This window comes from Acidisoma sibiricum (genome assembly GCF_057837225.1).
In genome coordinates this window covers 1,251,312-1,306,649 of sequence record NZ_CM174445.1, presented here as the reverse complement: position 1 = coordinate 1,306,649, position 55,338 = coordinate 1,251,312, and the positions used below count along the sequence as shown (strand labels likewise).

Annotated in this window: 60 protein-coding genes (2 of these 60 running past the window's edge); 51 read left to right on the top strand and 9 right to left on the bottom strand. The window is 63.5% G+C overall.

The genetic code is table 11. The annotated features are described in order from the left end of the window. The 21 genes from AC3G7M_RS06390 to AC3G7M_RS06290 form a co-directional block, all read left to right on the top strand. Positions 1-711, top strand: the 3' portion of a protein-coding gene (locus AC3G7M_RS06390) for a flagellar M-ring protein FliF C-terminal domain-containing protein (RefSeq protein ID WP_489214875.1). It extends 921 nt beyond the left edge of the window; the window shows 711 of its 1,632 coding nt (coding positions 922-1,632); its start codon lies off the left edge, out of view; its stop codon occupies positions 709-711. Continuing rightward, positions 704-1,717, top strand: coding sequence for a flagellar motor switch protein FliG (gene fliG / locus AC3G7M_RS06385; RefSeq protein WP_489214873.1), 1,014 nt, complete (start codon positions 704-706; stop codon positions 1,715-1,717). The genes AC3G7M_RS06390 and fliG overlap by 8 nt, the downstream gene beginning before the upstream one ends. Beyond that, entirely contained in the window at positions 1,717-3,564 is a 1,848-nt protein-coding gene (locus AC3G7M_RS06380) for a flagellar hook-length control protein FliK (protein WP_489214871.1), read from the top strand. The genes fliG and AC3G7M_RS06380 overlap by 1 nt, the downstream gene beginning before the upstream one ends. Positions 3,565-3,591: 27 nt before the next feature. After that, positions 3,592-3,939, top strand: coding sequence for a FliM/FliN family flagellar motor switch protein (locus AC3G7M_RS06375; RefSeq protein WP_489214869.1), 348 nt, complete (start codon positions 3,592-3,594; stop codon positions 3,937-3,939). Continuing rightward, complete coding sequence (locus AC3G7M_RS06370) at positions 3,936-4,199, top strand: flagellar biosynthetic protein FliQ (RefSeq protein ID WP_489214868.1); 264 nt, start codon at positions 3,936-3,938, stop codon at positions 4,197-4,199. The genes AC3G7M_RS06375 and AC3G7M_RS06370 overlap by 4 nt, the downstream gene beginning before the upstream one ends. Next, positions 4,192-6,285, top strand: a complete 2,094-nt coding sequence (locus tag AC3G7M_RS06365; RefSeq protein WP_489214867.1) for a flagellar biosynthesis protein FlhA — start codon at positions 4,192-4,194, stop codon at positions 6,283-6,285. Before AC3G7M_RS06370 ends, AC3G7M_RS06365 begins: the two co-directional genes overlap by 8 nt. Further along, complete coding sequence (locus tag AC3G7M_RS06360) at positions 6,278-6,844, top strand: sigma-70 family RNA polymerase sigma factor (RefSeq protein ID WP_489214866.1); 567 nt, start codon at positions 6,278-6,280, stop codon at positions 6,842-6,844. Before AC3G7M_RS06365 ends, AC3G7M_RS06360 begins: the two co-directional genes overlap by 8 nt. Further along, the gene (locus tag AC3G7M_RS06355; RefSeq protein WP_489214865.1) at positions 6,844-7,653 is read left to right on the top strand and encodes a flagellar motor protein; all 810 of its coding nucleotides are present in this window, start codon (positions 6,844-6,846) and stop codon (positions 7,651-7,653) included. Before AC3G7M_RS06360 ends, AC3G7M_RS06355 begins: the two co-directional genes overlap by 1 nt. Then, positions 7,650-8,600 carry an OmpA family protein gene (locus AC3G7M_RS06350; protein WP_489214864.1) on the top strand — a complete coding sequence of 317 codons (951 nt, stop codon included), beginning with the start codon at positions 7,650-7,652 and terminating at the stop codon, positions 8,598-8,600. The genes AC3G7M_RS06355 and AC3G7M_RS06350 overlap by 4 nt, the downstream gene beginning before the upstream one ends. 4 nt (positions 8,601-8,604) lie before the next feature. After that, complete coding sequence (locus AC3G7M_RS06345; protein WP_489214863.1) at positions 8,605-8,895, top strand: hypothetical protein; 291 nt, start codon at positions 8,605-8,607, stop codon at positions 8,893-8,895. Then, on the top strand, positions 8,892-9,566 hold the full coding sequence (locus AC3G7M_RS06340) for a FliH/SctL family protein (protein ID WP_489214862.1): 675 nt from the start codon (positions 8,892-8,894) through the stop codon (positions 9,564-9,566). Before AC3G7M_RS06345 ends, AC3G7M_RS06340 begins: the two co-directional genes overlap by 4 nt. Beyond that, positions 9,563-10,906, top strand: coding sequence for a FliI/YscN family ATPase (locus tag AC3G7M_RS06335; protein WP_489214861.1), 1,344 nt, complete (start codon positions 9,563-9,565; stop codon positions 10,904-10,906). The genes AC3G7M_RS06340 and AC3G7M_RS06335 overlap by 4 nt, the downstream gene beginning before the upstream one ends. Further along, complete coding sequence (locus tag AC3G7M_RS06330; protein WP_489214860.1) at positions 10,903-11,325, top strand: hypothetical protein; 423 nt, start codon at positions 10,903-10,905, stop codon at positions 11,323-11,325. Before AC3G7M_RS06335 ends, AC3G7M_RS06330 begins: the two co-directional genes overlap by 4 nt. Before the next feature lie 90 nt (positions 11,326-11,415). Next, complete coding sequence (gene flgL, locus AC3G7M_RS06325; RefSeq protein ID WP_489214859.1) at positions 11,416-12,621, top strand: flagellar hook-associated protein FlgL; 1,206 nt, start codon at positions 11,416-11,418, stop codon at positions 12,619-12,621. A 9-nt stretch (positions 12,622-12,630) separates the two neighbouring features. After that, the gene (locus tag AC3G7M_RS06320) at positions 12,631-16,077 is read left to right on the top strand and encodes a hypothetical protein (RefSeq protein ID WP_489214858.1); all 3,447 of its coding nucleotides are present in this window, start codon (positions 12,631-12,633) and stop codon (positions 16,075-16,077) included. Continuing rightward, positions 16,074-16,799, top strand: coding sequence for a flagellar basal body P-ring formation chaperone FlgA (flgA, locus tag AC3G7M_RS06315; RefSeq protein ID WP_489214857.1), 726 nt, complete (start codon positions 16,074-16,076; stop codon positions 16,797-16,799). The genes AC3G7M_RS06320 and flgA overlap by 4 nt, the downstream gene beginning before the upstream one ends. Before the next feature lie 74 nt (positions 16,800-16,873). Further along, positions 16,874-18,310 carry a flagellin N-terminal helical domain-containing protein gene (locus AC3G7M_RS06310; RefSeq protein WP_489214856.1) on the top strand — a complete coding sequence of 479 codons (1,437 nt, stop codon included), beginning with the start codon at positions 16,874-16,876 and terminating at the stop codon, positions 18,308-18,310. A gap of 62 nt (positions 18,311-18,372) precedes the next feature. Further along, the gene (gene fliD, locus AC3G7M_RS06305; RefSeq protein ID WP_489214855.1) at positions 18,373-19,749 is read left to right on the top strand and encodes a flagellar filament capping protein FliD; all 1,377 of its coding nucleotides are present in this window, start codon (positions 18,373-18,375) and stop codon (positions 19,747-19,749) included. A 7-nt stretch (positions 19,750-19,756) separates the two neighbouring features. After that, positions 19,757-20,137, top strand: coding sequence for a flagellar protein FliS (locus AC3G7M_RS06300; RefSeq protein WP_489214854.1), 381 nt, complete (start codon positions 19,757-19,759; stop codon positions 20,135-20,137). After that, positions 20,134-20,451: a flagellar biosynthesis anti-sigma factor FlgM gene (locus AC3G7M_RS06295; protein ID WP_489214853.1), complete on the top strand. Its 318-nt coding sequence runs from the start codon at positions 20,134-20,136 to the stop codon at positions 20,449-20,451. Before AC3G7M_RS06300 ends, AC3G7M_RS06295 begins: the two co-directional genes overlap by 4 nt. Positions 20,452-20,462: 11 nt before the next feature. Next, on the top strand, positions 20,463-20,903 hold the full coding sequence (locus AC3G7M_RS06290) for a hypothetical protein (protein ID WP_489214852.1): 441 nt from the start codon (positions 20,463-20,465) through the stop codon (positions 20,901-20,903). 49 nt (positions 20,904-20,952) lie between these two features. Here AC3G7M_RS06290 and AC3G7M_RS06285 read toward each other — a convergent pair whose 3' ends face one another. Continuing rightward, entirely contained in the window at positions 20,953-22,179 is a 1,227-nt protein-coding gene (locus AC3G7M_RS06285) for a FliM/FliN family flagellar motor switch protein (protein ID WP_489214851.1), read from the bottom strand. A gap of 409 nt (positions 22,180-22,588) precedes the next feature. Between AC3G7M_RS06285 and AC3G7M_RS06280 the strand changes: the two genes are divergently transcribed. From AC3G7M_RS06280 to AC3G7M_RS06235, 10 genes are all read left to right on the top strand, one after another. Beyond that, on the top strand, positions 22,589-22,960 hold the full coding sequence (locus AC3G7M_RS06280) for a response regulator (RefSeq protein WP_489214850.1): 372 nt from the start codon (positions 22,589-22,591) through the stop codon (positions 22,958-22,960). Between the two features lie 256 nt (positions 22,961-23,216). Continuing rightward, positions 23,217-23,480: an STAS domain-containing protein gene (locus tag AC3G7M_RS06275; protein WP_489214849.1), complete on the top strand. Its 264-nt coding sequence runs from the start codon at positions 23,217-23,219 to the stop codon at positions 23,478-23,480. A 5-nt stretch (positions 23,481-23,485) separates the two neighbouring features. Further along, on the top strand, positions 23,486-23,851 hold the full coding sequence (locus tag AC3G7M_RS06270; protein WP_489214848.1) for a response regulator: 366 nt from the start codon (positions 23,486-23,488) through the stop codon (positions 23,849-23,851). 24 nt (positions 23,852-23,875) lie between these two features. After that, entirely contained in the window at positions 23,876-25,999 is a 2,124-nt protein-coding gene (locus tag AC3G7M_RS06265) for a chemotaxis protein CheA (protein WP_489214847.1), read from the top strand. 2 nt (positions 26,000-26,001) lie between these two features. Beyond that, positions 26,002-26,475 (top strand): chemotaxis protein CheW, encoded by a 474-nt coding sequence (locus AC3G7M_RS06260; protein ID WP_489214846.1) that lies wholly within the window; start codon positions 26,002-26,004, stop codon positions 26,473-26,475. Further along, the gene (locus AC3G7M_RS06255) at positions 26,475-27,341 is read left to right on the top strand and encodes a CheR family methyltransferase (RefSeq protein WP_489214845.1); all 867 of its coding nucleotides are present in this window, start codon (positions 26,475-26,477) and stop codon (positions 27,339-27,341) included. Before AC3G7M_RS06260 ends, AC3G7M_RS06255 begins: the two co-directional genes overlap by 1 nt. Then, entirely contained in the window at positions 27,338-28,372 is a 1,035-nt protein-coding gene (locus AC3G7M_RS06250) for a protein-glutamate methylesterase/protein-glutamine glutaminase (RefSeq protein ID WP_489214844.1), read from the top strand. Before AC3G7M_RS06255 ends, AC3G7M_RS06250 begins: the two co-directional genes overlap by 4 nt. Continuing rightward, positions 28,369-28,950, top strand: coding sequence for a chemotaxis protein CheD (locus AC3G7M_RS06245; RefSeq protein WP_489214843.1), 582 nt, complete (start codon positions 28,369-28,371; stop codon positions 28,948-28,950). The genes AC3G7M_RS06250 and AC3G7M_RS06245 overlap by 4 nt, the downstream gene beginning before the upstream one ends. 13 nt (positions 28,951-28,963) lie before the next feature. After that, positions 28,964-29,311: a DUF8776 family protein gene (locus tag AC3G7M_RS06240; RefSeq protein WP_489214842.1), complete on the top strand. Its 348-nt coding sequence runs from the start codon at positions 28,964-28,966 to the stop codon at positions 29,309-29,311. Between the two features lie 231 nt (positions 29,312-29,542). Further along, the gene (locus tag AC3G7M_RS06235) at positions 29,543-29,947 is read left to right on the top strand and encodes a chemotaxis protein CheW (protein WP_489214841.1); all 405 of its coding nucleotides are present in this window, start codon (positions 29,543-29,545) and stop codon (positions 29,945-29,947) included. A 26-nt stretch (positions 29,948-29,973) separates the two neighbouring features. Here AC3G7M_RS06235 and AC3G7M_RS06230 read toward each other — a convergent pair whose 3' ends face one another. From AC3G7M_RS06230 to AC3G7M_RS06210, 5 genes are all read right to left on the bottom strand, one after another. Continuing rightward, complete coding sequence (locus AC3G7M_RS06230; protein ID WP_489214840.1) at positions 29,974-30,882, bottom strand: alpha/beta fold hydrolase; 909 nt, start codon at positions 30,880-30,882, stop codon at positions 29,974-29,976. A gap of 310 nt (positions 30,883-31,192) precedes the next feature. Further along, a complete protein-coding gene (locus AC3G7M_RS06225; protein WP_489214839.1) occupies positions 31,193-31,690 on the bottom strand; it encodes a DUF2852 domain-containing protein in 498 nt (165 codons plus the stop codon). Positions 31,691-31,775: 85 nt separating this feature from the next. Continuing rightward, entirely contained in the window at positions 31,776-32,408 is a 633-nt protein-coding gene (locus AC3G7M_RS06220; protein ID WP_489214838.1) for a TetR/AcrR family transcriptional regulator, read from the bottom strand. A 38-nt stretch (positions 32,409-32,446) separates the two neighbouring features. Then, positions 32,447-34,276 carry a phosphomethylpyrimidine synthase ThiC gene (thiC, locus tag AC3G7M_RS06215; RefSeq protein ID WP_489214837.1) on the bottom strand — a complete coding sequence of 610 codons (1,830 nt, stop codon included), beginning with the start codon at positions 34,274-34,276 and terminating at the stop codon, positions 32,447-32,449. Between the two features lie 251 nt (positions 34,277-34,527). Continuing rightward, a complete protein-coding gene (locus tag AC3G7M_RS06210; RefSeq protein ID WP_489214836.1) occupies positions 34,528-35,001 on the bottom strand; it encodes a YbaK/EbsC family protein in 474 nt (157 codons plus the stop codon). A gap of 196 nt (positions 35,002-35,197) precedes the next feature. Here AC3G7M_RS06210 and AC3G7M_RS06205 point away from each other — a divergent pair, with 196 nt between their 5' ends. The 3 genes from AC3G7M_RS06205 to phnE are packed head-to-tail and all read left to right on the top strand — an operon-like array spanning position 35,198 to position 37,691. Continuing rightward, positions 35,198-36,106, top strand: coding sequence for a phosphate/phosphite/phosphonate ABC transporter substrate-binding protein (locus tag AC3G7M_RS06205; protein WP_489214835.1), 909 nt, complete (start codon positions 35,198-35,200; stop codon positions 36,104-36,106). Next, positions 36,103-36,873, top strand: a complete 771-nt coding sequence (locus AC3G7M_RS06200) for a phosphonate ABC transporter ATP-binding protein (RefSeq protein WP_489214834.1) — start codon at positions 36,103-36,105, stop codon at positions 36,871-36,873. Before AC3G7M_RS06205 ends, AC3G7M_RS06200 begins: the two co-directional genes overlap by 4 nt. Next, positions 36,870-37,691 carry a phosphonate ABC transporter, permease protein PhnE gene (gene phnE / locus AC3G7M_RS06195; RefSeq protein ID WP_489214833.1) on the top strand — a complete coding sequence of 274 codons (822 nt, stop codon included), beginning with the start codon at positions 36,870-36,872 and terminating at the stop codon, positions 37,689-37,691. The genes AC3G7M_RS06200 and phnE overlap by 4 nt, the downstream gene beginning before the upstream one ends. Before the next feature lie 10 nt (positions 37,692-37,701). Here phnE and AC3G7M_RS06190 read toward each other — a convergent pair whose 3' ends face one another. After that, complete coding sequence (locus AC3G7M_RS06190) at positions 37,702-38,847, bottom strand: alpha-D-ribose 1-methylphosphonate 5-triphosphate diphosphatase (protein WP_489214832.1); 1,146 nt, start codon at positions 38,845-38,847, stop codon at positions 37,702-37,704. 105 nt (positions 38,848-38,952) lie between these two features. Here AC3G7M_RS06190 and phnG point away from each other — a divergent pair, with 105 nt between their 5' ends. Genes phnG through phnN form a run of 8 tightly spaced genes read left to right on the top strand, consistent with a single transcriptional unit; the run spans position 38,953 to position 45,109 of the window. Further along, complete coding sequence (phnG, locus tag AC3G7M_RS06185) at positions 38,953-39,408, top strand: phosphonate C-P lyase system protein PhnG (protein WP_489215974.1); 456 nt, start codon at positions 38,953-38,955, stop codon at positions 39,406-39,408. Next, complete coding sequence (gene phnH / locus AC3G7M_RS06180; RefSeq protein ID WP_489214831.1) at positions 39,405-39,977, top strand: phosphonate C-P lyase system protein PhnH; 573 nt, start codon at positions 39,405-39,407, stop codon at positions 39,975-39,977. Before phnG ends, phnH begins: the two co-directional genes overlap by 4 nt. 4 nt (positions 39,978-39,981) lie before the next feature. Beyond that, entirely contained in the window at positions 39,982-41,100 is a 1,119-nt protein-coding gene (locus AC3G7M_RS06175) for a carbon-phosphorus lyase complex subunit (protein ID WP_489214830.1), read from the top strand. Further along, positions 41,097-41,942, top strand: a complete 846-nt coding sequence (locus AC3G7M_RS06170; protein ID WP_489214829.1) for an alpha-D-ribose 1-methylphosphonate 5-phosphate C-P-lyase PhnJ — start codon at positions 41,097-41,099, stop codon at positions 41,940-41,942. Before AC3G7M_RS06175 ends, AC3G7M_RS06170 begins: the two co-directional genes overlap by 4 nt. Further along, positions 41,939-42,712 (top strand): phosphonate C-P lyase system protein PhnK, encoded by a 774-nt coding sequence (gene phnK / locus AC3G7M_RS06165; RefSeq protein WP_489214828.1) that lies wholly within the window; start codon positions 41,939-41,941, stop codon positions 42,710-42,712. Before AC3G7M_RS06170 ends, phnK begins: the two co-directional genes overlap by 4 nt. A gap of 2 nt (positions 42,713-42,714) precedes the next feature. Then, a complete protein-coding gene (phnL, locus tag AC3G7M_RS06160; protein ID WP_489214827.1) occupies positions 42,715-43,428 on the top strand; it encodes a phosphonate C-P lyase system protein PhnL in 714 nt (237 codons plus the stop codon). Continuing rightward, positions 43,425-44,561, top strand: a complete 1,137-nt coding sequence (locus tag AC3G7M_RS06155; RefSeq protein ID WP_489214826.1) for an alpha-D-ribose 1-methylphosphonate 5-triphosphate diphosphatase — start codon at positions 43,425-43,427, stop codon at positions 44,559-44,561. Before phnL ends, AC3G7M_RS06155 begins: the two co-directional genes overlap by 4 nt. Beyond that, positions 44,558-45,109, top strand: coding sequence for a phosphonate metabolism protein/1,5-bisphosphokinase (PRPP-forming) PhnN (gene phnN, locus AC3G7M_RS06150; RefSeq protein WP_489214825.1), 552 nt, complete (start codon positions 44,558-44,560; stop codon positions 45,107-45,109). The genes AC3G7M_RS06155 and phnN overlap by 4 nt, the downstream gene beginning before the upstream one ends. On the opposite strand, the gene AC3G7M_RS06145 is transcribed toward phnN, so the two are convergent. Continuing rightward, entirely contained in the window at positions 45,084-45,575 is a 492-nt protein-coding gene (locus AC3G7M_RS06145; protein WP_489214824.1) for a YciE/YciF ferroxidase family protein, read from the bottom strand. The genes phnN and AC3G7M_RS06145 overlap by 26 nt on opposite strands. Positions 45,576-45,703: 128 nt before the next feature. Between AC3G7M_RS06145 and AC3G7M_RS06140 the strand changes: the two genes are divergently transcribed. From AC3G7M_RS06140 to AC3G7M_RS06110, 7 genes are all read left to right on the top strand, one after another. Further along, a complete protein-coding gene (locus tag AC3G7M_RS06140) occupies positions 45,704-46,714 on the top strand; it encodes an alpha/beta fold hydrolase (RefSeq protein ID WP_489214823.1) in 1,011 nt (336 codons plus the stop codon). A gap of 76 nt (positions 46,715-46,790) precedes the next feature. After that, positions 46,791-47,273, top strand: coding sequence for a phosphate-starvation-inducible PsiE family protein (locus AC3G7M_RS06135; RefSeq protein ID WP_489214822.1), 483 nt, complete (start codon positions 46,791-46,793; stop codon positions 47,271-47,273). A gap of 111 nt (positions 47,274-47,384) precedes the next feature. Continuing rightward, positions 47,385-47,825, top strand: coding sequence for an RbsD/FucU family protein (locus AC3G7M_RS06130; protein ID WP_489214821.1), 441 nt, complete (start codon positions 47,385-47,387; stop codon positions 47,823-47,825). Positions 47,826-48,102: 277 nt separating this feature from the next. Beyond that, a complete protein-coding gene (locus tag AC3G7M_RS06125; RefSeq protein ID WP_489214820.1) occupies positions 48,103-50,049 on the top strand; it encodes a PrkA family serine protein kinase in 1,947 nt (648 codons plus the stop codon). A 10-nt stretch (positions 50,050-50,059) separates the two neighbouring features. Next, a complete protein-coding gene (locus AC3G7M_RS06120) occupies positions 50,060-51,337 on the top strand; it encodes a YeaH/YhbH family protein (RefSeq protein ID WP_489214819.1) in 1,278 nt (425 codons plus the stop codon). Then, entirely contained in the window at positions 51,334-52,863 is a 1,530-nt protein-coding gene (locus tag AC3G7M_RS06115; RefSeq protein ID WP_489214818.1) for a SpoVR family protein, read from the top strand. The genes AC3G7M_RS06120 and AC3G7M_RS06115 overlap by 4 nt, the downstream gene beginning before the upstream one ends. A 106-nt stretch (positions 52,864-52,969) precedes the next feature. Next, positions 52,970-53,125, top strand: coding sequence for a hypothetical protein (locus tag AC3G7M_RS06110; RefSeq protein WP_489214817.1), 156 nt, complete (start codon positions 52,970-52,972; stop codon positions 53,123-53,125). 186 nt (positions 53,126-53,311) lie between these two features. On the opposite strand, the gene AC3G7M_RS06105 is transcribed toward AC3G7M_RS06110, so the two are convergent. Beyond that, a complete protein-coding gene (locus AC3G7M_RS06105; RefSeq protein WP_489214816.1) occupies positions 53,312-54,325 on the bottom strand; it encodes an NAD(P)/FAD-dependent oxidoreductase in 1,014 nt (337 codons plus the stop codon). 84 nt (positions 54,326-54,409) lie between these two features. On the opposite strand from AC3G7M_RS06105, the gene tsaE reads away from it, so the two are divergent. Both tsaE and AC3G7M_RS06095 read left to right on the top strand, forming a co-directional pair. After that, entirely contained in the window at positions 54,410-54,883 is a 474-nt protein-coding gene (tsaE, locus tag AC3G7M_RS06100) for a tRNA (adenosine(37)-N6)-threonylcarbamoyltransferase complex ATPase subunit type 1 TsaE (RefSeq protein WP_489214815.1), read from the top strand. After that, positions 54,880-55,338: the 5' portion of a nucleotidyltransferase family protein gene (locus AC3G7M_RS06095; protein ID WP_489214814.1), read on the top strand. It continues 303 nt past the right edge of the window; only the first 459 of its 762 coding nucleotides appear in the window; the start codon lies at positions 54,880-54,882; the stop codon falls past the right edge of the window. Before tsaE ends, AC3G7M_RS06095 begins: the two co-directional genes overlap by 4 nt.

Sequence of the window (55,338 nt, the reverse complement as noted above, 5' to 3'; positions counted from 1 at the left end):
GAGCCGCCGGCCGCGACCACAGCCTCCACGCCGCCAGCGCCCGTGCCCGGTGCGGCGGCCGCCGGCACGCCGGCTGCGCCGGCGACTGGCGCGGGGGCTGCCGGCGCCACCGCTACCACGCCTACGTCCACCACGCCCGCGGCACCGCCGCAACCGCAGAAGACCAGCAGCACGTCAAAACAGATCTATTTGACCGATCAGCGGGAGAGCGACATCGTCCCGCCGGACTGGGTGGTTAAAGGCCTGTCGGTTTCGGTGGTGCTCGACAAGGCAACCGTCAAGACGCTTGATCTGACGCAGATCCGGCATGCCGTCACGGGGGCTTTCTCCTATCCCAATGTCACCGTCGCCGTCATGACGGCGCCCTTTGCCGGTGTCCCGGCGCTGGGTCCGCCGCTGGTGCTGCAGGCCGCGATCGGTCCGCTCTCGCATGCCCTGCTGGAGGTTCTGGGTGCGGTCGCCCTGCTCTTTGGCCTGGCTTTGCCGATGGGACGGCGCATCGGCACGCTGGCGCCCATGCGCCGTCCCCTGACCTTGACCGCCATTCCTGCGGAAATGGCCGCCGCCGCCGCCGCCTCGGCCGCTGGGGCCACCTCGCCCATGCCCTCGCTCGCTGCGCGGGTCGAATACACCGCCCTGCGGGAAGAAGCCGCCAAGAACGTGCCGGCCGTCGCACGGTTGCTGCAAACCTGGGTCGAAGAGAATGAGTGAGGCCGCCGCCATCGTCGGCAGTCTCAGCGGGGCGGAGCGCGCGGCGCTCGTTCTCCGCGAACTAGGTGAGCCGCTGGCCGTCGATATCCTGCGTCACATGGATGAGCCGACGATCACCAAAATCTCTTTAGCCATGACGTCGCTGCCCAAAGTCACCTTCGATGTTCGGGAGCGGATCATCGCGACCTTCGTGCAGGATTTCGGCATTGCCGATATCGGCGAAGACGGCATGAAGTTCCTGACCGCCGTGCTGACATCGGCCTTGGGGGAAACGCAGGCCCGCACCATTCTCGAGCAGCTGTCGCGCGCGGATTCCGAATCTCCCTTTCAGAAAATCGATGCGCAGACGCTGGCGATGCAGATGGGCAACGAGCGGCCTCAGACCCTGGCGCTGTTGCTGGCTCATATCCCGCATGACACCGGGGCTGCCATGCTGTCCTATCTCCCCGAGCAGCTCGCTGCGGATGCGCTCTATCGCTACACCCTGCTCGACACGGTCTCGCCCGGTGCGGTCAACGAATTGCGCGACATGCTGGGGGAGATCATTGCCAATAATGCCGGCGGCGGGCTTGGGCGGCAGCTGGCCAATCTGGGTGGACCGCGGCAGGCGGCCGATATCCTCAATCTACTGCAAAGCGGCCTGTCCGAGCGGGTGATGACGGCGATCGCCGAGCGCGATACGGAGACGGCGGACAAGATCCGCGCCAACCTCTTCACCTTCCTCGATCTCATCAAGCTCAGCGACCGCGCCATTCAGATCCTGCTGCGCGAAGTGGCGAGCGAAAGACTGGTCATCGCGCTCCGCCCTGTCGATGAAACACTGCGCGAGAAGTTCTTCACCAATATGTCGAGCCGCATGGTGGATCTGCTGAAGGAGGAACTGGCCAATGGCCCGCCTCTGCGTCGGTCCGATGCGCTCGCGGCGCAGTCGGAAATTGTGGCCGTCGCGCTCAAGCTGTCCAACGAGGGCCGGATCGTCATCAACGCGTCCGAGGATCTGATCTGATGGTGATCCCCAGCGCTGGCCTGCCGTCCCTGCCGACCACCGCACAGGCTTCACAGGCGAGTGCCGCAGCGCCGTCCGCCTGGCATGATGCGCTGACACAGGCCACGAACGCTGCAGATCCTGTGGCCGCCGGCAACCCGGGCCAAGGGCCGGGATCGGCGGCGGCGGCGGCGGCCGGCACATCCGCGCCATCCGCGCCAAACGCGCCACAGCAAAGCCGGGAGGCGACGACAGCCACGGCCGCTCCCGCGCCACCCCTGCCCGCGCCACCCCTGCCCGCGCCGCCGCAAGCCCTTACAGCCGCCGCCGATGCCGCGACCGCTGCCACTGCGGCAAGCCTTGCCGGCACCAGTCTCCCGGCCACGACAGCCGCAACAGGACATGCCGAGACCGCCTCACGCCTCGGCCGCGCGCGCGCGGTGGGCCGGGCAGAGACCGGTCAGCCGGACACGGTTAAACCGCACAAGTCGGCAGCAGCAGTTCTCCAGGTCGCAAGCGCCGCTGCGGCCGTCATGGATCAACCCATCCTGCCAAGCCCACCGCCGCCCTCCGGCGTGGCGGTCCCCGGCGCTGACCCGGCCGTCAAAGCGACCGAGGCACAGCCCGCGACCGCACCAGTGATCGCGATCGCGCCATCCGATATGCAGCCTGCCCCTGCCGGCTCAGCCGGGCCAGCGGCGGCCTTACCGCAGGGGCGCGATCCGGTGTCGGCCGCCCCGATCGACGCCATTGCCCCGGCCGTGTCGGCCGTAGCGGGGACGCCCCCGGCCACCGTCCCTGACCAGACCAACCGCGATCCGGTGACCCGCACAATCCTGGCGCGCAGTGGCGGCACGACCGATCGGCCACCGCAGGCGCCCCCCATGTCCGCGCCCGTGGTGGCCGTCGCCTCGCGGCCTGTCGCAGTCTCTGCTCCGGCACCGATCCCTGGCCCTGTCCATGCCCCGGCAGCTTCCCCGACGACCGCATCGGCGGCCCCTGGCAGCACCCTCGCCCCAGCCTCGGTCCCTGTCTCTCCGGCGGGCGCGCCGACGCCGAACGCACAGGTCTCCCCGCCGCATGGCGCCCCCAGCGCGATCGCCGCCGCCGCAACTGCGGCGGGTCCGCAAGCCGGCGGACTGTCCGATGTCACGGGGGCGACAGCAGTGGCGCCACGCACGCCCACAGGCTCCCATGATCAGGGTGCGGGACCTGCCGGTGCCGCCCTTGGTCCAGCCGCAGTGGCGATCCAGCCCCGCGACGACCGCCGGACAAATGCATCCGGCACGGCAAGCCTATCCGGCGCTGCCAGCACAGGCATGACATCCAGCGCCGGCAGTCTTGGCCTGGGCAGCGCCGCCCCGCTCGGCCATGTCGCAGGGCCGAGCGGTGCAGGCACCAATACCGTCTCTGCCGGCCTGCCAGCGGCCACGGCAGCATCGCGATCGGCCCTGAGCGATAGCGCGGTGCCCGCAACGCCCACGGCACTCGCGGCCACTGTCGTCGCGATGACGGGCAGCGGGCATTCCAGCACGGTATTGCGCCTCGCGCCGCCCGATCTCGGAACGCTCTCCATCCATGTCGCCTATGCCGCTGATGCCTCCGTTAACCTGGTTTTCGTGCCGAGCACGTCACAAACGGCGCAATTGCTGGGCAGCGGCATGGACGGTCTCAGACACGCGATGGCAACGGCGGGTTTGACGCTCGGCCAGACGCAGATCGGCGGCGGCAGCGGACAGGCGGCGGGCGGTGGCAATGGCGGCTTTTCCGGGCAAAGGCAGACTGCGGGCGCCCAGCGCGCCGAGCCTGAGGCAGGGCCCACAGCTGCGATGATGATCGACGGCCAGGGAGCACGCGCCATTGCTTAACCAGCCGCCCGCCAAAGGATGGACGTGATGGCGCCAATGCCTGAACCGCCGGCCGGTGAACGCGTGGAACTTGAGCATCTCGGGCCCGTGGTCAGCGACACCCTGGCGATCCCCAGCCAGCCGCTCGTCGAAAGATTGCCCATCGTCCTGACGGTCGAACTCGGACGCACCACGGTGTCTGTGAAGGAGCTGAAAAATCTCCGCAAGGGACAGATCATCAGTCTCGACAAGATCATCGGCGAGGCTTTGGGCATTTTTGCCAATGGCCAGAAGCTCGCCTCCGGCGAGGTCGTCTCCGTGGCGCAGGAGCGCTACGGCGTGCGCGTCGTCGCGCTGGTCGAAGAGAATGACGATGTGGCCGATCCGCAGCCATGAAAGCCGCCAGTGTCCATATTGGCGGCTGGATCGCCCTGGCGCAGCTGGCCGGGCCCGCCATCCTGCTCATGCTGGTGCTCGGCATTGTCACGGGTCTCTTCCAGACCGCCACCCAGCTGCGGGACTCCGCCCTGCCCTTCATCGTCAAGATCATCGGCCTGGCCGTGCTGACGACGCTGGCTGGCAATTTCATGATGGCGGGCGTGGACGACTATGCCGGCCATCTGCTGAACGCGATTCCCGGTATCATCCATGAGTGACACGGCCGCCCCACGGACCCTGCGCCGCATCTCTCTGGCCGAACTCTCGGGCCCGATCGTCATCCTGCTCGTGCTTGCGATGCTTGTCGTGCCCTTGCCGCCGGCCGCGATCTCCTTCCTTTTCGCGCTCAATATTTCGGCCGGTCTCGTCATTCTGGCGGCCAGTCTCTATATCGCCTCGCCCGCCGATTTTTCGGCCTTCCCCTCGGTTCTGCTGGCGACGACGCTGATGCGGCTCGCCCTGAATGTCGCGACCGCACGCGCCATTCTGCTCAATGGCGCGACCGGTCCCGGTGCGGCCGGGCGCGTGATCGAGGCCTTCGGACAATTCGTCGTCGGGGGCAATTACGTTGTCGGCGGCATCGTCTTCTTCATTCTGATCATCATCAACTTCGTCGTCGTCACGCGCGGCGCCAGCCGCGTGGCCGAGGTCAGTGCCCGCTTCATGCTGGACAGCCTGCCGGGCCGCCAGCTCGCGATCGATGCCGAGATCAATGCCGGCATGCTGACGCCCCAGGCGGCCGAGAAGCGGCGCGAACATTTGCGCCGTGAGGCCGATTTCTTCGGGGCCATGGACGGCGCTTCCAAATTCGTCCGCGGCGATGTCGTCGCCGCCATGATCATCCTCGCCATCAACATGGTGGGTGGACTCATCATCGGTACTTTGCAGGCCGGTCTGCCGCTGGCGGATGCCGCCCGCACCTATACATTGCTGACGGTGGGCGATGGTCTTGCAGCGCAGATTCCGTCGCTGACAATTTCAATCGCCGCCGGCCTTGTCGTGACCCGCGTCGCCTCGAGCGAGGATCTCGGCCAGCAGATCCGCACACAGATTGGCCGCTATCCGCAGGCCCTGGCCATCGCCAGCGCCATCATGGCGGCGATCGGCCTCATGCCCGGCATGGCGCACCTCCCCTTCCTGCTGATTGCGGCCGCACTCGCCACCATCTCATGGCGGCTCATGCAGGCCGAGCGCGTGGCGGCGGCCGGTCCGGCAGCGCAGCTCACCGGTCCCGGTGCGGGGGCCGAACCCAAGATCGATACAGTCGGCGATGTCACCGGCGTTGATCCCGTGGGCATGAGCATCGGCTATGCGCTGACGCCTCTGGTGGCGCAAGGGGAAGGCAAGCTGCTGCACCGGCTCACGGCCGTACGACAGCGCTATGGACGGAGCATGGGCTTTCTGGTGCCGGCGGTGCATATTCGTGACAGCAGCGAATTGACCCCGCATGGCTACCGCTTCACACTGCGCGGTGCCACGGTCGGCCATGGTGAAGCCTGGCCGGGGCAATGGCTGGCGATCGAAGGCCCGATGGTCACGGACAAGATCACCACCGGACGGGCCATTCGTGACGCGGCCTTCGGCCAGGCTGCCATCTGGATCGGCCAGGACAGCATCCCGGATGCTGAGGAAAAGGGCTATACGGTGGTGGACGCGCCCAGCGCCATCGCCACGCATTTCGCCGAGGTCCTGAAACGCTACGGCGCCGAGCTGCTCGGTCGCGGCCAGGTCGAAACATTGATTGCCAAACTGGGGGAGACGGCGCCCCGTCTGGCAGAAGATCTGCGCACCAATTTGGCCATCGGACTGATCCGCCAGGTGCTGCAGGCGCTCCTGGCCGAAGACGTCTCCATTCGCGATTTTGAACGTATTGCCGAAGCGATGGTCGATGCATCGACCGGCAATAGCAAGGACGCGGAAACGCTGCTGGTGGCGGTCCGCTGCCGGCTCGGGCGCTATCTGGTCACGCCGTTTCTGGGCAATGACCTGACCTTGCGGGTGGCGGTCTTGCAGCCGTCCCTGGAAGAACTCGTCAGCAAAAGCCTGCGTGCCTCGCGCGAGGCTGGTATCGGGCTCGACATCGAGACCGATACCGCCTTGCATCTGCGGGAGGCCGCCCGCAACGCCGTCACGGCGCTGAGCGGACGGGGACGAAAGCCGGTGATTGTCATCCAGGCGGCGCTGCGCCGTGCGGTCGCCAAAACCGTCAGCGCCATCATTCCTGTCCTCGCTCTGGATGAAATCCCGGACTCCATGCCGCTGCAAGTGATCTATACCGCAACGCCGGGGAAAAGCGATGTCTGAACATCACGCCCCGGCCCCGAACGCCGAGGAGCTGCAAAAGCTCTACGGCAACTGGATCAAGCGCACGGCCTTGCTGCTCAAGGCGCGCATGCCCTGGGCCGATCTGGATGAGCTGCTTCAGCTCGGTGCCATCGGCATGCTGGAAGCTTTGCAGCGGTTCGATACGACGCGCGGCATCGACTTCCAGGCCTTTTGCAGCCGTCGTATCCGCGGCGCCATGATCGACGGGCTGCGGCGGGAAGGCGCGTTGCAGCGTGGCGAGGCGCATATCGATACCGATGCGATCGATGCCAGCACCTATCGCAATGGGCAGACGCCCGACGACCCCTTCCTGCTGCTCGCGCGCGCCGACAGCAAGAAATTTTTAGCCGAAGCGCTGCAGGCGCTGCCGCCGCTCGATTACCGCGTCCTGGCGCTTCACTATTTCGAGGAGATGAACAATCGCGAAGTGGCCGCCATTCTTAACATCAGCGAAGGCTACGCTTCACGCATTCGCAAGCGTGCTCTGGCATTCTTGGCCATGCGCCTGACCGTCCTTATCAATGGGGCAACCGCCTGATGTCCATTCTTCTCGGACTGCTCATTTCGGTCGGCCTCATCCTGGGCAGCGTCATGATGGATGGCGACAGACCAAGCGAACTTCTCGGTCTGTCTGCGGCCATGATCGTGCTGGGTGGCACCTTCGGGGCCGTGGTCACGCAGTTCGGACTAGGCCGTGCCGCCGTCTCCTTCAAAGCCGTGCTGACCCTGCTCAAGCCGCCCAAGACCGACATCGCCGCCTTCATTGCCGAAATTGCCGATTGGTCGAACCTGGCGCGCTCCCAGGGATCTCTCGCGCTGGAAACCGTCCTGGGCAATGCCAAAGACCCGTTTCAGAGGAAGGGGCTGCAGATGATCATCGACAATACGTCGCAGGAAGATCTCTACGCCATCCTCAAGATCCTGTCAGACAATGAGTTCCGCAAGGACATGATGTCGTCTGAATTTTTTGAGGCCGCCGGGGGCTATTCGCCCACCATCGGCGTGCTTGGCGCGGTGCTCGGCCTGATCCATGTCATGACGCGCCTGGACCATCCGAGCGAGCTGGGTAGCGGCATTGCCACGGCGTTCATCGCGACCGTCTACGGTGTCGGCTGTGCGAATATGATGTTCCTGCCGCTCGGGGCCCGGCTGGGCGCCTTCGCCGATGCACGCAAGCGCGAGCGCCAAATCGTCATTCAGGGCTTCATGCTGCTGGCCGAGGGCAAGTCCGGCACGCTCATCCGGCAGAACCTGCAAAGTTTCGTGCCTGAGCCATCGGGCAAAAAAAGCAGCAAGGACGCGCCGGCCGATGACAAGGTCGGTGCGGCGGCGGGGCAGGCAGCATGAGCAGCGGCGGACACACGGAGGACGAAGCCCCCAAGAAGCACGTCAATCATGAGCGTTGGGTCATCAGCTATGCTGATTTCATGACCTTGCTGTTTGCGCTATTTGTCGTGCTCTTTGCCTCGTCAGTACGAAACCGGGCCAAAATGGAGGAAGAGGTCAAGGGTATGATGGCCGCCTTCCACGGCGTCAGCCCGACGACGGCGAAATTGCTCGGCGCCACCCAGGGCGTGTTGAACCATCAGCCATCGCCCATTCCCCGCCCGACGGAGCATCCCGCCCCCCGCGTGCCGCGGGAACCGATCCGGGCGCATCAGACAGCCCCGGTCAAAACAACCCTGCCACCGCATCCGCATGAAACGCTCGTCTCGCCGCAACCAGCCCAGCCTGCCCCGCCAACCCGGGCGATCCCGACGCCCATCCCGCATCCCAGCCTGAGCCAAGCCGTCTCCCAGCAGCTCGCCGAAGAATCGCTCGCCCTCGAACATGTCAAAGATCAGTTGGAAACGCTGCTCAGTCCTTTGACGGCCGGTCACCAGGTCTCGATCAACGCCTCGCCGCTGACGCTGACCATCAGCCTGGATGCCGCGGTTCTCTTTGACTCTGGGAAAGCCGATCTTCTGCCGACGGCAAAGGCGCTTCTGGCGGACGTCGCCGGCAGTCTTAAAAGCCTGCCGGCGCCTTTCACCATCCAATTGCAGGGCTATACAGACAACCAGCCAATCAAGACGGCGCAATTTCCCTCCAACTGGTCGCTCTCTGCCGAAAGGGCCGTCAGTGTCGTCGAACTTTTCGCCGATAATGGGCTCGACGGCAGCCGCCTGACGGCACAGGGCTTCGCCGAATTCGTCCCCATTGCTGACAATACGACCCAGGAGGGCCGCGCAAAGAACCGGCGCGTCGTCATCGTCATTCGCGCACCGGATGTAAAGTCACCTTCAGGACCTTGATGCCATGGCAAAGCCCCCTGTCAAAACCAGCAAAACGAGCAAAACGAGCAAAACCAAGGCCGGCGTCCTGTTCCGACGCAATTGGGTCGTGATCGCGATTGCCGTGCTCTGGGCGGCCGCACATCAGCCGGAGCAATTGGACAGCTCGTCCTTGCTTGTTTGGTGCTTGAAAATGCTGACCGTCGTGTTTGTGATCCGGGCGGCCTTCGCCATCCTCGAACCCCTGGTCAAGCTTGCAGTCAATCTGGCGCTGCAGGGCATCTCCCCCCATCCGCCACCCGAGGATGGGTTATGAGCTTCGTCATCATAGCCGCGGCCCCTGTGCCCGATACGATGGCCGCTCTGCCCCACACAGATCGCGCGGAGGAAGACAGTCGGATCGCCGCGGCTATCGCGGACGGCATCGCGCGGCTTCGTCTCACGGCGGAGGCCGAGGGCCGCAGCCTGGGCGAGATGCAGGCGCGCAAGGCGACTGAGCATATTCTGGCGCAGCAGCAGCAGGCGACTGACGCCGCACTCGCCGCCTTGCAGGCCGCAACCGCGCAGCTCATGGGGCCGCTTGCGCGCAAGGAAGCGGAACTGGCGCGCTTGATCACCGATCTCGCCATGTCGCTGGCCGAGCATATTCTCGGTGCGGAGGTGAGCCTGCGGGCGGACAGTATCGAGTCTCTCGTCCGCAAGCTGCTGATCGAAGCGGTCGAGGGGCGCAAGACAGGGCAGAGCATCATCGTCCGCCTGCATCCTGACGATCATCTTCTGCTGGCGCCCAAGATCGCCATCGCCGATGTGCATCTCCTCGCGGATTCTGGCATTGCCCGCGGCGGCACGATGATCGAAGTGCTGGCGGAAGGCGGCGATCCCTTCGACAGGATCGCCTGGGACGCGATGCTGGAGACCCGCATCGCCACCATCAGGGCGGCGATGGCCCATGCCGCCCCGCTCATGGCCATCGAGGATGCGGCATGATCGCGGTCGAGCGCATCCGCAAGGAGGCGGAGGAGCGGCTGCGCCACGCGCTCGCGCGCGATCCGGTTTGCCGCATCGGCCGCATCGTGCGGTCGAGCGGGGAGATCCTGCATGCCAGCGGCATCCGCGCCCCCATCGGTTCGCGCTGCCTGATTGAAACGGAAGAACATGAGCATCGTTCGGCCGAGGTCGTGGGTTTCGATGCCGGCTCGCTCCTCATCATGCCCGAACAGGGCATGCGCGGCATCGTGCGGGGGGCACGGGTCTATGTGGAAAGCCAGTCGCCCTCGCCTCTGGTCGGTGACGGGCTGCTGGGGCGGGTGATCGACGCGCGCGGCAAGGCGCTGGACGGGCGGCCCCAGCCCGATGTCAGCTACCCCTGGCCGCTCCTCGGCATCCCCGTCAATCCGATGACCCGTCAGCGCATCGGCACGCCCTTCGATGTCGGCGTCTGCGCCATCAATGCGCTCGCGACGCTTGGGCGCGGCATGCGCATGGGACTGTTCGCGGGCAGCGGCGTCGGCAAGACGACGCTGCTCGGCATGATGGCCCAGCATGCCGCGGCGGAGGTCGTGGTGGTCGGCATGATCGGCGAACGCGGGCGGGAGATCCGCGAATTCGTCGAAGACCATCTCGGCGCCGCCCGCCACCGCAGCGTCGTCGTCGCCGCCGCCGCCGACGACACCGCTCTCGGCCGGCTGCACGGCGCCTATCGGGCGGCGGCGGCGGCGGAATATTTTCGCGCCCGGGGACGCCATGTCCTGCTGGTCATCGACTCCCTGACGCGGCTCGCCATGGCGCTCAGGGAAATCGGTCTTTCGGTCGGCGAACCGCCGGCCACCAAGGGCTATCCCCCCTCGGTGTTCGGCGCCCTCGCAGCCTTCGTCGAGCGCGCCGGCAATGGCCATGAGGGGGAGGGGTCGATCACCGCGATCTATACGGTTCTGGTCGAGGGTGACGACCATCTCGGCGATCCGGTGGCCGATACCGCCCGCTCCGTCCTGGACGGCCATATCCTGCTGTCGCGCAGCCTCTCGGAAGCCGGGATCTATCCGCCGATCGACGTCGCGGCCTCGCTGTCGCGGCCCATGCCGGCTTTGGTCTCACCCGCCCATCTTCAACTGGCGACGCGCTTCCGCATGCTCTGGGCACGGCGGCAGGATAAGCAGGACATCATCGACCTCGGCGCCTACGCGCCTGGACGCGATCCCCTGCTCGATGAAGCGCTGCGCCGTGGGCCGGCCATGGAAGCCCTCATCCGGCAAACGGCGCATGAGGCCGTGAGCTTTGCGCAGAGCGGACACAGTCTGGACTTGGTTTTTGAGGAGGCAGCACGATGAAGACCCCGATCATTACGAAACTGAGCCTTCTCGCAGAAATCCAGCGGCTCAAAGTCATCGACGACATAAGCCGGCAAAACCAGGTTCTTAACCAAACATCAAGGCAGCGTCAGCTATTGGCGGAGTATCGGGACAAGCTGCAGCAAAGCTGGCGTGGCGGCGAGGTGATTGAGGCTGCGGCAGCCCGGCGTGCGGTCGATTTCGTGTCCGCCTCCATGGCGGCGGACACCCAGATCGATCAGATGGAGCATCAGGCCGTGCAGGCGATGGAGATGGCCAGGATCACCGTCGTGCGGCTCAAGGACCGCCAACACCGCCTGGACGAGGTGCAGCGGGGCAACAGCCTGGCCGAGGAGCGCCTGGCAGACTTGCGGCGGGAAAGGGCGCAGGCCTTGGCCATGAAAGTGCGCAAGCCGTAATGGCCGTCATCTGCCGGGAAAAGCTTTGCCTCCGCGCACGAAGAAAGGGCGAAAGCCTGTCCCGGCCGAACTCAATGAGAGACCTGCATCATGAGCGCATCGCTATACACGAATTTCCTCGCCAACTACACGCAGCAGGAAACCTCGGTCAATACGCTGGAACAGCAGATCGCGAGCGGCTATTCCGTGCAGAGCGCCAATCAAAATCCCGGCGCCTTTGAAGTTGCAACGATCGCCAATAATCAGATCAGCGCGCTGACGACTGACAACGCGACGCAGGCGAGCATCCAGACCAAGCTCAACTCGGTCAGCAACAGCTATTCCGCCGTGTCGACCCTCTATGACAATGTGCAGTCGATCGTCGAACAAGCCTTGAACGGCAGCACCAGCGCGCAGGATCTGCAGGCGCTGTCGCAGCAAGTCACGTCAGCCGGGCAGCAGCTTCTGGGACTTGCCAATTCGACCGCACCGGACGGAACCTATCTCTTCGGCGGATCGCGCAGCACGCTGACACCGTTTCAGACCAGTTCCAGCGGTTCGGTGGTCTATCTCGGCGATGGTGGGCAGGGCCAGGCCGCCATCACGCCCGATACCACCGCCAATACACTCGCCAATGGGGAGGTTTTCGTCAATGCGCTGGCCGGCAACGGCTACAGCACCCTTTCCGCCAATAGCGCCAATACCGGCACGGGCACGCTCCTATCGGAAGGCATCGTGCAATCCGCGGCTGCAGCCAGCTTCCAGGCCGGCACGTCCCCGATTACGCTCAGCTTTTCCGGCACCCCGCCCAATCTGACCTATACGGCGACGCAGGGCGGCAATACGATCGCGACAGGCAGCACATCCTCGGGCAGCACCATTCAGCTCGCGGGGCAGAATTTCCAGCTCAACGGAGCGCCGGCAGCGGGTGACAGTTTTACCATCGCGCCCAGCCGTCCGCAGACCTCCTTTGATCTTCTTCAGAATATTGCGTCAACCCTTTCCACGGCCACGGCCACCCCGGCCGCTAAGGCGCAATCCACACAGGCGCTTAACGATGCGCTTTCCACCCTTGCGCAATATCAGCAATCCTTGCTGACGGCACAGGCCCAGAACGGGGTCACGCTGCAAGCGGTCAACAGCGCCGGCAGCAATAACAGCAATCAGTCGACGCAATTGCAGCTGACGGTGCAGAATACCGTCGGCGTGAACATGCCCACAGCCATGACCCAGCTGAACGAGGCCATCACCGCCGTCACCGCCGCCGGAAAATCCTTTGCGGCGGTGCAGAATTTGAGTCTTTTCCAGTATCTTTGAGGATGATCGGTGTCAGACGCGCTTTTCATTGCAGGCTATTATCGCAGCGGCACCTCGGCGCTGTCCGGCACGCTGCAAAAACTGGGCGTCACCATTCACAATGACGCTGATGCCAATGAGCATAATCCGCGCGGTTTTTTTGAAATACCTGAACTTATCGAATTCGACGTCGACCTGCTGAACCGGCTCGGCATGCAATGGACTGATCTGCGCAGCCTTGAGACAGGCTGGAACGAGCGAGCCGATATGGCAGGCTTCCTCTCGCGGCTGTCGGAAATCATTCGCCGCCGTTTCGGCCAGGAAGAAATCTGGGCGATCAAGCATCCCCATCTGTGCCGTCTTCTGCCCCTCTATGAACGGGTCGCGCGCGAAATCGGCCATCAGGTTAAAGCGATCCATATCAGCCGCGACCCTTGGACGGTCGCGGCAAGCCAGCAGAAGAAAAATGGCCTATCCCGCGCCCATGCCTTGCTGCTCTGGGCCTCCTATCTGACCTCTGCCGAAGCCAATACTCGCAAACTGCCGCGCGCCTGGCTCAACTATCAGCATCTGCTCAAGAACCCGCTCAGCCTTGTCGCCAAACTCGAAAGCGATCTCGACCTCGCCTTAATCGGGCGGCGGCCGAACGGCCGGCAGGAGGTGCTCGATTTTCTCACCACGCAGCTCGATCGCAGCAAGCCGGTAGAGCAGGAGAATCTGCTGACACCCCTGCATGGTCTGGTCGACCGCATGTGGACCGCCCTGCAGGACGAGGATTCCTCGGCCACGACCTGGGATTCCTTCTCCAAATCCTGCGCCGAAATGGTGGATTTCGTGGTCGAACTGGCGGAGAGCAAAGGCGCTCCCCTGCCTGGGGTCACGCATCAGCAGCAAAACGGCCCCGTGCAGGCGCCGAGCGGCTCGGCCGCAGGTCTGCGCCCGGCCGAGCGGCTTGATCCGGGCGGCCGGCGCCGTCTGGAAGCGCTCGCGACCGAATCGGGCGATCTGCCGCGCCTTTGCGTCATCATCGCGGTGCCCTCCGCCCGCGCCCACGCCATTACCGAATCCCTACAATCCTTGCGGCAGCAGTGGCATGCGCCGGCGCAGATCCGCGTCCTCACCAGCGAGCATGTCGACCTGCCGGATATAGAAGTGATGCGCGTTGCGGAGGAAACAGGCGCGCTCACCGCTGCTTTGTGCGCTCTGGTCAACGATACGGACCCGAGCTTCGACTATGTCGCAGTCATGAATGCCGGCGATGTTCTGTCGCCGGATGCCTGCCTGCGCTTCGCCATCGAGGCAAAGCATAGCGCCGCTGACATGATTTATTGCGACGAGATCGTGCTGCGCGATATCGGCCCCTGGATTCGCCACAAGCCCGCCTGGGAGCCGACGCGGCTACGCCAAACGCCCTTCGTCGGTGACTGGGTCTGGTACAACACCCAGGCCCTTGCGCGCATTGGGGGCTTCGATGCGGATTTTGCCGGCGCGGAGGAATATGACGTCCATCTCCGGCTGAGCGAGGCGGGAGCGCGGGTGGTGCGCCTGCCGGAAGCGCTTTTCACGCGCAGCCCCCTGAGCCGGCGGGACAATATTCCCTCCACCCTCTTCATGGCGCGGGCCGAGGCGGCCATCAGCGCCAGTCTGATGCGCAGCGGGTTGGACGGGGTGGTGCAGGCGCGGCAGTTCCAGGGCCTCTATCGCCACCAGCGGACTCTGGCCGATCCGGGCACGACCACAATTCTGCTCTGCGATCACACCGAGGTCGCGGCGATCGACCTTTGGCTGCGCGACTACCTGATGACAACCATTCTGACCGGGCCGATCATTCTGGTCGGCGGCGAGATGCCGCCCCAGACTGTCGCCTTCTTCCAGCAAATCGCGGACAAGGCGGCGGCGCTCGAGCATAAGGTTCTGGCGATCGTGCCCGAGCCCGGCCAGACCACCGGTGACGGGCTGCGCCGGGCCATGGAAGCGGTGCAGACCCCTCACCTCGCCATCCTGGATGCCCGCAGCCAGGCCATGACCCCCGGCTGGCGCGATGAGCTGCGCAGCCGCCTCGCCGATCCGCGGGTGGCCCTGGTCGGGGCCCGCTGCCTCGCACCGCTGCTGGGGGATCGCAACCGCTTCACCGTCCAGGGGCCGATCGTCATCGGCGCTGATACCCGCATGGGCGCCGGCCATCTGGCCGATGACCCGGGGCCGGGCGGCTGGCTGGTGGTTGATCAGGAAGCCAGCGCCCTTGCCCCGCCGGCCCTGCTCCTGCGCAGCGCCGTACTCGCCGCCTGCATCATGCCAAGCCTATCCGGGGATGCGCTCTGGATCGACCTCGGCGCGCAGCTGCGGGCCGCCGGGCATGCTTTGGTCTGGACGCCTGACGTCTCCTTCGCCATCGCCGGCTCGACCATTCGCGCGGATTTCGAGGGCAAGTTTCGCGCTGGCAGCCCTGTGGCCCGTGCCATGCCTTGGGAAGACCCCTTCCACCATCCGGCCCTATCCTTGCACGGCGACCTGCTGGCCCCCGAGCAGCGCCCCGGCCTCGTCCGCTCCATGCCACGCGATCCCCATAGCCTTCTGCTCAGCGGGCCGAGTGAAACCGGGGCCGCCGTCTTCAATATGGCACGGGCGCTCCGCGGCGTTGGCGCCATCGAAGCATCCTGGACGGCCGATATTGTCATGCCCGGCGAAATCGGCCGCCGCGCGCCGGCCCGCTGGCTGCGCATCAATCCGGGCAGCAATGAGATCGGGCAGACGCCGCCTTACACCGCTATCTTCACCCGCCTGCCAAAGAGCGCGGCCAAGCCGGTTCTGGAGGCCGCCGCAGCGCTTTACGCCACCTCGCCAGCCATTGTCGCGCAGATGCGCAAGCTGCTCCCGCCCGGGCACAGCGTGACGCTGGCGCGGCCGGCCCTGTCCCGCCCCATCTGGCAAGACCATGCGGTCGGCAGCGGCATTAACAGCCGGCCGCGCATTCTGTGGTTGGATGAGGGCATAGCGCCTGACTGGATCGCCGATTTGATGACGGAGACCGCCCAGGAGGCGGTTTGGATCGTGATCGAAAGGCCTGGCGCCTCTTATCCGGCCCATGCGACCCGCCTGCGCGCCCCCGCCACCGAAGCCGATTGGGCCCGGGAAATGACCACCGTCGCGCCGCATATTCTGGTGCGGCCGGTGGACCGGGACAATGACGCGGCAGCCGATTGTTATGTGAGCCTGCTCGCCGGTGCCACCGGATGTCATCTGCTGCTGGACGAGCGGCTCGACCACCCCGCCGAACTGCCGGTCCTGGCCCTGCCGAACCGCCTCTCTGCCTGGCAGCGCGCGATCCGCCTCGCCTTGCAGGATTTTCACGCCACCCTCGCCCAGGGCGCGGAGACCCGGAAGGCTGCTCTCGCCCTCCCCGCTGTGGAAGAGGCCGCGCCGCCCTGGTCGATCGTGGCACGTCCCAGCAGTCACACGCGGCAGGCGGCGGAATGAGAGCTGCCCGCAGAAAGCAGGGCCGGGACGGCATCCGCGTGGCAGCGGCAGCGGCCATCTTGCTTCTGATTGCGGGCGCATCTCCCCAGGCTGCTCCGGCCGCCGGGCGGGAGGCCCCCGCGACCATCACCACGGCCGTGCAGCAGGCGGTCGCCGCCACCGCGCCGGCCAATGCCGCCATCACCCTCGGCTCGGTCGCGGGCGCGCAGTACATGCCCGCCTGCCGTGGCCCGCTCAGTGTCACCGTCAGCGGGCTGGAACCCTATCTGCAGGCGGCTGTGCAATGCCCGCAGCCCCGTTGGACCCTTTATGTCAGCGTCACGGTCGATAGCCGCATGGCGATCGTGGTCGCAGCGCGCACCATTCCCGGCGGCCGCGTCATCACCTCGGATGACCTAATGCTGCAGGAGGAGCCGCTCTCCCTCTATGCGGGGCGGCAGATCTACTACCACCCGGAAGATGTCGCAGGGGCGACGGCTATTCTATCGCTGCCGCGCGGCGCCATCCTCACCAATACCGTGGTTCAGCAGCCGATCGTGGTGCAGGCAGGCCAGACGATTTCCGTCGATGTCCATGCGGGCGCCGTCGATGTCACGCTGGACGCGACCGCTGAGCAGGCGGGACGCATCGGCGACAGCATCACGGTCTTCAATCCGACCACCGGGAAGCGCTTCCAGGCCACCATCACGCCCAATGGCGCAGTTGTCCAACTGAGTTCGTAGGGAAGACCTGCGGAAAAGTTTGGGCTGGCTCCCCGAATAGAGGGGCACGGCAACCCGAACCAAAGGAGCTGAAGATGTCCGCCGTAGGCTCGATCCTGACCAACCAGGGCGCACTGAATGCGCTCAACTCGATTACCGCTACCAATAACCTCAACAATTCGCTGGAACAGCAACTGTCCAGTGGTCTGTCGATCAACTCGCCTGCGGATAATCCGGCTGGCTACATCACGGCGCAAGGCTTCACGTCGCAGCTGAACGGCCTCACCCAGGCCGTCTCGAATGCCAATCAGGGTGTCAGCCTGCTGCAGACGGCGCAGGGCGCACTGCAGCAGCAGATCGGCGTTGTCCAGCAGCTCAACTCCATCGCTGTGCAGGCCGCCAACGGCACGCAAAGCTCGGCCGGCTCGCAATCGCTGCAAAGCGTGGTGACGCAGCTCACCGCGCAGGTCACCACCATCGCTTCGCAGACGCAGTTCAACAACATCAACCTGCTCGACGGCAGCTTCAGCGGTGTGCAGTTCCAGGTCGGCGCCAATGAAGGCCAGACCCAGAGCCTGTCGATTGGCAATACCAGTGCCAATGCCATTGGCCTCAACCAGTCCTCCGCTTCAGCCACCATCTATGGCGCGGGCAATTCGACAGGCGTATTGACCACCGGCACAACCGGCGCATTCACCGCCGGGACCGTGAAATATACCGGTAACAACGGCAATACCGGATCTGTGGCGGTGACGGCCAATGAGTCGGCGCAGAGCATCGCGACCGCCGTCAACAATCTGGCGTCCAAAACGGGCGTAACGGCGCAAGCCACCAACACCCTCACCCTGACCGCCACGGCCGGGACCAATGGCGGCTTCGCGTTCAAAATCCAGGGGAGCGGCAGCGCGCAGACGGTTAACGCCGCGAGCGTCTCGGCCCTCGCCTCGCAGATTAACGGCCAGACCGGCACCACGGGCATTTCCGCCACCGTCAACAAGGCCGGCACCGCCGTGACCCTGACCCAGGCGAATGGCAAGAATATCAGCTTCACCAATTTCTCCTCCGGCAGCCTGACCGCGGCTGGCCAGGGTACCTCGGTGACAGTCGGTGGTGCCAATGCCAGCGGCACCATCCAGGGCCAGGTCGCCTTCCAGTCTAGCGCAGCCTTCAGCTTGACGAACGGCTCGGATATCGGTCTGAAGACCTCGTCCAATCTCACCTCACTCTCCGATATCAACGTGACGACGACGTCAGGGGCGAATACCGCCATCAACGTTGTGAAGTTCGCTTTGCAGGGTTTGAACAATCAGGGCGGCGTGCTCGGCGCGGCGCAGCAGCGACTGACCGCGAGTATCAACAACCTCAATACCAGCAGCCAGAACGTCACCAGCGCTCTCGGTGTCGTCCAGGATGCGAATATCCCGCAGGTCAGCAACCAGCTGACCCAGGCGCAGATTCAGGCGCAGGCGGGTGTCGCGGCGCTGAAAAGCTCCACCACGCTCCAGCAGTCCTATCTGTCGCTGCTGCCGTAACCACCTGCGCGGCCGGGGGCCCTCCTCTCGGCCGCGCAGCCTTTCCATCTTGAGGTAAGGTCATGACGATCAGTTCTTTGAGTTCCGCCACCGTGCAAAGCCAAATCTCGCAATACGAGACGCGGCTACAGGCGCCGATTACGCAGCTCAAGAGCCAGATCACCACCGAGACGACCCAAATCTCTGCCTGGGGCACTATTCAGGGAACGATTTCATCACTGTCGAAGTCTCTCTCTGGAATCAGCGATCTCAGCACGCTGTCTTCGCGCAGCGCGGCTTCCACCAGTTCCAGCGTCGCCACCGTCAAGGCCAACAATTCCGCGACCATCGGCACCTATACGCTGTCCAATGTCCATAAGGCGGCGGCCGAGACGATCTATACCGGCCTGAAAAGCAGCGCATCGGCATCGATCGGTACCAGTGCAGGTTCGCTCACCTTCGTTCAGAACGGCAAAACCGAATCCATTTCCGTTGGCTCCGGCAGCCTGACCTTGAACGGCGTCGCCGCTGCCATCAACAAAGCGGGCGATGGCGTCAGCGCCTCCATCGTCACTTCAAGCACTGGAGCGCGCCTCGTTCTGCAAAGCAGCACAACCGGAAGTTCGCAAGCCTTCACGGTCAGCGGCACCGGGGCGCTGGCCGCTTTCGACTATAATCCGACCGGCAGCGCCACGACCAGCGGATCATGGACGGTGGCGCAAAAGGCCGCTGACGCGACGCTGAAGGTGAACGGCGTTCCCGTCACCAATGCCACGAATAGTCTGGCCGATACTATCAAGGGATTGACCATCACCTTGGCCGGTTCCGGCAGTACGACGCTGTCCGTCAGCAGTTCCACAAGCGGATTGACCTCGGCCCTGTCATCGGTTGCAACCTCACTCAATTCCGCCATTTCCGGCATCGCCAGCGAAATCAAATATACGGCGGCCACCGGCAGTGGCTCGGGTGCTAAAGCGGCATCAGCCGGACCGCTTCTCGGCAATTTCACGGCGACCAACCTGTCCAATCAATTGGTGTCGGCCATTTCCGGCGCAGCAGCATCAGGTGTCTCCGCCAATGCCATTGGCCTGACCGTCAGCAGTACCGGCGCCGTCTCATTCGATAGCGGCACCTTCAGCCAGGCCTATGCCAGCAATCCGACGGGCGTGCAAAAACTGGTGTCCCAGATTTACACGTCTCTCACCAGCATCACCAAGGACGCGATCGGCGGCACCAAAAGCGGCAGCGGCAGCGGTTCGATCGGCGCGCAGACCACCTCACTGAATGCGCAGGTCACCTCGATCAATAGTGAAATCCAGCAGATCACCAAGCAAAATTCCGCGAATCTGCAAAATCTCATTAACGAATATTCGCTTGCCGAAACAAAATCGTCGTCCGCTTCGATAACACAAGCTTATCTTAATATCTTCCTGAGCACCTCCGGTTCTTCAACAGGGTGATCGCGCGATGACCGAAACTTCCACCCTTTATCGCGCGACCATGTTCGACGGCGAACCGACGGTCGATTGGCTGCGCCCTGGCTGGCGTGCGCTCCGCCTCTATGGCCGCAAGGCCAAGCGCGCCATTGAGGAAGGCGATATGACGGCGAAAGCGGAAATGCTGTCGCGTGCTGACCAATTACTGACCATCATGACCGGCATTCTCGATACCGGTCATGACAATGCGCTCGGCCAGTCGCTGATGCGCATCTATAGCGCCTTGCGTTTGGCCCTGCTTGACGCCAATATAGAGAATGATCCAAAGCCGCTTGATGATTTCGACGGGGCGCTTCGCGTCCTGGACAGCGAATTCATCAAATTGGCTGAATCAGCATCGGAACGGCGATGACCAGCGGAATCCGCCCCTACTCTGGCAATGAATTGGCGCATGAGGTTTCCACGTCGGGAAGCTCTCCGCCACCTGCACAAGTATCGGGCCAAGCGAACCATAGCCAGGCGACTGCGGCGAACGAGGCCGTTACGCTCACGCAAAATGCGACGATCTCGGCGCAGCTTTTGTCGAATGCGCGGCAGGCGCCCGGCATCGATTCCCAGGCTGTGAAAACCCTCAAATCGGCCATCCAAAACAATTTATTTACTGTTTCCCCGGATACTCTCGCCAGCGCCATCACTTCAGCGCATGCCCAGTTGAAGCCTTCATAGAAAGACCTGCCATGACCGGCGCACCTGACGAGTTGCTCGGCCTTGGCGATTCCATCCAGATTGCCCGCGTGGCGCTGGATGCGGTTCATGAAACGATCGCTTCGTTGGAAACGCTTCTGCTCACGGGCCGGCCTCCCGCCATTGCCGACATGGCCTTGCGCTTGGATATGGCCCTCGCCGCTGCCAGGCCGATCCTGGACAAGATGCGCGACCATCTCACATCCATGAAGGTGCGCAATCTGGCAGAGCTGTCGCTTGCCGTATTGCAGCGCGGCGAGCGTGACCTTGCACGCGCCATTCGTGATATCGAACTTAGGTTGAGAGGCATCATGACCCATAGCCTGTCTGGGTACAGGCGCGCCGACGGATTGGCCCGTTCCCTGACCGCTTCCCTGGCTCAGCTCCGTGCCGCGGGCGCCATCGATCCGCCTGGTCTGCTGGCAGAGGCCTAAAGGTTTTTCACATCCTGCCGCCGGCCCGGATTATCAACCGGTCTCGGCGTCACATCTCGCCGGTCGGCGCCAGTTCGACAATCTTCAGCCCATAGCGGCCGCCCCCCGCCGATACGATTTCTCCCTGGCCAAAATGCCGGCCACCGATGGAGATGGGCAGGGGTTCCTCCATTGGCTGCTCCAGCCGAATGAGTTCGCCGGCCTTCAATTCCGTCAGCCCTCCGACCGTCATGCTGGTATCGCCCAGGCGAACCGTCAAATCAACCAAGACCCGATCGACAATCGATGCCGGACCAAGATCCGATTTCGCCTGGCTGTGATGGAGCTTATGCAGGGACAGGGGTTCTTTGGGCTTTTCCAAGGGACGTTGCGACCGCGCCAGGAACAGATCGCTATTGCCCGCAATCGGACGACAGCAGACGACGCCGTCAACCTGGCCGTAATCGGCATTGAACAGATCCAGCCCGCTGGAATAGGCGACCGCCTGCGGCAGGAGCGTGATAGGCAATACCTGGTTCAGCTTCAGCCGCCGCACCACACCCAGCGGCACCTGCGTGCGGACGATGTCAAATGCAATGTCAACCAGGGTACTGGCCGTCAGATGTGCCATCGTTGCGGTCCATCGATGATCGATCAATGCTGGCCCGATCAGCCAGGTCTGCGACGTCACCCTGGCCTCGAAGGGCTCGAGGGCGGAATAGGGTATGATCGCGCGGATGGAGCCTATTCCCAGCGAGGTCTCAAATATGCCGGTGGTCGAAATCATCCAGTCCTGCTTATCGGCGATCGCCAGCATATTGACGGCCGTCTCGTATTGCACGATCTGCCAATTGAGTGCTGAAAAGCTGCTGAGCACGTCGGCGATGCCGTCAAGCGTGAGTTCGATCATCTGCTTGCCTATTCTGATTTCCATCGCGGACAGATCGTTGCGCATGACGAAATCGGAACTGGTCGCGCCGAACATCGCATCGACGACCGTGCCGATGAGATCGCCTTCGACCGCGATGATGATGCGGCCATGCAAGGGGGCAAGGTCCGCAATGCCGGCCAGCATGACATCGGGAAGCGCCGAGAGCGCCGTATCGTGGCTGATCACACCATTGACGCAGCTCAGCAGTTGTACCGGGCAGCGCATCCGCTGCGACAAGGAAAAGGCAATCTTGCGCATGATCGGATCGGACAGGCCTTCCATCAGCGCCGACCGCAGCTGCGGGGTGAGCGCCGATGCGAGAAGATCCAGCGATTCGTGTTCAATCTCTTCTTGCAGCAGACCCATGGTACCCTAACCCAAAACGTGCAAGGCGCGATGCTGCCCGCCACAAGATTTTCTCAACCAGATCGCGATATCACCAGCCCATGGCCGGCTGCCCGACCATATCCGATTCGGACGACCAGCCATGAATGCGAAGCTGTGATAAGGCAATATAGACTATTGTATCCGAGAATGACCTTGCGAGATGCCTTTATGTTTTTTATAATATCGACCGAGATTTACTGCGACGTTAATGTATTTATTAGGAAATTATTAAGTTCATACTTCATATATGAACAACATCGTAAATGGATCGGGTGGCATGAGAGCACGATAAGAATTTTCTGTCTTTGATGCACCGTTTTGTAACTACTCCGCCGTCAGCAATTACCGCGCTGAAGGTCCCAAACAGCGGGGAAGAGGCCACACGCAGATGGCGATGATATTGATCCTGGACGATTCAGCCGCCATGGTGATGAACCTGGCGCAGATTCTATCCAAGGCTGGCTATGAAGTGACGACGGCAGGCAATGGCAAGGAAGGGATCGCGGAGCTGACGAACGGCTTGAAGCCGTCCGTAATTCTGACCGATCTTAATATGCCGGAAATGGATGGCATTGAATTTATCAAGGAAGCTCGGAAATCGTCGAGTTCCAAATTCACACCCATCATCGTCTTGAGCGGTGAAGCGGATGGCCGCAAACGGGATGAGGCGCGGGCGGCCGGTGCGTCGGGCTGGCTCACCAAGCCGCCGCAGCCGAATCAGCTGCTCTATGTCGTCAAGCAATTTCTCCCCGCGAAATAAGACAGAGCGACAGGCTGCTCTGCTTTTCCCATGGCCTGTGCAACCATGGTTCCCCGAAAATATAGTGACTTCTCTGGATGATTTAACATTTGGATCTTTTCGCGTGGGCATCAGGGAAAATTAGGAAAGTTTCCTTATAACTGCCTCGGCACAGAGGATTTCGCTCCGCTCAGCAGTGGATGCCTCTCAGTAAGACGACTTTTGGCGAAGCCCTCTGTCATTCCAGACGCAACCGCGGAGACCTCCCATAGAAACCTTGCACCTCCCCGCCGTTCTCGATCTCCAGTCGGCGGCGGCTTTGCAACAGCAGTTCCTGGCCGTGCGCGGCCAGGCACTGCGCGTCGATGCCGGGAATGTGGAACGCGTCGGCGGCCTCGGATTGCAGGTGCTCCTCGCCGCCCAGGCGGCTTGGCAGGCCGACAATCAAAAGTTTTCGGTCGAGAAAATCTCGCGTGAGGTGGCCGCCGGATTGAAACTCCTCGGCGTTCCTGCAGGCAGTCTCTCTGATGGAGAAGGATAGAGTCGATGGCCTTGACCGTCCTCACCGTCGATGATTCGCGGACCATGCGGGATATGCTGAAGCATTCGCTGATTGCGGCCGGCTTCCGCGTTCTGCAGGCCGAAGATGGCATCGATGGGTTGGAAGTTCTCAAGAGCGAGACACCCGACGTCATCGTGACCGATATCAACATGCCGCGGCTCGATGGATTTGGCTTTATCGAAGCTTTGCGGCGCGACATGGATCGGCGCGCGACGCCCATTCTGGTTCTGACCACCGAAGCCGATCCCGATAAGAAAAGTCGCGCCAAAGCCGCCGGCGCCACCGGCTGGATCGTCAAGCCGTTCGATCCCGCCAAGCTCGTTGATGCAATCCGCCGTGTAGCGGCCTGAGGTCACACTATGGCACCAGATCCGATGGCTGAAATCCGCGATGTGTTCTTCCAGGAATGTGAAGAACAGCTCTCGGAACTTGAATCCGGCCTCCTCCGCATGGAAGGTGGCCAGGCCGATGCGGAAACCGTCAATGCCGTTTTCCGTGCCGTCCATTCCATCAAGGGCGGGGCCGGCATTTTCGCGCTCGACGCGCTGGTCCGCTTCGCCCATGTCTTCGAGACGACGCTGGACGCGGTGCGCAGCGGACGCCTCGCTGCGGATGCGACGGTCATGTCCCTGCTGCTCCGCGCCGCGGATGCGCTGATGGATCTGGTCCGCGCCGCCCGCAAGGGAGAGACGCTGAGCGATGCCCGCACCCAGGATCTGGTGGCGGAATTCGGCGCCCTGGCGGCAGGCGGCGGTGGCGAGGCGAAGGCGGCTGCCCCCGCGGCACCGGTTGCCGCGCCGGTCGTTGCGGCCGCCCCGGTGGCGCGCTCCGCCAATCTGCGGACATGGGTCATTCGCCTGACACCGAAGGCGAGCCTTTATGCCAATGCGAATGAAACCGCATTGCTGCTGCGGGAACTCTCCGCTCTGGGCGAGGCTGAGGTCGATATTGACAGCAGCGCCTTGCCGGATCTGGCCGAACTCGATCCTGAAGCGGCCTATCTGAGCTGGACGGTGACCCTGGCGACGGAAGGCGATGAAAAGGCCATCCGCGCCGTCTTCGACTTTGTCGAGGATGAGTGCGATCTCGACCTCTTTGAACGCCCCGACTTCAGCTTCTTCGATGCGGGTGGGCAGGATATGCCTGCGGATGAGCCACCTGCGGCAGCAGCCCTGCCGGCCCTTGCGGAGGGCGGCCAGCCGGGCCGCCAGGACACCGCAGGCATGCCCGCCGCAAGCGGTGGCCCGATTGAAGCCATGGCGGCCCAGGCGGAGAGCGCGGCGACGGTCGGCGCCACCATCCGTGTCGATCTCGATCGCGTTGACCGGATGATCGATCTCGTGGGTGAACTCGTCATCACCGAAGCGATGGTGAGCCAACGTGTTCTGGAAGCCGGTCTCGCGCGCACCTCGGCGGTGGCCATGGCGCTGGAGGAGCTGGAAGCTCTGACGCGCGAGATTCAGGACAGCGTCATGGCCATTCGGGCCCAGCCGGTACGGGCAGTGTTTCAGCGCATGCCGCGTCTGGTGCGGGAGCTGGCTGCCCATACCGGCAAGCAGGTGCGGCTGGTCACGGAAGGCGAAGGCACGGAAGTCGACAAGACCGTCATCGAGCGCATTGCCGATCCTTTGACCCATATGATCCGTAATGCGATCGACCATGGGCTGGAATCGACGGAAGGCCGCATCGCGGCGGGCAAGCCGGCCGAAGGTTTGGTGCGCCTGTCGGCACTGCATCGTTCCGGCCGAATCGTCATTGAAGTTTCTGATGATGGTGCCGGCATCAACCGGACCCGCGTGCGGCAGAAAGCCATCGAGAATGGGCTGATCAGCCCTGATGCGCAGCTGACCGATGACGAAGTCGATAACCTCATCTTCCTGCCGGGCTTTTCCACCGCCAGCGCGATATCCGATATTTCGGGCCGCGGCGTCGGCATGGATGTGGTGCGGCGGTCGGTTCAGGCAATGGGCGGCCGTATCTCCATCGCCTCTCGGCCTGGCCTGGGTTCGACATTCACCCTCAGCCTGCCGCTGACCCTGGCGGTGCTCGACGGTATGGTGGTCAAAACCTCCGACCAGACGCTCATTGTGCCCCTGGCGGCCGTATTGGAAACCCTGCGGCCGGCGCCCGCGGATATGTATCCGCTGGACAATCGCACCTCCGTTCTGGCGCTGCGCGGCGGCTATGTGCCGATCGTTGACGTCGCCGAGGTTCTAGAATTCGGCAACCGTATCACCGTGCCCGACCAGGCCGTCGCTCTGCTGGTGGAAAGCGAAGGCGGCAATCGCGCCATCCTTCTGGTCGATGAGATTCAAGGTCAGCGCCAGGTCGTGATCAAAAGCATCGAAGCCAATTATCGTGCGGTCTACGGCATCGCCGCCGCAACCGTCATGGGTGACGGCCATGTCGCACTCATTCTTGACGTTGACACCATCGTCTCCGCCACGCGCGATTCCGGCAGGCCGGAATTTACCCGCACCGTATCGCAGGTCTTCTAGACATGAGAGCCGCCACGGATATCTCCCAAATCGATAGCAAAATCCGCGAGCTGATCGCCTTTCGCGTTGGCAAGCAGGAATTCAGTATCAACGTGACCTCGGTCCGCGAAATCCGCGGCTGGACCTCGGCGACGATGCTGCCCAAGGCGCCCCGCTATATCAGAGGTGTGATCAATCTGCGCGGCGCCGTGCTGCCCATCGTCGATTTTGCCGTGCGCCTTGGCTTGCCCTCGGCAGAACCGACCGCGCGGAACGTCATCATCGTGGTTCAGATCGAGCAGAAGCAGATCGGCATTCTGGTCGATGCTGTGTCCGATATCATCACCCTCAATCACGGCAATATCCAGCCCGCACCGGATATTTCTTCCGAATCAGTCAGCTCTTTTGTTCGCGGCCTCATACCGGTGGATGGACGCATGATCAGCCTGATCTCTCTTGATCATGTTCTGCCGCCCGAAAGCGCGGTTGCCGCCTGATGAATAATAGTGATCTCGTCAGCGAGGGTGAATTCAACTTCAGCGCGGCTGACTTTCGCACGATTGCGCAAATCCTCCTGTCCGAGACGGGCATCTCCCTTGGCGAGAACAAGGTCAATCTGGTCTATTCGCGCCTGGCGAAGCGTCTGCGCGCTTTAGGTCTAAAGACCTTCCGGGAATATTGCGATCTCATCCAAAGTGCCAATGGCGAGACCGAACGTGGCGAGATGATTGCCGCGCTGACGACCAATGTCACCCGCTTTTTCCGTGAGCAGCATCACTTCGACCATCTGAAAAGCGAAATCCTGCCTCCCTTGGTGGCCTTCGCCAAGAAAGGCGGCCGCGTCCGCATCTGGTCGGCGGCGTGCTCCAGCGGACAGGAGCCCTATTCCATCGCCATGACCATCCTGGGCGTCATGCCGGATGCGGGACGGTACGATATCAAAGTTCTGGCGACCGATATCGACCCGAATATGATCGCCTTCGGACAGGAGGCGATCTATTCGGATTCCGCCGCGGAGTCCATTCCCACTGCGCTGCGATCGCGCTGGTTTCTCAGCAATGGCAGCGGCGCCTTCAAGGCGGGTGATGAGCTGCGCAGCCTGGTCTCCTTCCGCCGTCTCAATCTGATCGGCTCCTGGCCGATGAGCGGCCGCTTCCAGGCCATCTTTTGCCGCAACGTGGTCATCTATTTCGATCATGACACCCAGGCCAAAATCTGGGAGCGGATGGCGCCTCTGCTGGAACCGGGAGGCGCGCTTTATATCGGTCATTCCGAACGCGTGACGGGGTCGGCAGAACGACTTCTTAAGAGTGAGGGCATTACCACCTATCGTTTCTCTCCAAAACAAGCATCGAAATCATGACCACGCGCGTCCTTATCGTCGATGATTCTCCAACTATGCGCGGTGTCATAGCGGCCCGGCTGCGGTCAGATCCGACCATTGAGGTGATCGGCCAGGTCGCCGACCCGCATGAGGCGCGGCAGGCGATCAAGCTGCTCAACCCCGATGTCATCACGCTCGACATCGAAATGCCGAATATGGACGGTATCGAGTTTCTCGACAAAATCATGCGCCTGCGGCCGACGCCGGTGATCATGATCTCGTCGCTGACCCAGCGTGGCGCCGATATAACGCTGCGGGCGCTCGAAATCGGGGCCTTTGACTGTATCGCGAAGCCGAGCGCAGGGGATTCGGACGATTTTGAGCAATTGCCGGAGAAGGTGAAGGCCGCTGCGACCTCGCGGCGGCGCATGCGGAAGCTCACCAATGTCATTCGGGAGGATCGGTCAAGTTTTCAGCCCGATGACCGTATCGTCGCCATCGGCGCCTCTACGGGCGGGGTCGAAGCGCTTATCACCGTCGTATCGTCCTTCCCCAAGAACTGCCCCCCGACGATTATAACGCAGCATATGCCGCCGACCTTCACGCGCAGCTTTGCCAACCGTCTCAACAATATCTGCGCCGCCTCGGTGACCGAGGCGAGCGATGGCGCGCATCTCAAGCCTGGCAGCATCTATCTGGCGCCAGGGGATCATCATCTAGAGCTGAGCACCTCGGGCCCGCTGCGCTGCCGGCTGCACCAGGGTCCCAAGGTCAATGGTCATCGGCCCTCGGCGGATGTGATGTTTGCCTCGGTTCTGCGTTCCGTCGGCAACCGGGCCATCGGCGTTATCCTCACCGGCATGGGGCGCGATGGGGCCGATGGGCTGCTCGCCCTGCGCAATGCGGGCTGCGACACGATCGGCCAGGACGAACAAACCAGTGTCGTCTATGGCATGCCGCGCGTGGCCTTTGAAATCGGCGCGGTGGTGCGGCAGTTGCCTTTGGAGCAGATCGGCGACCGCATCATTCGCATGGCGAGCAGCCAGCAAGTCTCGGCGCAGAAAGTATGAGCGGGCGACATAGTGCAACCGGCAGTCCGGTCCGTATTCATGTCGTCCAGGGCGAGCAGCATGTTGACAACAACCCTGATGCCGTTCTGACAACCATTCTTGGCTCCTGCATCGCGGCCTGCCTGTGGGACCCTGTCAGCGGCTATGGCGGGATGAATCATTTTCTTCTCCCCGGTGACGAAAGTCAGGTCGTGGATGCGCGAAACCCTGGGCCTTCCGCGCGTTACGGCGTTCATGCGATGGAGTTGCTCGTCAATGCCCTGCTCCGCCGCGGCGCACGCCGGGACAGTCTGCGGGCCAAGCTTTTCGGTGGGGCGCGGATGATTCGTGGCTTGACCGATGTCGGTAATCTGAACGCCGGTTTTGCCGAGAAATTCCTGCAGGCCGAAGGCATTCCCATTCAGGGCGGCAGCCTGCGCGGCGATTATGGGCGGCGCATTCAGTTCTGGCCCGTCAGCGGGCGCGCGCGGCAGGTATTTCTGCAAGGCGAGTCTCAGTCTCAGCCCCTATTTCAGGATGAATATAAGACATCCGTCACAAAGACAGCTGGTCAGACAGGTGACATTGAATTGTTTTAGCGAAAGCCCCGCCATGGACCAGACGACGCAGCTCGTTCCCATTCTTAACGCGATCGCGACCGAACTTGGAGAGCTTGGCGTGACGATTGAACAGCTCCAAACGTTGCTGAGCCCGGCATTGTACGAAATCGCGACGAATGACGACTATGTGCGGAACGTGCAGACGCTTGATCTCATGTCTCAGCGCCTCAACGCCATATCCACATTCATGACGTCCCTCAATGATTCCGTCCCGGCAAACTGCTTTGTTAACTCTTCCTCCGCATTGCAGGAGGTAAAACTCGCTGAGCTTGCGCATAAGCTTATGGGTGAGGAAGCGGACCCCAACCAACAAGCCTCCGGCGAGCTGGATCTTTTTTAAGAGACCATCCTGTAGGGATAGGCCACGATACAGAAACGGAGATTCGGACGATGCCATCCGCCACGGCACAAGCACGTTAGGACCGCGCGACGTTTTAGTCTCACTATCTCCTTAGGCGAAGACAGAAAGTAGGTTTGGTTGATGTCAAAGCAGCCGCAAATCGGCGCAGCCGTGCAGCATGATAAAGCAAATCAGCTTCTCTCCGTGCGCGTAGGTGATCAGGAGTATGCCATGAGCATCATGGCTATTCGGGAAATCCGCGGCTGGATCACCTCCACACCGCTGCCGCATGCGCCGCTCTATATCAAGGGCATGATCAATCTCCGTGGCACCGTATTGGCCATCGTTGATCTGGCAGTACGTCTTGGCCTGCCCAACCGCGAACCGACCCAGGCCTCTGTCGTGGTCGTCGTGGAATTGGGAGACAAGGCCGTCGGGCTGCTGGTCGATGCCGTGTCGGATATCATCGCCGTCACCGAGGATATGCGGCAAGGCACCCCGGACACCGGTGAAACCGTGTCACGCTCCTATATTGAAAGCGTGATCATGATCGACCAGCGAATCATCGGTATTCTGTCGCTGCCCGCGGTTATCCCCCAGGAGCAGATCATGAAGCTCGATCTGCAAATGGCCTGAAGCGACCTGCACCGGCCGCGGTCGGTTCAGGCGGCCCTACGGTCGAGCCAGTCTTCAGCCCGACGATGCGCCCCAGAGGGCAGGGGCTGGCCCGGATTCATCAGCCAATGCACGACATCAAGCGTCACACTGCTGCCGGCCAGGTCCCGATGCAGCAGGTGATAGCCGTCCGGGTAATAGGCAAAAACGCGATGCTCACGGCGCTGCTGCCGCTCCAGGCGCCAGCAGGCGGCCATGGCCCGCTTCGGCACCAGCTGGTCTTTGCCACCGTAGAGATACAGCGTCGGCGGCCGGTTATGCCCGGCCGTGCTCAGCGCCGCATCCATCAAATCCGCCAGCCCCTTCAAGGCATAGATGCTGGCCGAGGGCTGCCTCAGGCTCGGATGCCGCATGCGCTTGATTTCTTCGTGATTGTCACTGGGCTTGATGCCGAGACGATCCGCACTCAGGCGCAGCCAGGGAATGGTTTTATGTGCCCACCAGAGTGAGAGGCGGTGCAGCGCCGCCATTTCCGTCCGTCCCCAAACCGCTGGCGCGCTCAGCACATAGCCCGATACAGCCAGATCGGGATTGCGCGCCGCCAGCACCATCAGCACGGCCGCCCCCATGCTTTCGCCGGCCAGAAACAGCCGCGCATGCGGAAAGCGCGCACGCACGGTCCGCACCATCTGTTCCGCGTCAGAGACCAGTGGCTCGGTGCCATGCCAGCGGCCGCCGCCCGATGCGGCACCGAAGCCGCGCTGATCGGGCGCGATGATGCCGATACCGGCCGCGGTGAAATGCGCGGCGGGTGCCTCCCAGGCATCGGCACTGTCATTGATCCCATGCAGCGCCAGCACAACGGTGTGGGGCGCCGCGCGCGGCAGCCATTCCCGGAAGGGCAGCAGCGCGCCGTCTGCCATGGCAAACACGCCGTCGATTGGCCTGGGGCGCATGGCGCCCGCCGTCTTACCGCGAGAGAGACGTGGCAGCGCCGGGCGGACCTGCGTTCCAAAACGCTCTGCAACCGGGAAGGGCGTGATTTTGGCGAGAGGATCGCGATTCATGATCCGCCATGGCTAGCATCGCTGCGAGCGCGGGCATAGGAAAATTGACATGATACTGTCACATGGCGGATCAACGACACGTCCGCCTTGCACGGCGGAACGACGGCCCCACCGCAAAAGCCCATCAGGCGTGACAGCCTGATGGGACAATCGTTTTGTCTATCAGCGTCCCGTGCCAGCCGCCGGCCGGCGCGCGATGTCAGCCTTGATCGGACGGTGCCTTATCGTCACCCGTTTCCGGCCGGGCGCGGCGCTCGGTCATGAACTGGTCGAACTCCGCCTTATCCTTGGCAAAGCGCAAACGGTCCAGAAAGCTGGTGAATTCGGCCTGTTCTTCTTCCAGCCGACGCAATGTGGCTGCGCGATAATCGTCAAAAGCCTGATTGCCGCTTGATGCACGGGCAGATGGTCCCGATCCTGGCCGCCGGCCCCAGGGACCAACCGGGCCACTGGCCCAGCCGCCGCAGCGAAAACGCCGGCCACCGCCCGGTTCCATGCCGAATAGCAGACGCCCCAGGCGCCGGTTCCAGATCGCCAGGAACAAAAGCGCGATGCCGAGCGGCCACCACAGCATAAAGCCGACAATGGCACCTGCAACGAAAAGCGGCCGCGAGATGGCCCAGAGCGCATAGGCCCGGTCATCTTGCAGCCAGGTCGGGGTCTGCCCGAAAACGCCTTGGTTAGCCGCGCCAGACATGATGTGGCTCCATGTGAATGTAAGGCACATTTACATTAGGGACCGCTGCGCTGATCGTCAAGACGGTTGCAGATCCGCACAGGCTCTATCGGCGGCTGCCGGCCAGGCCTAGGCTTTGCAAATAGACAAGAATGCCGGCCTCCAGCAGATCGTCAGGCGACATCGGCAGCGTGCGGCGGCTGCCGTCGCGGCGGCCGAACAGCGCGGCCACGCCATGGGCCATGGCCCAAAGATGCAGGGCCACCATCAGCGGCGGCGGACGATCCCCCTTGGGCAAGGCCGTCGCCACCGCCTCCGCCGCCTCCCGCATCACGGCAAAAGCGCGCTCACTGGCGGATAGAAGCCCGGCATGGTCCTCCGTGTTCAATCTTGCCTCGAACATCGCGGCATAGAAGGCGGGTTCATGCCGGGCGAAATCCAGATAGGCGCGGCCGATCGCCTCCAGCCCGCTCAGGGGCGTCGGCCGGCCGCCCGCCCAGGCCCTGACCAGCATCTCGGCCAGCCGCTCATAGCCACGCAATGCGACTTCCGCGAGGAGCGCCTCCGCATCCCGGAAATGGCGATACGGCGCGGCGGGGCTGACCCCAGCGCGCCGTGCGGCCTCGGCAATGGTGAAAGCCGCGGGCCCGCCTTCGGCGATCAGCACCTGCGCCGCTTCGATCAGCGCTTCGCGCAGATTGCCGTGGTGATAGCCCCGCCTTTGACCTGACCAGCTCATCCCCGCCCTTTACGCCAAGATGGACGGCTTGGCATCCCTCACAGGCTCTGATCCTCCGGCAGGTACAGCGTGCTGCCACGCTCACGATATTCGGCACGCTTCTGGTCAAGCCCGGCCAGCCGCGCGGCCTCCTCGCGCAGATCCTGCGATATGCGCATGGAACAGAATTTCGGCCCGCACATGGAGCAGAAATGCGCCGCCTTATGCGCCTCGCGAGGCAGGGTCTCGTCATGGAAGGCCCGTGCGGTATCCGGGTCCAAGGACAGGTTGAACTGATCCTGCCAGCGGAACTGAAAGCGCGCCCGGCTGACGGCATCATCCCTGATCCGCGCCGCCGGATGCCCCTTCGCGAGATCGGCGGCATGGGCCGCAATCCGGTAGGTGATGACACCGGTTTTGACGTCATCCCGGTTGGGCAGGCCGAGATGCTCCTTCGGCGTCACGTAACACAGCATCGCGGTGCCGAACCAACCGATCATGGCCGCCCCGATCGCTGAGGTGATGTGGTCATAGCCGGCGCCGATATCGGTCGTCAGCGGCCCCAGCGTATAGAAGGGCGCCTCGCCGCATGCCCGCAGCTGCTTCTCGACATTGATCCTGATCTTGTGCATCGGCACATGGCCCGGTCCCTCGATCATCACCTGGCAGCCCTTGTCCCAGGCGATTTTCGTGAGTTCCCCCAACGTCTCCAATTCGGCGAATTGGGCGGCATCATTCGCATCCGCGATGGAGCCCGGACGCAATCCGTCGCCCAACGAGAAAGACACATCGTAGCGCCGCATGATGTCGCAAATGTCTGCGAAATGCTCATAGAGGAAGCTCTCGCGATGATGCGACAGGCACCAGCGCGCCATGATCGACCCGCCGCGCGAGACGATCCCCGTCACGCGCTTCGCTGTCAGCGGCACATGCTGCAGGCGCACGCCGGCATGGATGGTGACATAATCCACCCCCTGCTCCGCCTGCTCGATCAGCGTGTCGCGAAACACCTCCCAGCTCAGACGTTGCGGCTCACCGCCGACTTTCTCCAGCGCCTGATACAGCGGCACGGTGCCGATCGGCACCGCCGCATTGCGCAAGATCCAGCCGCGGATATTGTGGATATTGCGGCCCGTTGACAGGTCCATCACAGTATCTGCGCCCCAGCGCGTGGCCCAGACCAGCTTCTCGACCTCGTCGGCGACCGAGGATGTCACCGCCGAATTGCCGATATTGGCATTCACTTTCACCAGGAAATTGCGGCCGATGATGACCGGCTCCAGCTCCGGGTGATTGATATTGGCAGGAATGATGGCGCGCCCCGCCGCGATTTCATCCCGCACGAAGTCCGGCGTGACGAAATCGGGGATGGAAGCGCCGCAATCCTCGCCATCGGCACAGCGTTCCGCGGCACCGGCCACAGGCTGCGCGCGACCGAGGTTTTCACGGTGCGCCACATAGCGCATTTCCGCGGTGATGATGCCGGCGCGGGCGAAGTCCAGTTGCGTGACCAAGGCCCCATCTGCACCGGTCCTGACGCGATGCGCGGCCGGGCAAGGGGCGACAAGATAGGCGCCCTCAGCAAATCCATTATCCTCGGGCTTGACCGCCCGCGGCAGGACGGTCGCGACACCGCGACCCTCCAGCCAGGCGTCGCGCCGCTTCGGCAGGCCTTGGGCCAGGTCGATGATCGCCGTATCATCCGTATAGGGACCGGATGTGTCATAGACCCGCACGGGCTCTTCTCCCGCCGCGGGATCGAGCGCGATCTCCCGGAACGGCACGTGCAATTCAGGAAAATTGTCGGGCGTGGAATAGCGCTTGCGCGACCCCGTTATCGGTCCTGTTGTGACAGACAGGGCAAGGGGGGCCAGATGATCATCGGGCATAAATACCTCCTCGCCGAGCGAGAAGATGGAGCGGCCGAAAACAAGGGCATAGAGAGAGAACGCGCGCCTGTCTTCATCCGTACCAGTCCCTCCGCCGGCATAATCCGGATCAGGTTCCCCGGCAGGCCCTGCGGCGCGCCGGCAGGGTCACCGCACTGCCTTCCATCTGGAAGCGCCAGCGGTATCTCAGCCCCTTGTCGGGGCACCCCTTGGTGACGGGAAGGATGAGGCCAGGTGTGGTCCGCTGTCAATCAGCCTTCCTTCGCGGCTTCGCAGATATCGACCCATTCCGCGCCGACCAGGGCGGCCAGACGATCCGGGGCAATCCGCAAAGCCGCATTGACCGCGCCCGCCGCCGGCACGACTTCGGCGAATTGCCGTAAAGAGAGGTCGCACAAAATCCGCAAAGGGTTCGGCAGCCCAAAGGGACAGACGCCGCCGACCGGGTGACCGGTCATCGCCACTACGTCCTCGGCATTCAGCATGCGCGCCTTGCCCCCCAAAACCGCTTTGGCCTTGCGGTTGTCGAGGCGCGTCGTGCCGCTCGTCACGATCAGCAGCGCCTGGTCACCCACGCGCAGCGACAATGTCTTGGCAATCTGTGCCGGTTCCACGCCATGCGCCGCCGCCGCCTGGGCGACCGTCGCCGTCACCTGGTCCAGCTCGATGATGCTGATATCCGGGGCGTTCTCCGCCAGGAAGTGCCGCACAGCCGCAACCGTCATGCTTGGGACCCTTTTCCGCGCAACGGCCGCGCGCGGCGGCCCCGCCGCACTATCCTGCGCCGCCCCACGGTCCGCAACCGCCGCCGGCACCCGGATATTCATCTAGATGTCAAAAAGCTCAAAGGCAGTTCGGGCTAGATAGCGACCGACTATGCGCCGCCCCACACAATGGCGCAAAGCGAAGGAACCTGTCCCTATGCGCAAACTGCTTCGTGGCGCCGCCTGCACCGCGCTTTTTGGCTTGGCATCTCTCATCACGACCGGTGCGGCAGCTCAGGCCGCCAGCCCCTGCCCGCATGGCGTCATCCGCTATGGCGTCATCCCCTTCGACGCCTCGGCCGCCTTCGTGCCGCTCTATCATAAGATCTCCCATCTCATCAGCGAGAAGATGGGCTGCCCGGTCGATCTCGAAATCGGAACCAGCTACAACGCGACCATCGAAGCCATGCGCTCCGGCAAGGTCGATATGGCCGAATTCGGGCCCCTGAGCTATATTCTGGCTCAGAAACTGGCCGGCGCAGAAGTCGTCGCGACCTATGCGAAGCCGGATGGCACGCCCGACACCTATACCGCCAGCGTCGTCACCTGGCCCGGTTCCGGCATCACCACGCTCAAGGACGTTTCCGGTCATACCTTCGCCTATTCCGATCCGGCGTCGACCTCGGGCCATCTCTTCCCGGCCTATGCCCTGAAAAGCGTCGGCATCGACCCTGATAACGGCATCAAGGCCGTCTATGCCGGCAGCCATACCGCGAGCTACGAAGCGCTGCTGCATCACAAGGTCCAAGCGGGCGAAATCAACAGCCAGGAAATTCTCTCCGCGCAGCACGCCGGCATCTACAACCCGTCCGATTTTGTGACGCTTTGGACCAGCCAGCCGATCCCGGAAGATCCGGTCGTCGTCCGCGGCAACCTGCCGCCTGCCTTCAAGGCGAAGCTGACGGAGGTCCTTCAGCATCTCGACCTCAGCAGCATTCCTGCCGCCGACCTCAAGGTCATCGGCCTCAAGGGCAAAGGCTATGTGGCGATCAGCGACAAGGACTATGACGGCATCCGCAGCCTCGTTTCCGTGCTGCATCTTGACCTCAACAAGCTGGGTTCATGAGCAAACCGCTCATTGAGGTTTCCGGCCTGGCCATGCGCTACCCCACGGGGCGCATGGCGTTGACGGATACAAGCTTCACCCTGAATGCCGGCGAATTGGTCGTCATTCTTGGCGCCAATGGCTGCGGCAAGTCCACGCTGCTGCGCTGTGTCGCCGGCATGCTGCAGCCGACGTCGGGCCGTGTGGAGGTCGCGGGCACGCCGATGACGGCGCTCTCCGGCCGTCCGCTCGCCGAGGCGCGCATGGCGCTCGGCATGGTCTTCCAAAGCGCCCATCTCGTGAAACGCCGCTCGGTGATCGCCAATGTGATGACCGGCACGCTGGGCCGCCATCGCAATTGGATGAGCGCGCTCGGGCGCCTGCCACAGGGCGAACGTCCCTTCGCCCAGCGCTGCCTGGAAGAAGTCGGCCTCGGCACCTTCGCCGAACAGCGGGCCAGCACCCTCTCGGGCGGTCAGGCGCAGCGCGTCTCCATCGCCCGCGCGCTGGCACAGCGGCCGCTGGCTTTGCTCGCCGATGAGCCGGTCGCAAGCCTCGACCCTGAAGCCTCCGAGGAATTGATGGGCCTGCTGCGCCGGCTGGCCCATGAAGACGGGCTCGGCGTGCTCTGCGTGCTGCACCAGCCCGATCTCGCCCGCCGCTATGCCGATCGTATCCTCGGCATGAAGGGCGGCCGCGTCCAGTTCGACCAGAAGCCCGCCGAAGTGCAGGAGGTTGATGTTGCATCCCTCTACACCAAGGCCGCATCCGAGGCCGTGCCCGCATGAACGGATTTGCATTGAAGACGACGGCCGCACCGGGGCCCAAGGGCCGCGCGGGGGCGCCACACCGCCTGCATCCCATGACCTTCGTCCTGCTCTTCCTGGGCGCGGCTCTATTCATTCAATCCGCCTTCGTGGTCCATGCGCGTCCGCAGGATCTCATCACGGGCGCCGCCGGCATCGCCGACATCCTGCACCGCTCCTTCCCGCCTGATTTCGCGGGCCTGCCCGATGCACTTTGGCCGGCGCTTGAGACAATCGACATGGGGATCTTCGGCACAGCAGTCGCGCTGGTCTTCGCGCTGCCCGTGGCCCTCCTCGCCGCCCGCAATACCACGCCGGCGAAGCCCCTCTATTTCCTGGCGCGCGGCCTCATCGCCCTCGCCCGCGTCGTGCCCGATCTGGTCTGGGCGCTCATCTTCGTCACCGCCGTCGGCCTCGGCCCCTTTCCTGGCGCACTCGCCATCGTCATCCACAGCCTCGGCATGATGGGCCGGCTTTTTGCTGAAACCATCGAGGATATCGACATGGGACCGGTGGAAGCGCTGACCATGACGGGTGCCGGCCGTCTTGCCGTCTTCAGCCATGCCGTCATCCCGACAGTCATGCCTTCCCTGCTCGGCATCACGCTCTATCGCCTTGACGAGAATATCCGCTCCTCGCTCATCCTCGGCTTCGTCGGTGCCGGCGGCATCGGCTTCCAGCTGCTGACGGCCATGAACCTGTTCCAATACCGCACCGTCTCGATGCTGCTCGTCCTGACCTTCATCATCGTCATCGGCGCCGAGCGCATCTCCGCTGCCTTGCGGCAGCGGATTGCCTAGGCAAAGGATCTCAATGCAGGCGGGCAGCCCCTTCGGCCGAGAGATAGGCCAGGCGCCCGCCCGCGATGGTCGCCACCACATGCGGCGCCGGATCGCGCGCGACGATCACCAGATCAGCGCGCAGACCAGGCGCGATCTGGCCACGATCGGAGAGGCCTGCCGCGGCGGCGGGATTGGCCGAAATCAGTGGCCAGCGCAGCGCCAACCCCTCTGCACCATGACGTTCGCCAAGCAGGAAGGCCGCCCGCAGCATCGCCGGGTAGAAGTAATCGCTCGTCAGAATCTGGCAGAACCCGGCCTCCACCGTCTCGGCCGCCCCCGACCAGCCCATATGCGATCCGCCGCGCACGACATTGGGACTGCCCATGATGACGCGGTCGCCCGCCTCGGTCGCGGCCTGCGCCACCTCCGTGCTCATCGGGAAGTCGGAAATGCGGGCCCCCATCGCCCGGAAGGCGTCGCGGTCAGCAACCGTTGCGTCATCATGGCTTGCCATTGGAATGCCGGCGCGCTTTGCAGCCTCCGCCATGCGGGCCATGGCGGCCGGCACCTCATCCGCCCGCGCACCGATGGCATTGGCATGGGCACGGAAGGCGTCCAGCTTCATGCCTGCCCGCTCGCTGTATTTCGCGCCTGCCGCTGCATCGGCCATCTTGCGCAGAATGCTGGGCGTATGATCGTTGAAGGCCAGCAGATGCACCTCGCCGCGCGCGATCGCGGCCAGCGCCAGATCCAGCGCAGGCAGGTTGAACGCCTCCCAGCGCAGGTGAATGCGCATGTCGCAGCTCTGTCGAGGACGGTGTGCGGCCAGCGCCGCCAGCAGGCTCGTCCACGTCTCGGCACTGCGCAGCCCCGGCTCCCAGGACAGAGTGACACCATGGAAGGTAGTGGTGATGCCGTTCGCGAGCAGCTGCGCCTCGGTCTCGGCCACCGCCAGATCCATCGGAAAGCTCACCCCTGGACGCGGCTGCACCTGCCGCTCGAACGCATCGCCATGCAGGTCGATGATGCCGGGCAGAACCAGCAGATCCGTCGCATCGAAGCGGCGCCTGGCGTCGCCGGGTTCAGCAATGAGACCGCCTTGCACGCCGATATCAGCCGCAACCAGGCCTTGATCGGGCAACAATGCCCGCCCGCCGGTGATCGCAAGTTCCATGACTTAGCCTTTCCTTTTCGCCGCCCGATCGATGTCAACCGATTGTCATTGACTTTAACCGGGCGAGCCGTAATGTCTAGACGTCTAGATGAATTCTGGGTGACGATGTTGACACAGGACTCCTTGAGCCGCCGCCGCCATTGGATGGCAACCCTCGCCCGGGCGGAGCGCGCGGCGATCGAAGCGCAACTCGCCTCTGTGCCTGCCTTGCCGCAGCACACCCGCCTGCGCGGACCGGAAGCCGGTCTCGTCATGGTGCGGGGTCGTATGGGCGGCAGCGGCGCGCCGTTCAATCTCGGAGAGATGACGGTCACACGCTGCACCATTCGCAACGCGCGCGGCCAAATCGGCCATGCTTATGTCGCCGGGCGAGACGGGCAGAAGGCGGAACTCGCAGCCGCCCTCGACGCTGCCCTGCAGGACCCCGAGGACAGCGCAGCGCTGGAGGCGCGGGTGATCACGCCATTGGCCGAGGCGCTTGCGCTCGCGGAGGCTGCCACCCGCGCGGAGGCGGAAGCCACCCGCGTCGATTTCTTCACATTGGCGACGATGCGGTCATGACGCTCGAAAAACCCGGCTTTATTGATCCCGTCGCCGAAGCCCAGGCCTGCTTCCGCCTCGTGCTGCGCAGCATGTCCAGCCCCGGTCAGATCGTGACGCTCACCAGCGACGTCGCTGCCCCGCCCCTCGCGACCGCGACTGCCGCGGTGCTGCTCACACTGGTCGATGCCGAAGTCTCGCTCTGGCTGGATGCGGCTTTGTCCAGCAGCTGGGACTGGCTTGGCTTTCATGCGGGCGTTGTCCGCGCACATGATCCCGCCGCCGCCGCGTTCCTCTGCGCGACCAAGCTGCCCCCGCTGGCCGAGGTCTATGCCGGCACCGATGCCGCGCCCGAAACCGGCGCTACCATCATCCTCCAGGTCCCCTCGCTCACAGGTGGGCCGCCGCTCACGCTCTACGGGCCAGGGCTGGAAACGCCGATCATGATTGCGCCGCAGGGTCTGCCTGCGGATTTCGTCGCCCAGTGGGAGCAGAACCACCGCCTCTTTCCGCGCGGTGTCGATCTCCTGCTCTGTGCGGGTTCTTCATTCTGTGCCCTGCCGCGAAGCGTCAGGATCGGGGAAGGCTAAGACAATGGCTTATGTTGCCGTCAAAGGGGGTGAGCGTGCGATTGACGCCGCCCATGACTGGCTTGCGCGCACAAGGCGTGGCGAGACCTCTGTATCCGAAATCAAGACCGATCAGATCGCCGAGCAGCTCGGCCGTGCGGTCGATCGCGTCATGGCCGAAGGCTCCTGCTATGACCGCGGCCTCGGCGCGCTCGCCGTCAAGCAGGCGCAAGGTGATCTGATCGAGGCCGCCTTTCTGCTCCGCGCCTATCGCACCACGCTGCCGCGCTTCGCCTCCTCCACGCCGGTCGAAACCAGTGCAATGCTCATCCATCGCCGCATATCGGCCATCTACAAGGATCTGCCGGGTGGCCAGGTGCTGGGGCCGACCTATGACTATACCCATCGCCTGCTCGATTTCTCCCTCGCCGCCGAGGCTGACAGCGGCATGGCGCCGGCCGCAGCAAAAACGGTGGCCGAGCCCGATGCCGAGGCACCGCCCGCCGTCACGCCGCGCGTGCTGGACCTGCTGCGCGCCGAAGGGCTGATGGGCGCGGAACCCGCCAGTGACGCGATACCGGGTGACATCACGCGCGAACCTCTGTCTTTCCCGGCAGGACGCGATATCCGCCTGCAGGCGCTTGCCCGCGGTGACGAAGGCTTCCTCCTCGCACTCGGGTATTCCACCCAGCGCGGCTACGGCAACAGCCATCCCTTCGTCGGCGAGATCCGCATGGGTGAGGTCGCGATTGAGATCGAGCCGCCGGAACTCGGCTTCCCGATCGACATCGGCCGCATCACGCTGACGGAATGTGAGATGGTCAATCAATTCGGCGGATCGAAGACCGAGCCGCCGCAATTCACTCGCGGCTACGGACTTTGCTTCGGCCATAGCGAGCGCAAGGCCATGGGCATGGCGCTGGTTGATCGCGCCATGCGCGCCGAGGAATTGGGCGAAGACGCCACTGCTCCGGCACAGAATATCGAGTTCGTGCTCTATCACAGCGACAATATCGAGGCGACCGGCTTCGTCGAGCATCTCAAGCTGCCTCATTACGTCGATTTCCAAAGCGAACTCGAAACGATCCGCAAGATACGGCACAGCACGCAGCCGGCGGCCGATGCTGAGGGAGAGCCGCTATGAACGGCTATAATTTCGCGTATCTGGACGAGCCGACCAAGCGCATGATCCGCCGCGCCATTCTCAAGGCCGTCGCCATCCCCGGCCATCAGGTGCCCTTCGGGGCGCGGGAAATGCCGCTGCCCTATGGCTGGGGCACCGGCGGCATTCAGGTCACGGCCGCGATCCTCGGCGCCGATGACGTGCTCAAGGTCATCGATCAGGGTGCGGATGACACAACCAATGCGGTCTCCATCCGCCGCTTCTTCTCCCGCGTCGCGGGCGTCGAAACGACAACGCGGACACGCGATGCCACCGTCATCCAGACCCGCCACCGCATCCCTGAAACACCGCTCCGGGAGGATCAGATCCTCGTCTATCAGGTGCCGCTGCCTGAGCCGCTGGCCAAGCTCGAACCCAGCCGGGCGGAGACGAAACAGATGCATGCGCTCGCCGATTACGGCCTCATGCATGTGAAACTATACGAGGATATCGCGCGTTTCGGCCATGTCAGCATCTCCTACGACTATCCGGTGATGGTGAATGACCGTTACCTGATGTCGCCCTCGCCCATTCCGGCCTTCGACACGCTGAAGATGAACCGCATGCCCGCGCTGCAGCTGTTCGGCGCCGGGCGCGAGAAGCGCATCTATGCCGTGCCGCCCTATACCACCGTCCGCCCGCTGGATTTCGACGATCACCCGTTCAGGCTGCTGCGCGCGCCGCATGCCTGTGCGCTTTGCGGGGCGACCGACAGCTACCTGGATGAGGTCGTGACGGATGATCGCGGCAGTCGCATGTTCGTCTGCTCGGATACCGATTACTGCGCCGATAGACTGGGCGATGCGGCGGGAGATGCGGCATGACCCTTCCCTTGCTTGAAGCGCATGACCTGCAACTCCGGTTCGGGTCGATCCGCGCACTCGACCATGTCTCCATGGCGCTCTGGCCGGGTGAGGTTCTGGCCATCGTCGGCGAAAGCGGATCGGGCAAAACCACCCTTCTGAAAGTCCTCTCCGGGGCGGAAAGCCCCGATCAGGGCCAGGTTCTGTATCGCGATCCTGACCTCGCCTTGCACGACGTGCATGCCATGCCGGCGCCGCAACTCCGCGCGCTGCACCGGTCGGACTGGGGCTTCGTGCAGCAGAATCCGCGCGATGCGCTGCGCATGGGGGTTTCGGCCGGCGGCAATGTCGGCGAACGCCTTATGGCCCAGGGCGCCCGCCATTACGGCAGCATTCGCGAAGCCGCGCTCGACTGGCTGCGGGAGGTCGAGATCGACCCCGTCCGGATCGACGATCTGCCGCGCACCTTCTCGGGCGGCATGCTGCAGCGCCTGCAAATCGCCCGCACGCTCGCGACCCACCCGCGCCTCGTCTTCATGGATGAGCCGACCGGCGGTCTGGATGTCTCGGTCCAGGCGCGGCTGCTGGACCTCATCCGCTCCCTTGTCTCCCGCCTCGGCCTCGCCGTCATTCTGGTGACGCATGATATCGCGGTCGCGCGGCTGCTCGCCGGCCGCATCCTCGTCATGCGCCGCGGCCAGGTGGTGGAAAGCGGCCTCACCGATCAGGTGCTGGATGATCCGCAGCACCCTTATACGCAGCTTCTCGTCAGTTCGGTTCTGCAGGCATGAGCATGACCCCGTCTCGCCATCCGATGCTGAAAACCGAGGGTCTCAGCAAGTCCTTCACCCTGCATCTGCAGGGAGGCACGACCATGCCGGTGCTGGACAATGTCGATCTGACCGTCACCGCCGGGGAATGCGTGGTTCTGTCGGGCCCCTCGGGCGCCGGCAAATCCACCCTCATGCGCAGCCTTTATGGCAATTACCGCGTCGGCTCCGGCAGCATCCTCATTCGCCACGAGGACGATTGGGTTGATCTGGCGACCGCCGACCCGCGCCGCATCCTGGCCGTGCGCCGCGACACGCTTGGCTATGTCAGCCAGTTCCTCCGCGTCGTACCGCGCGTGCCAACGATCGAGATCGTGGCCGAAGCGCTGACCAGCCGCGGCGCCGATCACGCGGAGGCCATCGGGCGTGCCCGTACCTTGCTGCTGCGCCTCAACCTGCCCGAGCGGCTGCACAATCTGCCGCCCGCTACCTTCTCGGGCGGTGAGCAGCAGCGCGTCAATCTGGCGCGCGGCTTCATCGGCGGCCATCCCATCCTCCTGCTGGATGAGCCGACCGCCTCGCTCGATGCCGTGAACCGTGATGCGGTCGTGGGATTGGTCGCGGAAGCCAAGGCGCACGGCACCGCGATCCTCGGCATCGTCCATGACACGCCGACGCGCGATGCCATCGCCGACCGCCTCTTCCTGCTCTCTTCAGCCCAGATGGCCGCTGCATGACCGACCTTGTTCTGACTAACGCCACCATCGTGCTGGAGGACTCCGTCCAGCACGGCACCGTCTTTGTCCGCGATGGCATCATCCAGGATATCTCGTCACAGCAGTCGCATGTCGCGGCGGCGATTGATTGTGACGGCGATATTCTGATGCCCGGCATCATCGACCTGCATACGGATAATCTGGAGCGTCAGGTCCTGCCGCGCCCGGGCGCGCGCTGGCCGTCGCGCTCCGCCTTCCTGGCGCATGATGCTCAATGCGCCGTCGCCGGCGTCACCACCGTCTTCGATGCGCTCTGCGTCGGCAATCTTAATTTCGATAATGAAGACCGCATCCGCACCTTCCAGGATGGTGTGGCAGATCTCACCGTTCTGGCCGGCACTGGCCTCTTCAAGGCCGACCATCTGTTGCATCTGCGCTGCGAATTGCCGGCCCCCGACATGCTGCGCCTGGTGACACCGGTGCTGGATCATCCGCTCACCCGCATGGTCAGCCTGATGGACCACACGCCGGGCGTCGGCCAATACGCCGATCTGGAGCGCTTCCGCAAACGCCGCGGCACAGACGGCACCGTCGTCGCTCAGATCGACGCCGAGATCGCGGAATTGCAGGCGCAACGCGTCCGCCTTCGTGCTCCCAACCGCCAGGCTTTGCTTGATCTCGTGCGCGGCCGCGCCGTCGTCATCGCCAGCCATGATGATGAGACGATTGCGGAGGTCGAGGCGAATGCGGCGGACGGCATCGGCATCAGCGAGTTTCCAGTGCAGATGGCGGCAGCGAAACACGCCAAGGCGCTCGGCATGACGGTCATTGCGGGCGCCCCCAATATCGTGCGCGGCGGCTCGCATTCCGGCAATGTCGCGGCGGCCGATCTCATCGCGGCCGGCGCCGTCGATGCGCTCGCCTCGGACTACGTGCCGCCGGCCCTGCTGGAAGCGGCCTTCGCCATCGCCGATAGCGGTGTGCCGATGCACCGCGCCCTGGGCTTCGTCACCGCCGGTCCCGCGCGCATGGCCAGGCTTGATGATCGCGGGCGCATCGCCCCCGGCCTGCGGGCGGATCTGCTGCGGGTCCGTCGCGTCGGCGGGCTCACCGCCGCGATCGCCGTCTGGCGGCAAGGGCAGCGCGTCGCATGAGCGGATTGCTGATACTCGTGGTTGGCCCTTCCGGGTCCGGCAAGGATACGCTGCTCGCGGGGGCCGCAGCAGCGCTGCAGCACGATCCGCGCTTCGTCTTCGCCCGCCGCGTCGTCACCCGCGCAGCTGCGTATGAGGACCATGACACGGCAACGGTCGCGGAGTTTTTGGCGCGCCAGGCCTCCGGCGATTTTGCCATCACCTGGACCGCGCATGATCTGTACTATGGACTTCCGGCGGCACCCCTTGCCAATTTGGATCAAGGGCGGGTGGTCGTCGCCAATGTGTCACGGGCGGTCGTCGCCCAGGCCGAGGCACGCTATCCTGCCAAAACGGTCGAGATCACCGCGCCTGACGCGATGCGCGCGGCGCGGCTGGAACGGCGGGGGCGTGAAACCACCCACGCCATATCAGCCCGACTCACCCGGCAGGTTTCGCTCAGCAGCAGAAACGTCCACCGCATCGTGAACGACAGCACGATCGACGCGGGCGTCACCGCCCTCGTCGATCTTCTGCGCAGTTTCAGGCCGCTTTTGCCTGAAGATTGATTTCCGAATTGGCGAGCTTGTTGAGAAGCGTATCGGTCTTCTTCTCCTCGGCCAGGGTCTGTTCCAGCAGGGTGGCGACATCCGTCTTGCCCTGCAGCTTCGCCCAGGCAAGCAAAGAGCCGTAGCGGGCAATTTCGTAATGCTCCACGGCCTGGGCGCAGGCGACAAGGCCCGCATCCCGCACCGCGCTCGGCTCCTTGGCTTCGTCCAGCAGCTCCTCGCATTCTTCGATCAGGCCGTTAATGGCCTCGCAGGTCACGCCCTGGGCGCGCTTGCCAATCAGCTCAAACACCTGCTGCAGGCGTTCGATCTGATGCTGCGTCTCTTCACGATGGGCGATGAAGGCCTGGCGCAGATGCTCGCTCTGCGCCGCCTTGGCCATTTTCGGCAGGGCCTTGGTGATTTGGCGTTCGGCGTAATAAACGTCTTTAAGGAAGTGGAGAAATAGCTCGTCGATCGTTTTCATGGCGTATGTCCCTTTGGGTTGGGATTGAGCGTGGCGATAGCTCAACCGCTGAACGCCAGATTGGGACGCGATGGACGCGATGAAGGGCTGTGCGCTTCACGCTGCAGTGTATGGTCAGGGAGAGGGTCATGACGGTCGATCGCAATACCGGTGTTTTCAAGCTTGGGGATCTCGTCCTGGAGTCAGGCGCGGTTCTGCCTGACGCACAGATCACCTGGGCCAGCTACGGCACGCTGTCGCCTGCCCGCGACAATGTTATCGTCTATCCCACCAGCTACGGCGCCCAGCATACCGGGACCGAATGGGCGGTCGGTGCGGATAGCCTGTTCGATCCCGCGCGCTGGTTCGTGATCATCCCGAATATGTTCGGCAACGGCCTCTCCTCCAGCCCATCGAATACCGAAAACTACCCCGATCTGGTGACGACCGCCGATAATGTCGCGGCCCAGCGCCGGTTGCTGGCTGAAGTCTTCGGCATCACCCGCGTGGCGGCGGTCTATGGCTTCTCCATGGGCGCGCAGCAGGCCTATCACTGGGCCGCCCTGGCGCCTGAGGCGGTGGAGCGCGCCATCGTCGTCTGCGGCAGCGCCCGCACCTCACCCCATAATCAGGTCTTTCTGGCCTCCCTGATGGCGACGCTGGAGGCAGCACCCGAACATCTCGGCCAAGGCCGCTTCACGGCTGAGCCCCGCGCCGCCCGCCGCGCCTTCGCCCGCATCTATGCCGGCTGGGCGATGAGCCAGGCCTGGTATCGCGCCGGGCTGCACCTCTCCTCGACCGGCGCCACCACCCTGGACGGATTCCTGGACGATCACTGGGAGCCTGGTTTTTCTCTTGCCGCCAGCGACCTCTATGCCCAGCTCCGCACCTGGTATGCCGGCGATATCAGCGCCAATCCGCGCGATGGCCATGACCTCACGGCCGCATTATCAGCCATCCAGGCGCGGGTTCTGCTGATGCCCTGCGAGACCGACCTCTATTTCCCGCCCGAGGATAATGCGATCGAGCTTGAGTCGCTGGCCAAAGGAGTCCTCTCCCCAATTCCCAGCATCTGGGGCCATGTCGCCGGTGCGCCGTCCGGTTTGCCGGAGGAGAAGGCTTTTCTGCGCGCCCAGGTGCGGGATTGGCTGGAGCGTTGAACCCGCAGGCCGCATAGTGGCGGCGGCTGGTTGAGGCTATGGCACCGGCCTCCACCGCTATGGGACCTTAACGCCAATGGCCGATTTCCAGACCGCAATCCGCCGTTTCCTCGGCAATACCCTGTATGAGACCTTCGAGCACCTGGTCATGCTGGTGCTGACCCTGGTCATCGTCGTGCTCATCGGTTTCGCGACCTGGCATCTGGTCCTGGCGACCGTCGGGCTTATTCAGGCCGGCGAACTCGATCCGGCCAACCCGAGCATCTACCCGGCCATTTTCGGCATGATCTTCACGGTTCTGATCGGGCTGGAGTTTAAACGCTCCTTCCTGATCGTCACCTCAAGCCAGGCCAGCATCGTCCGCATCCGGTCCATCATCCTGATCGGCCTTCTGGCGACGCTCAGAAAATTCATCGTGCTTGACCTCAAGGAGGTCAATGTCGCGGAGACGATCGCCGTGGCGGCAGCCATCCTGGCGCTTGGCCTTGTCTATTGGCTGGTGCGGGATCAGGACCAGCGCGCGGCCCAGATCGTCAGACCCGACAGCCTCACCGACTGAAGAAGCCACGGCGGGCTACGCGCCCCGGCTACGGGTCGCGGGCTTCGCTGACCTGCCCGTCCCCTGTAGAAACACAGGGTCCCATCGTCCGAGCCAAGGAGCCAAACGGCCGTGCTGCGTTTTATTGACCCCGTCCTATCCCCCGATCTTCTCTCCATCCTGCGCCAGATGGGCCATGGCGATGAGATCGCCATCGTCGACGCCAATTTCCCGGCCGCCACCATGGGCAAGCGGGTCGTCCGCGCCGATGGCGTCACTGCCACCCATCTGTCGGAGGCCATCCTGAAGCTTATGCCGCTCGACGATTTCGTCCCGGAAAGCGCCTTCGTCATGCGCCAGGTTCATGCGCCGGATGAGCTGGCGCCGGTCTGTGTCGAGTTTGAAGGACTGGTCAAATTGTATAGCCAGGAGAAATTCGGCGTCGTCGGCCTGGAACGGTTCGCCTTCTATGACCGCGTGCGGAGCGCCTTCGCCGTCGTGCAGACGGCCGAGCGCCGGCTTTACGGAAACCTCATTCTCAAGAAGGGCGTTTTGCGCCCCGGCGAAGGCTGACCGCTCGAGTCTGTCGATATGAATGCAAGGGCGGCGAAGGTTAGCCACCCCTGCATTCGCCGCGGCGCAGCAAATCCTATGCTCACAAGGCTTTGAAATCGGGCCGGTTTCAGAAAAAAACGTAAATAAGTCCGCCCGATACAAAAGGTTGTTGATGAAAATTGCAAAGCCATTGCGCTAGGCTCAATCGCTGCCGCCACACTCCCTGAAAATCGGCTGTAGCCAGAGGAGCGTGACGACAGCACCTGCCCCCTAAAACGGCTGGAGAGAGCGCATCATGGATAAACCGCACGACGTCTTCTCGTTGCATGCGACCCTTCGGGACCGCACACGCGAGGTCGAGATGAGCCTTGCGGAGTATCTCAAAGCCTGCCGCGACGATCCGCTATGCTATGCAAGCCCGGCGGAACGCATGTTGCGGGCGATCGGTGAGCCTGAAATCGTCGATACCTCTCGGGAATCGCGGCTCGGCCGCATTTTTCTCAATCGCACCATCCGCGTCTATCCGGCCTTTGCCGAGTTCCACGGCATGGAGGAGACGATCGAGCGGATCGTTGGCTTCTTCCGCCACGCGGCTCAGGGCCTGGAGGAGCGCAAGCAGGTTCTCTACCTGCTCGGCCCCGTCGGCGGTGGCAAATCCTCGCTCGGTGAACGGCTCAAGTCGCTCATGGAAAAGGAGCCGATCTATGTCCTGAAAGCGGGCGACGAGCTGAGCCCTGTGTATGAAAGCCCCTTCGGTCTCTTTGACCCCGACACAATGGGGCAGACACTTCTGGAGACTTATAATATTCCGCGCCGCGTGCTGAGCGGCGTCGCCAGCCCCTGGGCGCTGAAGCGGCTGGAGGAATGGGACGGCGATCTGGAGCGGTTCCGCGTCGTCAAGCTCTACCCGTCCCGCCGCAAGCAGCTCGCCATCGCCAAGACCGAGCCGGGCGACGACAATAATCAGGATATCTCAGCCCTCGTCGGCAAGGTCGATATCCGCAAGCTGGAAACCTATAGCCAGAATGACCCGGATGCCTATGGCTTCTCGGGCGGCCTCAACCGCGCCAATCAGGGCATGCTCGAATTCGTCGAGATGTTCAAAGCGCCCATCAAGATGCTGCATCCCCTGCTGACGGCGACGCAGGAAGGCAATTACGTCGGCACCGAGAATATCGGCGCCATTCCCTTCCAGGGCATCATCCTCGCCCATTCCAACGAAGCGGAATGGCAGAGCTTCCGCAACAACCGCACGAACGAGGCCTTTCTCGATCGCGTCAGCGTCGTCAAGGTGCCTTACTGCCTGCGCGTCACCGAAGAAAGCCGGATCTACGAAAAGCTCATCGCCGGCTCCGCGCTGGTCGAGGCGCCTTGCGCCCCGCATACGCTGGAAATGCTGGCGCGTTTCGCCGTGCTCTCCCGCCTCAAGCCGCATGCGAATTCGCGGCCCTTCGCCAAGATGCGCGTCTATGACGGGGAAAACATCCGCGAGACGGACCCCAAGGTGAAGACGATGCAGGAATATAAGGACGCGGCCGGCGTCGATGAAGGCATGGACGGCATTTCCACCCGCTTCGCCTATAAGGTCCTGTCCGAGACCTTCAACTATTCCTCAGCCGAAGTCGCGGCCGACCCTGTGCATCTCATGTATGTGCTCGAACAGGCGATCCGGCGTGAACAGTTCCCGCCTGAGACCGAAGCCTCCTACATCGCCACCATCAAGGATGAACTCGCGTCGCGTTACGCGGAATTCATCGGCAATGAGATACAGAAGGCCTATCTCGAAAGCTATGGTGACTACGGCCAGAACCTGTTCGACCGCTATCTCGACTATGCCGATGCCTGGATCGAGGATCAGGACTTCAAAGACCCTGACACGGGCCAGATGCTGAACCGTGAATTGCTGAATGCGGAGCTAACCAAAATCGAAAAGCCGGCAGGCATCGCGAACCCTAAGGACTTCCGCAACGAAGTCGTGAAATTCGCGTTGCGCACACGGGCCAATAATGGTGGCCGCAATCCGTCCTGGACCTCTTACGAAAAAATCCGGGAAGTCATCGAAAAGCGCATGTTCAGCCAGGTCGAAGACCTGCTGCCTGTCATCAGCTTCGGCTCCAAGAAGGACCAGGATACCGAACGCAAGCACAATGATTTCGTCGACCGCATGGTGTCGCGCGGTTACACGGAACGCCAGGTTCGGCGGCTTGTGGAGTGGTATATGCGCGTGAAACAGTCAGCGTGAGCCAAAGCCATTGGAGATCATCGACCGCCGACGCAACCCGCATGGCAAGAATCTGGAGAACCGCCAGCGCGTGCTGGCGCGGGCGCGGGCAGCCGTCGCCCGTGCCGCGCGGGCAGCGATCGACCAGGGAACCCTGCGGGAAGTGGGGAATGACCAGGCCGTCACCATCCCGGCAGACAGCCTGAACGAGCCGAGCTTCCATACCGTCTTTACCAAAGGCAAGCGCCATATCGTTTTTTCCGGCAACAAGGAATTCTCGACCGGTGACCGTCTGGCCCGTCCGCCGGGCGGTCAGGGCAACGGCGCCGGCGAAGGCAGCCAGGGTGAAGGCAGTGGGGAAGACGGTTTCCGCTTCGTCCTGACGCGGGACGAGTTTCTTGATCTTTTCTTCGAGGATCTGGAACTGCCCGATCTCGTCAAAAACCAGATCGTCGCGACTGAGACCATGACGCCGCAACGCACCGGCCTCAGCGTCGACGGCTCACCCTCACAGATCGACATGGCGCGCAGCATGCGCCAGTCCATGGCGCGGCGCATCGGTCTCAAACGCCCCAAAACGCCAGAGATCGAGGAGATGGAAGCGGAAATCGCGGCGCTGGAAAAAAGCCGCGACAATCCCGAACGTCTTCGCACGCTGAAGGACTCGCTCGCCACCGCCCTCATGCGCCAGCGCCGCATTCCCTGGATCGACCCGGTCGATTTGCGCTACCGCCGCTTCACGCAAGTGCCCAAGCCTTCCGCCCGCGCCGTCATGTTCTGCCTGATGGACGTCTCGGGCTCGATGTCGGAACCGATGAAGGATCTGGCCAAGCGCTTCTTCCTGCTGCTGCACGTCTTCCTGCAGCGGCGCTACAAGCATGTCGATCTGGTCTTCATCCGCCATACCGAGACGGCGGAAGAAGTGGACGAAAATACCTTCTTCACCGATCCGCGTACCGGCGGCACGGTGGTCTCCTCCGCACTCACCGAATTCCTCAAAATTCAAAGGCTGCGCTACCCGCAGGACAGCTGGAACATCTATGTGGCGCAAGCCTCGGATGGGGACAATTCCAGTAGCGACACGCAGAAATCGACAGCAATGCTCGAGAAGGACATCCTGCCGCTGGTGCAGTATTTCGCCTATATCGAGGTCGGCACCATGGCCGTCATTCGCGGCGATACAGAACTCTGGCGCGGCTATAGTCCCGTCGCACAGAGGGACAGCCGGCTGGCCATGAGCCGGGTCTCGGACCGGCGCGACATCTTTTCTGTCTTCCGCCAACTCTTCGCTCGCAAGGTGGCCGCGTGACTGACAACCGCCTGCTCTATGACGGCACGGACTGGGACTTCCCGACCATCCAGCGCAGCTATGATGCGATCGAGAAAATCGCCTGCGAGGAATTGGGGCTGGAGGTCTATCCCAACCGCATCGAAATCATCACCGCCGAGCAGATGCTCGATGTCTACACCGCGCATGGCATGCCTTTGACCTATCGCCACTGGTCCTACGGCAAGCGCTTCCTGCAGCATGAGCAAAGCTACAAGCGCGGCTATTCCAGCCTCGCCTATGAGGTCGTGATCAATTCCAATCCCTGCATCAGCTATCTGATGGAGGAGAACACGGCGACGATGCAGGCGCTCGTGATCGCCCATGCCGCCTTTGGCCATAACCATTTCTTCCGCAACAACCATCTGTTCCGGCAGTGGACGGAAGCCTCGGCCATTATCGACTATCTCGAATTCGCCCGGTCCTATATCGCCTCCTGCGAGGATCAGCACGGCGCGGCGGCGGTCGAACGCGTCATCGACGCGGCGCACGCGCTGTCACGCCACGGTGTGCATCGCCATGGCGGCGCGCGCCCGCTCAATCTCAAGGTCGATCAGAAGCGGGAGCGCGAGCGGCGCGAGCATGACGAACGCATGTTCGACGATCTGTGGCGCACGGTGCCCGGCGGCAAGCCCAAGCACACCTCGGACAGCGCATCAGAACGCCGCCGCCGCCTCGGCCTGCCGGAAGAGAACCTGCTCTATTTCATCGAGAAGGTGGCGCCGCGCCTGCAGCCCTGGCAACGCGAAATCATTCGCATCGTCCGCCTGATCGCGCAATATTTCTATCCGCAGCCGCAGGCCAAGCTGATGAATGAGGGCTGCGCCACCTGGGTGCATCAGCGCATCATGACGCGCCTGCATGAAACCGGGCAGATCAACGACGCCGCCTTCCTGGAAGTTCTGCACTCCACCAGCAATGTGATCATGCAACCGGATTTTGATCACCCCGGCGGCGGGCCCGGCTTCAACCCCTATGCGCTCGGCTATGCCATGATGAGTGATATCGAGCGCGTCTGCTCGCAGCCCACTGAGGAAGACCGCCGCTGGTTCCCCGACATCGCCGGCAATGGCGATCCCGTCGGCACGCTTCGCTATGCCTGGGCCAATTTCCGCGACGAAAGCTTCGTCCTGCAATATCTGTCGCCCGCCGTCATCCGCCAGTTCCGCATGTTCCGCCTGCTGGATGACACGGCGGATTCCGCCCTGGTCGTCGATGCCATCCATGACGATGCCGGCTACCGCGCCGTCCGCCGCAGCCTGGCCGCCAGCTACGATCCAGCGCTGCATGCGGCAGACATCCAGGTCGTCGATGTCGATCTCGCCGGGGACCGCAAGCTTCTGCTCCAGCATCGTACTAAGCCGGGCGAATTGCTGTCCATGCGCGATGCCGAAGCAACGCTTCGTCATATCGCCTTTCTCTGGGGCTATGAGGTGCGGCTGCAGGAAGTGGATATGGAAACTGAGGCTATCCTCTCAACCCATGCAGCCAGTCCGCCGCCGCTCTGATCGGGGGTTTTCGGTGGCCAGCCGCGCAATTGCGAACCTGACGCCTTGCGGGAAGCAAAACTGTCCCTAACTGGGTTACAGATTTGTCACCTGCGGGGAAGCTATCATGCGCCTTCTTCTTATCATTCTCATCCTGCTGCTGCTTTTCGGCGGCGGCTACGGCTTTGTCGGCGGCGGCTTCGGCGGTCCGTACGGCTACGGCCTGGGCGGCGGACTTGGCCTCGTCGTCATCATCATCATCATCCTGCTCGTCCTAGGATGAGTGTCGCGGCGGCGGGACCATCTCCCCCGCCGCCGTAACAGTGTCGCCCGCGGCTTCATGCCGCGGGCCGACCCGGCCCGGCGCCTGGCGTCGCATGGGCGCCCCAGCGCGTGGGTCCACGGGATAAACCTGTGAACGACATATGAAGGCGCCCCGGATGACCGCCGCAGTAGCATTTAAGCAGCCTTAGCCCGGCACGCCTTTGCTGGTCGAATACTCAAAATGCAGCGCCGTCCCGGGATGCACGATCGGATGAATGGCATGGGCCGCCATCGCCGCTTCTGAGAATCCCTGCAGAATAAGTTTCAGCTTGCCGGCATAGCTCGCGACATCGCCGATCGCGAAGACGCCCGGAATCGTCGTCTCGCAGGTCGCCGGCGTCACCGGCAGATGGTGGCGCTCCAGCGCCAGGCCCCAGTCCGCAATCGGTCCCAGATCCATCGACAGACCAAAGAAGGGCAGCAGCACATCGGCCGGCAGCACCTTCTGCTCGCCCTGCAAAGTGGCCACAACCACGCCGGTCATCTGACCATCCTGACCTTCCAGCCCGTGCAGCTGATAGGGAATGACGAGGTCGATGGCGCCCGCCGCGGCCGCTTCATCCAGCCGCGCAGCCATCTCGGGCGCCGCGCGGAACTTTGGCCGGCGATGCACGACCGCGATCGAAGCCGCGATATCCTTCAGCGCCAAAGCCCAGTCGACCGCCGAATCGCCGCCGCCCGCAATCACCACCCGCTTGCCGCGAAAATCCTCCCGCCGCCGCACGTAATATTGCACGCTGGCGGTCGCCTCATATTCTTCCAGCCCGTCCATCGGCGGCCGGTTGGGACCAAAAGCACCGGCGCCTGCGGCGATGATCACGGCCTTGGCCGTCACCTGATCGCCCTTGTCGGTCGTCAGCGTAAAGGCGCCGACCGCGCCGGCCAGACCCGTGACCCGCCGGCCGAGCAGGCGCGGCGCCGCGAAGGGCGCGATCTGCGCCTCCAGATTGGCGATCAGATCGGCAGCCTCGATCGCCGGATGGGCGGGAATGTCATAGATCGGCTTTTCGGGATAAAGCGCCGTACATTGGCCGCCGACCGCATCCAGCGCATCGATCAGCACCGCGCGCATCTTCAGCATGCCGCATTCAAAGACGGCGAAAAGCCCGGCCGGCCCTGCGCCGACGATCGCCACATCCGTATCCAAGACCTGAGCCATCCTGCGCCCGTCCCCTCATCACCAAGTCCCGGTAGATAGGCTGCGGCCTTCCGGTCCGTCCAGCCTTGGGGCATGGTCCCGGCCATGACCGGCAGCCCTCCCCCCTCGCTCGCTCTTCGGCTTTCGTCGCTCGATGAGACCGAGGCGCTGGCGCGGCGCATCGCCGCACAGCTGCGCCCCGGCGATGCCGTATTGCTCTCCGGCCCGCTCGGCGCCGGCAAAAGTGCCCTCGCCCGCGCGGTCATCCGGGCCGCCGCCGGCAACCCGGCGCTGGATGTGCCAAGTCCCAGTTTCACACTGGTGCAAAGCTATGAGACGCCGAAGGGCATGGTGCATCATTACGACCTGTGGCGCGTCGAGCCGGGACCCGATTTGCGGGAGCTTGGCCTCGATGACGCCTTTGACGACATCACATTGATCGAGTGGCCGGACCGCCTGGACGCCTATACACCGGCCGGTGCGCTTGAAATCATCCTCAATCCGCAGGCGGACGGCGTGCGGCTCGCGCGTCTTTCCGGCTGGCCGGATCGCCTTCACCGTCTTATGGACCAGCCATGACCCAAGACGTCTTCAAGCCTCGCCACGTGCCGCGTTCCGCCATGCTGCTGGCCGCGGGCCTCGGCACCCGCATGCGCCCCCTCACGGATAGAACCGCCAAACCCTTGCTGCCCCTCGGCGGCCGTGCCTTGCTCGACCATGCGCTGGACCGGCTGCTCGATGCGGGGGTGGAGACGGTCGTCGTCAATACGCATTGGCAGGCGGAGGCGGTCGAAGCCCATCTGAAAAAGCGTGAGGGCGGCCCCGCCGTCATTCTGCAGCGCGAGGACAGCCTGCGCGATACCGGCGGCGCCGTCGCCACGGCGCTGGCCGCCGGGCATCTTGGCACCGACCCCTTCTACGTCATCAACGGCGACGCCTTCTGGCTCGACGGCCCGATTCCGGTGCTCCTACGGCTGGCCAGCGCCCTGGAGATCGAGACCGCTGACGGCGTGCTGCTCCTGCATCGCAGCGTT

Coding starts and splice junctions, on each gene's coding strand:
- fliG (WP_489214873.1), top strand. CDS start 704: ATGAGTGAGGCCGCCGCCATCGTCGGCAGTCTCAGCGGGGCGGAGCGC.
- AC3G7M_RS06380 (WP_489214871.1), top strand. CDS start 1,717: ATGGTGATCCCCAGCGCTGGCCTGCCGTCCCTGCCGACCACCGCACAG.
- AC3G7M_RS06375 (WP_489214869.1), top strand. CDS start 3,592: ATGGCGCCAATGCCTGAACCGCCGGCCGGTGAACGCGTGGAACTTGAG.
- AC3G7M_RS06370 (WP_489214868.1), top strand. CDS start 3,936: ATGAAAGCCGCCAGTGTCCATATTGGCGGCTGGATCGCCCTGGCGCAG.
- AC3G7M_RS06365 (WP_489214867.1), top strand. CDS start 4,192: ATGAGTGACACGGCCGCCCCACGGACCCTGCGCCGCATCTCTCTGGCC.
- AC3G7M_RS06360 (WP_489214866.1), top strand. CDS start 6,278: ATGTCTGAACATCACGCCCCGGCCCCGAACGCCGAGGAGCTGCAAAAG.
- AC3G7M_RS06355 (WP_489214865.1), top strand. CDS start 6,844: ATGTCCATTCTTCTCGGACTGCTCATTTCGGTCGGCCTCATCCTGGGC.
- AC3G7M_RS06350 (WP_489214864.1), top strand. CDS start 7,650: ATGAGCAGCGGCGGACACACGGAGGACGAAGCCCCCAAGAAGCACGTC.
- AC3G7M_RS06345 (WP_489214863.1), top strand. CDS start 8,605: ATGGCAAAGCCCCCTGTCAAAACCAGCAAAACGAGCAAAACGAGCAAA.
- AC3G7M_RS06340 (WP_489214862.1), top strand. CDS start 8,892: ATGAGCTTCGTCATCATAGCCGCGGCCCCTGTGCCCGATACGATGGCC.
- AC3G7M_RS06335 (WP_489214861.1), top strand. CDS start 9,563: ATGATCGCGGTCGAGCGCATCCGCAAGGAGGCGGAGGAGCGGCTGCGC.
- AC3G7M_RS06330 (WP_489214860.1), top strand. CDS start 10,903: ATGAAGACCCCGATCATTACGAAACTGAGCCTTCTCGCAGAAATCCAG.
- flgL (WP_489214859.1), top strand. CDS start 11,416: ATGAGCGCATCGCTATACACGAATTTCCTCGCCAACTACACGCAGCAG.
- flgA (WP_489214857.1), top strand. CDS start 16,074: ATGAGAGCTGCCCGCAGAAAGCAGGGCCGGGACGGCATCCGCGTGGCA.
- AC3G7M_RS06310 (WP_489214856.1), top strand. CDS start 16,874: ATGTCCGCCGTAGGCTCGATCCTGACCAACCAGGGCGCACTGAATGCG.
- fliD (WP_489214855.1), top strand. CDS start 18,373: ATGACGATCAGTTCTTTGAGTTCCGCCACCGTGCAAAGCCAAATCTCG.
- AC3G7M_RS06300 (WP_489214854.1), top strand. CDS start 19,757: ATGACCGAAACTTCCACCCTTTATCGCGCGACCATGTTCGACGGCGAA.
- AC3G7M_RS06295 (WP_489214853.1), top strand. CDS start 20,134: ATGACCAGCGGAATCCGCCCCTACTCTGGCAATGAATTGGCGCATGAG.
- AC3G7M_RS06290 (WP_489214852.1), top strand. CDS start 20,463: ATGACCGGCGCACCTGACGAGTTGCTCGGCCTTGGCGATTCCATCCAG.
- AC3G7M_RS06285 (WP_489214851.1), bottom strand. CDS start 22,179: ATGGGTCTGCTGCAAGAAGAGATTGAACACGAATCGCTGGATCTTCTC.
- AC3G7M_RS06280 (WP_489214850.1), top strand. CDS start 22,589: ATGGCGATGATATTGATCCTGGACGATTCAGCCGCCATGGTGATGAAC.
- AC3G7M_RS06270 (WP_489214848.1), top strand. CDS start 23,486: ATGGCCTTGACCGTCCTCACCGTCGATGATTCGCGGACCATGCGGGAT.
- AC3G7M_RS06265 (WP_489214847.1), top strand. CDS start 23,876: ATGGCTGAAATCCGCGATGTGTTCTTCCAGGAATGTGAAGAACAGCTC.
- AC3G7M_RS06260 (WP_489214846.1), top strand. CDS start 26,002: ATGAGAGCCGCCACGGATATCTCCCAAATCGATAGCAAAATCCGCGAG.
- AC3G7M_RS06255 (WP_489214845.1), top strand. CDS start 26,475: ATGAATAATAGTGATCTCGTCAGCGAGGGTGAATTCAACTTCAGCGCG.
- AC3G7M_RS06250 (WP_489214844.1), top strand. CDS start 27,338: ATGACCACGCGCGTCCTTATCGTCGATGATTCTCCAACTATGCGCGGT.
- AC3G7M_RS06245 (WP_489214843.1), top strand. CDS start 28,369: ATGAGCGGGCGACATAGTGCAACCGGCAGTCCGGTCCGTATTCATGTC.
- AC3G7M_RS06240 (WP_489214842.1), top strand. CDS start 28,964: ATGGACCAGACGACGCAGCTCGTTCCCATTCTTAACGCGATCGCGACC.
- AC3G7M_RS06235 (WP_489214841.1), top strand. CDS start 29,543: ATGAGCATCATGGCTATTCGGGAAATCCGCGGCTGGATCACCTCCACA.
- AC3G7M_RS06230 (WP_489214840.1), bottom strand. CDS start 30,882: ATGCGCCCCAGGCCAATCGACGGCGTGTTTGCCATGGCAGACGGCGCG.
- AC3G7M_RS06225 (WP_489214839.1), bottom strand. CDS start 31,690: ATGTCTGGCGCGGCTAACCAAGGCGTTTTCGGGCAGACCCCGACCTGG.
- AC3G7M_RS06220 (WP_489214838.1), bottom strand. CDS start 32,408: ATGAGCTGGTCAGGTCAAAGGCGGGGCTATCACCACGGCAATCTGCGC.
- thiC (WP_489214837.1), bottom strand. CDS start 34,276: ATGCCCGATGATCATCTGGCCCCCCTTGCCCTGTCTGTCACAACAGGA.
- AC3G7M_RS06210 (WP_489214836.1), bottom strand. CDS start 35,001: ATGACGGTTGCGGCTGTGCGGCACTTCCTGGCGGAGAACGCCCCGGAT.
- AC3G7M_RS06205 (WP_489214835.1), top strand. CDS start 35,198: ATGCGCAAACTGCTTCGTGGCGCCGCCTGCACCGCGCTTTTTGGCTTG.
- AC3G7M_RS06200 (WP_489214834.1), top strand. CDS start 36,103: ATGAGCAAACCGCTCATTGAGGTTTCCGGCCTGGCCATGCGCTACCCC.
- phnE (WP_489214833.1), top strand. CDS start 36,870: ATGAACGGATTTGCATTGAAGACGACGGCCGCACCGGGGCCCAAGGGC.
- AC3G7M_RS06190 (WP_489214832.1), bottom strand. CDS start 38,847: ATGGAACTTGCGATCACCGGCGGGCGGGCATTGTTGCCCGATCAAGGC.
- phnG (WP_489215974.1), top strand. CDS start 38,953: ATGTTGACACAGGACTCCTTGAGCCGCCGCCGCCATTGGATGGCAACC.
- phnH (WP_489214831.1), top strand. CDS start 39,405: ATGACGCTCGAAAAACCCGGCTTTATTGATCCCGTCGCCGAAGCCCAG.
- AC3G7M_RS06175 (WP_489214830.1), top strand. CDS start 39,982: ATGGCTTATGTTGCCGTCAAAGGGGGTGAGCGTGCGATTGACGCCGCC.
- AC3G7M_RS06170 (WP_489214829.1), top strand. CDS start 41,097: ATGAACGGCTATAATTTCGCGTATCTGGACGAGCCGACCAAGCGCATG.
- phnK (WP_489214828.1), top strand. CDS start 41,939: ATGACCCTTCCCTTGCTTGAAGCGCATGACCTGCAACTCCGGTTCGGG.
- phnL (WP_489214827.1), top strand. CDS start 42,715: ATGACCCCGTCTCGCCATCCGATGCTGAAAACCGAGGGTCTCAGCAAG.
- AC3G7M_RS06155 (WP_489214826.1), top strand. CDS start 43,425: ATGACCGACCTTGTTCTGACTAACGCCACCATCGTGCTGGAGGACTCC.
- phnN (WP_489214825.1), top strand. CDS start 44,558: ATGAGCGGATTGCTGATACTCGTGGTTGGCCCTTCCGGGTCCGGCAAG.
- AC3G7M_RS06145 (WP_489214824.1), bottom strand. CDS start 45,575: ATGAAAACGATCGACGAGCTATTTCTCCACTTCCTTAAAGACGTTTAT.
- AC3G7M_RS06140 (WP_489214823.1), top strand. CDS start 45,704: ATGACGGTCGATCGCAATACCGGTGTTTTCAAGCTTGGGGATCTCGTC.
- AC3G7M_RS06135 (WP_489214822.1), top strand. CDS start 46,791: ATGGCCGATTTCCAGACCGCAATCCGCCGTTTCCTCGGCAATACCCTG.
- AC3G7M_RS06125 (WP_489214820.1), top strand. CDS start 48,103: ATGGATAAACCGCACGACGTCTTCTCGTTGCATGCGACCCTTCGGGAC.
- AC3G7M_RS06110 (WP_489214817.1), top strand. CDS start 52,970: ATGCGCCTTCTTCTTATCATTCTCATCCTGCTGCTGCTTTTCGGCGGC.
- AC3G7M_RS06105 (WP_489214816.1), bottom strand. CDS start 54,325: ATGGCTCAGGTCTTGGATACGGATGTGGCGATCGTCGGCGCAGGGCCG.
- tsaE (WP_489214815.1), top strand. CDS start 54,410: ATGACCGGCAGCCCTCCCCCCTCGCTCGCTCTTCGGCTTTCGTCGCTC.